The sequence below is a fragment of the Pseudomonas sp. GW456-L12 genome, assembly GCF_059424045.1.
The window spans coordinates 1-56,660 of record NZ_JBWKZA010000022.1 but is presented as its reverse complement, the minus strand read 5'-3'; the positions used below and the strand labels follow the sequence as shown (position 1 = coordinate 56,660).

52 protein-coding genes and 2 pseudogenes (1 of these 54 running past the window's edge) are annotated in these 56,660 nt (G+C 60.6%); 15 read left to right on the top strand and 39 right to left on the bottom strand.

Features of this window, described 5'->3' with window-relative positions; all coding sequences use genetic code 11:
- From peaD to peaA, 4 genes are all read right to left on the bottom strand, one after another.
- Positions 1–466, bottom strand: the beginning of a protein-coding gene (gene peaD, locus AC07Y9_RS23345; RefSeq protein WP_102680844.1) for a quinohemoprotein amine dehydrogenase subunit beta. Its footprint begins 659 nt before the window's first position; only the first 466 of its 1,125 coding nucleotides appear in the window; it begins with the start codon at positions 464–466; its stop codon lies beyond the left edge, outside the window.
- Between the two features lie 23 nt (positions 467–489).
- The gene (qhpC, locus tag AC07Y9_RS23340) at positions 490–813 is read right to left on the bottom strand and encodes a quinohemoprotein amine dehydrogenase subunit gamma (protein WP_007921889.1); all 324 of its coding nucleotides are present in this window, start codon (positions 811–813) and stop codon (positions 490–492) included.
- Between the two features lies 1 nt (position 814).
- Positions 815–2,248, bottom strand: coding sequence for a quinohemoprotein amine dehydrogenase maturation protein (peaB, locus tag AC07Y9_RS23335; RefSeq protein WP_102680845.1), 1,434 nt, complete (start codon positions 2,246–2,248; stop codon positions 815–817).
- Positions 2,249–2,328: 80 nt separating this feature from the next.
- Positions 2,329–3,909 carry a quinohemoprotein amine dehydrogenase subunit alpha gene (peaA, locus tag AC07Y9_RS23330; RefSeq protein WP_102680863.1) on the bottom strand — a complete coding sequence of 527 codons (1,581 nt, stop codon included), beginning with the start codon at positions 3,907–3,909 and terminating at the stop codon, positions 2,329–2,331.
- A gap of 414 nt (positions 3,910–4,323) precedes the next feature.
- Here peaA and AC07Y9_RS23325 point away from each other — a divergent pair, with 414 nt between their 5' ends.
- From AC07Y9_RS23325 to AC07Y9_RS23290, 8 genes and pseudogenes are all read left to right on the top strand, one after another.
- A complete protein-coding gene (locus AC07Y9_RS23325; RefSeq protein WP_102680846.1) occupies positions 4,324–5,487 on the top strand; it encodes a polymorphic toxin type 44 domain-containing protein in 1,164 nt (387 codons plus the stop codon).
- Positions 5,468–5,878, top strand: a complete 411-nt coding sequence (locus tag AC07Y9_RS23320) for a hypothetical protein (RefSeq protein WP_102680847.1) — start codon at positions 5,468–5,470, stop codon at positions 5,876–5,878. Before AC07Y9_RS23325 ends, AC07Y9_RS23320 begins: the two co-directional genes overlap by 20 nt.
- Positions 5,879–5,981: 103 nt before the next feature.
- Positions 5,982–6,425 carry a hypothetical protein gene (locus AC07Y9_RS23315; protein ID WP_146021801.1) on the top strand — a complete coding sequence of 148 codons (444 nt, stop codon included), beginning with the start codon at positions 5,982–5,984 and terminating at the stop codon, positions 6,423–6,425.
- A 77-nt stretch (positions 6,426–6,502) separates the two neighbouring features.
- The gene (locus AC07Y9_RS23310) at positions 6,503–6,808 is read left to right on the top strand and encodes a hypothetical protein (RefSeq protein ID WP_146021802.1); all 306 of its coding nucleotides are present in this window, start codon (positions 6,503–6,505) and stop codon (positions 6,806–6,808) included.
- Positions 6,809–6,955: 147 nt separating this feature from the next.
- Positions 6,956–7,621 carry an HAD family hydrolase gene (locus AC07Y9_RS23305; protein ID WP_102680849.1) on the top strand — a complete coding sequence of 222 codons (666 nt, stop codon included), beginning with the start codon at positions 6,956–6,958 and terminating at the stop codon, positions 7,619–7,621.
- Positions 7,622–7,749: 128 nt separating this feature from the next.
- Positions 7,750–8,154 carry a DUF1090 family protein gene (locus AC07Y9_RS23300; RefSeq protein ID WP_102680850.1) on the top strand — a complete coding sequence of 135 codons (405 nt, stop codon included), beginning with the start codon at positions 7,750–7,752 and terminating at the stop codon, positions 8,152–8,154.
- 235 nt (positions 8,155–8,389) lie between these two features.
- Positions 8,390–8,656 (top strand): annotated as a pseudogene (locus tag AC07Y9_RS23295) (PAS domain-containing protein); the annotation flags it as partial.
- Between the two features lie 354 nt (positions 8,657–9,010).
- A pseudogene (locus AC07Y9_RS23290) lies at positions 9,011–9,955 on the top strand (methyl-accepting chemotaxis protein); the annotation flags it as partial.
- A gap of 240 nt (positions 9,956–10,195) precedes the next feature.
- On the opposite strand, the gene AC07Y9_RS23285 reads toward AC07Y9_RS23290, so the two are convergent.
- Together AC07Y9_RS23285 and AC07Y9_RS23280 are read right to left on the bottom strand one after the other, a co-directional pair.
- On the bottom strand, positions 10,196–10,639 hold the full coding sequence (locus AC07Y9_RS23285; protein WP_009044849.1) for a hemerythrin domain-containing protein: 444 nt from the start codon (positions 10,637–10,639) through the stop codon (positions 10,196–10,198).
- A gap of 210 nt (positions 10,640–10,849) precedes the next feature.
- The gene (locus AC07Y9_RS23280) at positions 10,850–11,239 is read right to left on the bottom strand and encodes an MliC family protein (protein WP_102680852.1); all 390 of its coding nucleotides are present in this window, start codon (positions 11,237–11,239) and stop codon (positions 10,850–10,852) included.
- A gap of 230 nt (positions 11,240–11,469) precedes the next feature.
- Between AC07Y9_RS23280 and AC07Y9_RS23275 the strand changes: the two genes are divergently transcribed.
- Together AC07Y9_RS23275 and AC07Y9_RS23270 are read left to right on the top strand one after the other, a co-directional pair.
- Positions 11,470–12,960, top strand: coding sequence for an aldehyde dehydrogenase family protein (locus tag AC07Y9_RS23275; RefSeq protein ID WP_102680853.1), 1,491 nt, complete (start codon positions 11,470–11,472; stop codon positions 12,958–12,960).
- Positions 12,961–13,180: 220 nt separating this feature from the next.
- Positions 13,181–15,082, top strand: coding sequence for an amidohydrolase (locus tag AC07Y9_RS23270; RefSeq protein ID WP_102680854.1), 1,902 nt, complete (start codon positions 13,181–13,183; stop codon positions 15,080–15,082).
- Between the two features lie 222 nt (positions 15,083–15,304).
- Here the strand turns inward: AC07Y9_RS23270 and qhpG are convergent, their stop codons facing one another.
- From qhpG to AC07Y9_RS23220, 10 genes are all read right to left on the bottom strand, one after another.
- Positions 15,305–16,612 carry a flavin-dependent monooxygenase QhpG gene (gene qhpG, locus AC07Y9_RS23265; protein ID WP_102680855.1) on the bottom strand — a complete coding sequence of 436 codons (1,308 nt, stop codon included), beginning with the start codon at positions 16,610–16,612 and terminating at the stop codon, positions 15,305–15,307.
- Positions 16,609–17,286, bottom strand: a complete 678-nt coding sequence (gene qhpE / locus AC07Y9_RS23260; RefSeq protein ID WP_102680856.1) for a subtilisin-like serine protease QhpE — start codon at positions 17,284–17,286, stop codon at positions 16,609–16,611. Before qhpE ends, qhpG begins: the two co-directional genes overlap by 4 nt.
- Complete coding sequence (locus AC07Y9_RS23255) at positions 17,276–18,994, bottom strand: ABC transporter ATP-binding protein (RefSeq protein ID WP_102680857.1); 1,719 nt, start codon at positions 18,992–18,994, stop codon at positions 17,276–17,278. The genes qhpE and AC07Y9_RS23255 overlap by 11 nt, the downstream gene beginning before the upstream one ends.
- Entirely contained in the window at positions 18,994–20,910 is a 1,917-nt protein-coding gene (locus tag AC07Y9_RS23250; RefSeq protein ID WP_102680858.1) for a sigma-54-dependent Fis family transcriptional regulator, read from the bottom strand. Before AC07Y9_RS23250 ends, AC07Y9_RS23255 begins: the two co-directional genes overlap by 1 nt.
- Positions 20,911–21,359: 449 nt before the next feature.
- Entirely contained in the window at positions 21,360–21,746 is a 387-nt protein-coding gene (locus AC07Y9_RS23245) for a hypothetical protein (RefSeq protein ID WP_102680859.1), read from the bottom strand.
- A gap of 20 nt (positions 21,747–21,766) precedes the next feature.
- The gene (locus AC07Y9_RS23240) at positions 21,767–21,937 is read right to left on the bottom strand and encodes a carbon storage regulator (protein WP_102680860.1); all 171 of its coding nucleotides are present in this window, start codon (positions 21,935–21,937) and stop codon (positions 21,767–21,769) included.
- 122 nt (positions 21,938–22,059) lie between these two features.
- Positions 22,060–22,995, bottom strand: a complete 936-nt coding sequence (locus tag AC07Y9_RS23235; protein WP_371858254.1) for a tetratricopeptide repeat protein — start codon at positions 22,993–22,995, stop codon at positions 22,060–22,062.
- An 8-nt stretch (positions 22,996–23,003) separates the two neighbouring features.
- The gene (locus AC07Y9_RS23230) at positions 23,004–23,915 is read right to left on the bottom strand and encodes a tetratricopeptide repeat protein (RefSeq protein ID WP_102680861.1); all 912 of its coding nucleotides are present in this window, start codon (positions 23,913–23,915) and stop codon (positions 23,004–23,006) included.
- Entirely contained in the window at positions 23,896–26,094 is a 2,199-nt protein-coding gene (locus tag AC07Y9_RS23225; protein WP_102680862.1) for a phospholipase D-like domain-containing protein, read from the bottom strand. Before AC07Y9_RS23225 ends, AC07Y9_RS23230 begins: the two co-directional genes overlap by 20 nt.
- 17 nt (positions 26,095–26,111) lie before the next feature.
- Positions 26,112–28,484, bottom strand: coding sequence for a type VI secretion system Vgr family protein (locus AC07Y9_RS23220; RefSeq protein ID WP_207240222.1), 2,373 nt, complete (start codon positions 28,482–28,484; stop codon positions 26,112–26,114).
- Between the two features lie 465 nt (positions 28,485–28,949).
- Between AC07Y9_RS23220 and AC07Y9_RS23215 the strand changes: the two genes are divergently transcribed.
- Positions 28,950–29,213, top strand: coding sequence for a hypothetical protein (locus AC07Y9_RS23215; protein ID WP_102681408.1), 264 nt, complete (start codon positions 28,950–28,952; stop codon positions 29,211–29,213).
- 159 nt (positions 29,214–29,372) lie between these two features.
- Here AC07Y9_RS23215 and AC07Y9_RS23210 read toward each other — a convergent pair whose 3' ends face one another.
- From AC07Y9_RS23210 to AC07Y9_RS23165, 10 genes are all read right to left on the bottom strand, one after another.
- Entirely contained in the window at positions 29,373–30,068 is a 696-nt protein-coding gene (locus AC07Y9_RS23210) for an outer membrane protein (protein WP_102681409.1), read from the bottom strand.
- Positions 30,069–30,128: 60 nt separating this feature from the next.
- Positions 30,129–30,902, bottom strand: coding sequence for an OmpA family protein (locus tag AC07Y9_RS23205; RefSeq protein WP_102681410.1), 774 nt, complete (start codon positions 30,900–30,902; stop codon positions 30,129–30,131).
- 14 nt (positions 30,903–30,916) lie between these two features.
- A complete protein-coding gene (locus AC07Y9_RS23200; RefSeq protein ID WP_101338637.1) occupies positions 30,917–31,330 on the bottom strand; it encodes a DUF4398 domain-containing protein in 414 nt (137 codons plus the stop codon).
- Positions 31,331–31,605: 275 nt separating this feature from the next.
- Entirely contained in the window at positions 31,606–32,361 is a 756-nt protein-coding gene (locus AC07Y9_RS23195; protein WP_102681411.1) for a carbonic anhydrase, read from the bottom strand.
- 89 nt (positions 32,362–32,450) lie between these two features.
- Positions 32,451–32,894 (bottom strand): hypothetical protein, encoded by a 444-nt coding sequence (locus tag AC07Y9_RS23190; RefSeq protein WP_102681412.1) that lies wholly within the window; start codon positions 32,892–32,894, stop codon positions 32,451–32,453.
- Positions 32,891–34,096, bottom strand: a complete 1,206-nt coding sequence (locus AC07Y9_RS23185) for an EAL domain-containing response regulator (protein ID WP_102681413.1) — start codon at positions 34,094–34,096, stop codon at positions 32,891–32,893. The genes AC07Y9_RS23190 and AC07Y9_RS23185 overlap by 4 nt, the downstream gene beginning before the upstream one ends.
- A gap of 188 nt (positions 34,097–34,284) precedes the next feature.
- Positions 34,285–37,143, bottom strand: a complete 2,859-nt coding sequence (locus tag AC07Y9_RS23180; protein WP_102681414.1) for an autotransporter outer membrane beta-barrel domain-containing protein — start codon at positions 37,141–37,143, stop codon at positions 34,285–34,287.
- A 186-nt stretch (positions 37,144–37,329) separates the two neighbouring features.
- The gene (locus AC07Y9_RS23175) at positions 37,330–37,902 is read right to left on the bottom strand and encodes a DUF1120 domain-containing protein (protein ID WP_102681415.1); all 573 of its coding nucleotides are present in this window, start codon (positions 37,900–37,902) and stop codon (positions 37,330–37,332) included.
- A 32-nt stretch (positions 37,903–37,934) separates the two neighbouring features.
- Complete coding sequence (locus tag AC07Y9_RS23170; RefSeq protein WP_102681416.1) at positions 37,935–40,511, bottom strand: fimbrial biogenesis usher protein; 2,577 nt, start codon at positions 40,509–40,511, stop codon at positions 37,935–37,937.
- 31 nt (positions 40,512–40,542) lie between these two features.
- Entirely contained in the window at positions 40,543–41,172 is a 630-nt protein-coding gene (locus AC07Y9_RS23165) for a fimbria/pilus chaperone family protein (RefSeq protein WP_256581006.1), read from the bottom strand.
- Here AC07Y9_RS23165 and AC07Y9_RS23160 point away from each other — a divergent pair.
- Positions 41,171–41,380, top strand: a complete 210-nt coding sequence (locus tag AC07Y9_RS23160) for a hypothetical protein (protein WP_173679822.1) — start codon at positions 41,171–41,173, stop codon at positions 41,378–41,380. The genes AC07Y9_RS23165 and AC07Y9_RS23160 overlap by 2 nt on opposite strands.
- A 379-nt stretch (positions 41,381–41,759) precedes the next feature.
- Here the strand turns inward: AC07Y9_RS23160 and AC07Y9_RS23155 are convergent, their stop codons facing one another.
- The 13 genes from AC07Y9_RS23155 to AC07Y9_RS23095 form a co-directional block, all read right to left on the bottom strand.
- The gene (locus AC07Y9_RS23155) at positions 41,760–42,395 is read right to left on the bottom strand and encodes a DUF1120 domain-containing protein (protein WP_081794179.1); all 636 of its coding nucleotides are present in this window, start codon (positions 42,393–42,395) and stop codon (positions 41,760–41,762) included.
- A gap of 257 nt (positions 42,396–42,652) precedes the next feature.
- Positions 42,653–43,015: a fimbria/pilus periplasmic chaperone gene (locus tag AC07Y9_RS23150; protein ID WP_258538404.1), complete on the bottom strand. Its 363-nt coding sequence runs from the start codon at positions 43,013–43,015 to the stop codon at positions 42,653–42,655.
- A gap of 211 nt (positions 43,016–43,226) precedes the next feature.
- The gene (locus AC07Y9_RS23145) at positions 43,227–43,871 is read right to left on the bottom strand and encodes a DUF1120 domain-containing protein (protein ID WP_102681419.1); all 645 of its coding nucleotides are present in this window, start codon (positions 43,869–43,871) and stop codon (positions 43,227–43,229) included.
- 349 nt (positions 43,872–44,220) lie between these two features.
- Positions 44,221–47,850 (bottom strand): transporter substrate-binding domain-containing protein, encoded by a 3,630-nt coding sequence (locus tag AC07Y9_RS23140; RefSeq protein ID WP_102681420.1) that lies wholly within the window; start codon positions 47,848–47,850, stop codon positions 44,221–44,223.
- Positions 47,850–48,476, bottom strand: coding sequence for a response regulator transcription factor (locus AC07Y9_RS23135; protein ID WP_102681421.1), 627 nt, complete (start codon positions 48,474–48,476; stop codon positions 47,850–47,852). Before AC07Y9_RS23135 ends, AC07Y9_RS23140 begins: the two co-directional genes overlap by 1 nt.
- Positions 48,477–48,627: 151 nt before the next feature.
- Positions 48,628–49,830: an EAL domain-containing response regulator gene (locus tag AC07Y9_RS23130; protein WP_102681422.1), complete on the bottom strand. Its 1,203-nt coding sequence runs from the start codon at positions 49,828–49,830 to the stop codon at positions 48,628–48,630.
- A 270-nt stretch (positions 49,831–50,100) separates the two neighbouring features.
- Positions 50,101–50,523 (bottom strand): type III secretion system effector protein SseE, encoded by a 423-nt coding sequence (gene sseE / locus AC07Y9_RS23125; protein WP_087091804.1) that lies wholly within the window; start codon positions 50,521–50,523, stop codon positions 50,101–50,103.
- 1 nt (position 50,524) lies between these two features.
- The gene (gene sseD / locus AC07Y9_RS23120; RefSeq protein WP_087091805.1) at positions 50,525–51,112 is read right to left on the bottom strand and encodes a type III secretion system translocon protein SseD; all 588 of its coding nucleotides are present in this window, start codon (positions 51,110–51,112) and stop codon (positions 50,525–50,527) included.
- A 16-nt stretch (positions 51,113–51,128) separates the two neighbouring features.
- Positions 51,129–52,616: a type III secretion system translocon subunit SseC family protein gene (sctE, locus tag AC07Y9_RS23115; RefSeq protein ID WP_102681423.1), complete on the bottom strand. Its 1,488-nt coding sequence runs from the start codon at positions 52,614–52,616 to the stop codon at positions 51,129–51,131.
- The gene (locus tag AC07Y9_RS23110) at positions 52,613–53,098 is read right to left on the bottom strand and encodes a SycD/LcrH family type III secretion system chaperone (protein ID WP_087091807.1); all 486 of its coding nucleotides are present in this window, start codon (positions 53,096–53,098) and stop codon (positions 52,613–52,615) included. The genes sctE and AC07Y9_RS23110 overlap by 4 nt, the downstream gene beginning before the upstream one ends.
- A gap of 128 nt (positions 53,099–53,226) precedes the next feature.
- Positions 53,227–53,778, bottom strand: a complete 552-nt coding sequence (gene sseB / locus AC07Y9_RS23105; RefSeq protein ID WP_081001567.1) for a type III secretion system translocon protein SseB — start codon at positions 53,776–53,778, stop codon at positions 53,227–53,229.
- 19 nt (positions 53,779–53,797) lie between these two features.
- The gene (locus AC07Y9_RS23100) at positions 53,798–54,157 is read right to left on the bottom strand and encodes a hypothetical protein (RefSeq protein ID WP_087091808.1); all 360 of its coding nucleotides are present in this window, start codon (positions 54,155–54,157) and stop codon (positions 53,798–53,800) included.
- 119 nt (positions 54,158–54,276) lie between these two features.
- Positions 54,277–55,062: a secretion protein EspA gene (locus tag AC07Y9_RS23095; protein ID WP_158246004.1), complete on the bottom strand. Its 786-nt coding sequence runs from the start codon at positions 55,060–55,062 to the stop codon at positions 54,277–54,279.
- Positions 55,063–55,423: 361 nt separating this feature from the next.
- On the opposite strand from AC07Y9_RS23095, the gene AC07Y9_RS23090 reads away from it, so the two are divergent.
- The 3 genes from AC07Y9_RS23090 to AC07Y9_RS23080 form a co-directional block, all read left to right on the top strand.
- Positions 55,424–56,152, top strand: coding sequence for a helix-turn-helix transcriptional regulator (locus AC07Y9_RS23090; RefSeq protein WP_087091810.1), 729 nt, complete (start codon positions 55,424–55,426; stop codon positions 56,150–56,152).
- Between the two features lie 6 nt (positions 56,153–56,158).
- The gene (sctF, locus tag AC07Y9_RS23085) at positions 56,159–56,374 is read left to right on the top strand and encodes a type III secretion system needle filament subunit SctF (protein WP_053280186.1); all 216 of its coding nucleotides are present in this window, start codon (positions 56,159–56,161) and stop codon (positions 56,372–56,374) included.
- Positions 56,371–56,660: EscG/YscG/SsaH family type III secretion system needle protein co-chaperone (locus AC07Y9_RS23080; protein ID WP_102681424.1), on the top strand; the 290-nt coding region annotated here is incomplete at its 3' end. The genes sctF and AC07Y9_RS23080, both read left to right, overlap by 4 nt.

Genomic DNA, 56,660 nt, shown 5'->3' with positions numbered 1-56,660 from the left:
CATACACATCCAGCCGCGGCTGCTTGACCTCATAACGGTCGTTGAGCATCAGCGTCGGGTTGGCCACGGTGTACAGCTCCTTGCCGTCGTGGCTGACGGTGAAGGCGAACATCGAGCGCGCCTTCTCCCCCGGCTGCTGGGTGATGCTGGCGTGGAACACCTGCTTGCAGCTGTCCAGCTCGACGCCATAGACATCGGCGTAGTGGTTGTTCAGCACGTAGGCGACCTTGCGGTCCGGCGCCAGTTGCACGGTGCCGGGGCCGAAGGCGTCGGGCATCTTGCAGGTCTTGTACAGCGTGTCGCTGGCCAGGTCGATCACGTGCAGGTTGTTCGGATAGTTGGTGGTGACCATGTATTCATGGCCGGCGTTGAGGGCCTTGTCACTGTTGTCATCGGCCAGGACGCTGAGGGAACAGCCCCCCAGGACGGCGGAAGCGGCCAGGCCGCAGGCATTGATCAAGCGCATGCTGGAATCCTTCTACTGACCGATTACTTGTCTTTAGGGAACACGGTGCCGAGGTTGCGCCAGTTCTCGTTGGAGGCCTGGGCGTCCTTGTTCCAGTCGGGGTAGGTGCTCATCATGTCCGGCACCTGGGCCGGCCACCAGCAAGGGTCGGAGCAACCGTAGAGGTCGGCCTCCATCGGCTGGCACAAGGACGACACGCCACCGAAGGCATCGATTTCCCAGCCCGGGTCGGTGGTCGAGGCACAACCGGCCACCGAACTCATGGCGACCACCTCTTCGATACGGTTCTCGTCGGCGGCCTGTTCCAGCTTCTGGGCTTTGTTATTGATCGGCTTGAGATGTTTCATGTCAGTGGGCCTTGCGCGGAGTGATGTAACTGCTGATGAACGCAGGGTTGCGGGCCATGATCCGGCTGTAGACCTCGATGCCGAAATCCACCCAGTCACGCATCAGTTCGCAATAGTGATAGGTCGGGTGCGCCGGGTCGCCGTAGCGGGCGTAGCTCTCGTGGTAGCAGCCGCCGGAACACAGGTTGCGGATGCGGCAGCTGTCGCAGCCGGTGTTGCTGCGGTCCAGGCGCTGGGACAGGAAGTCGTTGAGCTCCATCTGCTTCACCCCGCCCTCGCGCACGTTGCCGAAGGTCGGCAGCGATGAGCCGGTAAAGCGGTGGCACAGGTTCAGCTCGCCCTTGTGGTCCACCGCCAGCATCTTCAGCCCGGCGCCACAGGGCAGCGCCTTCTTGTGGCCTTCGTGGATATCGGTGATCAGCTGGTGCAGGTTGGAGAAACCGATATTGCGATGCTCCAGGGCCGCCTCCAGGTAGCGCCGGCCCAGGCGCTTCATGCTGGCGAAGACTTCGATCAGTTCTTCGCCTGTGAGGTTGAAGCTGCTGATGTCGCCCGAGGTCACCGGGGCAAACCCGACTTCGGCGAAACCCAGTTCGTTGAACAGGTGATCCCAGATGGTTTCCACATCGGTGACCCCGGTGGTCAGGGTCACCCGCGCGCCGACCGGGCGGCTGTCGTAGCGCGCCAGCAGCATCTGCGCCTTGCGCCGCACCACGTCATAGGTGCCCTGCCCGCCCACGGTGATGCGGTTGCGGTCGTGCACGGTCTTCGGCCCGTCGATGCTCACCGACAAGCCAAAGCAGTGGGCATTCAGGTAGTCCACCGTTTCCTCGGTGAGCAGCGTGGCATTGGTGGTCATGACGAACTCGACGAACTTGCCCGCCTCGCGAAAACGCTTCTCGCAATAGTCGACCATGTACTCGATCAGCTTGCGGTTGCTCAGCGGCTCGCCACCAAAAAACACCACGGTGAAACGCTCCTCGTCGGGGGATTCCTTGAGCAGCATTTCCACCGAGGCGATGGCCGTCTCGACGTCCATCTTCTTGCCCGCCGAGGGCTTGTCCAGGTCTTCCTTGTAGCAGTAGGTGCAGCTCAGGTTGCAGCCGGTGTTGACGTTGAGCACCACGGTGTTGATCGCCGTGCGCTCGACCCGCTTGACGGTCCATTCCTCAGTCAATGGCGAGCCGTCGCTGACCAGTTCCAGGGCGATCAGCTCGCGCAGGGTCTCGTTGATTTCCTCGCCGTCGTACTGGCTGGCCAGCCGCTGGATCAGATCGCTGGAAGAACAGCCCGGCCCGCGCAGGGCATCGATGATGCTGCCGGTCAAGGCATCGCTGGCGAACAGCGAACTGCTGGGGATATGGAACAGCATGCGGTCGGCATCGACCTGCACTTCGTGCAGGTTGCGTTCGACCAGATTCAAGATAGCGCCCATTGCAAACCTCCTGTGCCGGCCCCCTTTTGGCGGGGGCCCGCGGTCATTCCGAAAGGGTGTCTCAAGTCACGGACCGCGCCTTAGGGGATGGGTGGATTGTTCCAGCGTTGCACGGTGACGATCAGGTGGCCTGCGCCGGTCAGGGATTTCCCTGCGTCGTCGACGGCGGCGATCACCTTGAGGTTGCCGGCGTTGTTGGTGGACATCTTGCGCTGCGGGTTCGGCCCGGCATCGCCCGGAATGAATACACCGCTGTCGGCCTGCATGGTGCCGGCGAACTTGACGTCCTCGTCTTCCTTGGCGCGCTCGTCGAAGGCTTCGACCTTCCACTGCGCCGGGAACACGCCGATGCGGTACGGCTTGCCATCGGCGCCCTTGCCCCAGGCTTCGGCATCGAAACGGCCCTGGACTTTCGGCGTCGAACCGCCACCCTCGCCAATCCGCGCCACCGAGAACTCCGGCACCACCTTGACTTCGGAGATGCTGCTGTAGACCGACAGCGTCGGGCCTTTCAGCGTGCCGACGGTGACGTTGCGCAGGCCCGGTTGGGCATTGGCGGCCGCCTTGAGCCTGACCTTGATCCGCTCCGCGCTCTGCTCGATGACCTCAACCACTTCCACGCCTTTGCCAAAGCCCGGCTTGCCGGTGAGGCCGCTGCCGATCAGGGTGACTTCAGCTTCGGCGCCGGCCTTCAGATAACCCGGCTGCACCGCCAGCAAACGGCTGCTGCCCTGCTTGGCGGCGACGAAGTCCAGGCCGCGCTCGTCGTGCTCGGCCTCGAACATCCGGCCCTGCAATGCATTGCCTTTGGCAGCGAACACCTGGCGCATGCTCACGCCGTCGATGCTGACATTACCGCGCCATTCGTAGCCGCTGTAGAGGATCGCGCTGCCCTCGCCGTTGAACGGGCTGCCGTCGGCGTACTGGCCCTTGATGCCGACCTTGAAGGTGTCGTTGCCATCGGCAGCGACGCTCATCACCCCGGCCAGTTCGCCCTTGCCCGGCAGATGGCCGCTGAAGCTCCAGTCGCCCACCAGGGTCTCGGCCTTGGGCGCGCTAGCCAGCCATTGGGCCCAGGCCGGGTTGTCCAGCGGATAACGCTTGGCCAGCAGCGGCACCATCTCCTTGCGCGCCAAGTCGAACCAGTCGCGGTCGCGGGACAGCGCCTGGTATTCCAGGGACGGCCATTGGCCGAGGTGGAAGTTCACCAGGCGTTCCCACTCCTGGGCCGGACGCCGTTGCAGGGCGACCCGCGCGCCGGAGTGGCAGCGGCCGCACATCTGGCTGGTTGGTTCGTCGAACTTCTCCACCGTGTTCAAGCGCCGCTCCAGGGCGTAGCGCACGCCGTCGGTTTCGCTCGGCGCCAGGCCCTGGGTGTCGGCCAGGTATTTGACCAGGGTGCGGCGATCGTCGTCGCTGATCTGCAGGCCATGCATGACCTGCATGCGGGCGATGCTCATCAACCAGCCTTCCGGGGTCTTGCGCTGGTGGCTGATGCGGCTCAGGCCGCCTCCCGTTTCCGGGGTATGGCAGCCCTGGCAGGTCTCCTTGAGGATGGCCTGGGCCTCGCGCGCCGCAAGGCTGGGAGGGGCATGCAGGGCGGCGCAGACCGCCAGCGCCAGCAGGCCGCTGGACGTGCCTGCTCGGAGTGTTCTCTTGATCAAGGTCGGACCTCCACGGAGCTTTTTATTAGCGAGCTTTATTATTGTTGTGCGTCGTTTTTATGGTTTCTGCCATGCCCGGTGGCGCCAGGCACGGAGGCAAGAGAAACGGCTGGGTTGAGCAATACACGGAGCGTGCCAGCTTACAAATGATGTTTTTTATCAAGGACTTGCTGAAACACCAGGACGCATCCCCCAGGCAACCGCCTACCAGCCGCGTTTAATTTCGCGACAACTGTTCCACTCTGAGACATACACGGCGATGAGGGAACCAATCAGCCATCGCAGCGATAGCGCCAGCACGTTTCAGAATCGTCCTAAAGCCTTGCCTTGGTGCGCCTGAATAAGCTCGCGAAGCTCTACAACGAGCCATAGCCCCACGGATCAGTCAACACACAAGGATGATGTCCCCCCATGCTTTCTTCCGCTCGCCTGGGCGACAAACATGTCTGCCCTCTTCCCGGTCACGGCACCACCCCGATTGCTTCCGCTTCCGGAGATATAAACATCAACTCCATGGGTGCGGCCCGAGTCGGCGACATGTGCGGCTGTGGTGCGGTCATTACCACAGGGTTTCCCTCAATCCTCCTAAATGGCCGCCCCATGGCCCACTTAGGAAGCCCTACCACTCACGGCGGGACAATCATCACGGGCAGCCCCAATACCTTCGGTGGCTTTGTCATGGGGCCTACTCCTGGGGCTGCCATCATCAACTTCGCAGCGCTCGGAGTGTTTCGCTCAGATGGCTCGGTAGACGATGAAAAGATGGCGACCTTGTTGGCTGATCCGAAGCTGACCGAGAAGGCCGCCGCTGCGAATGCTTTGGTTGATCCCAATGCGGCCTCTAAGGCATCTGAAGAGAAGCCTGAACCGAACGATGGGCCTGAAGGGTGTACTCACCCGAACATGATGGAGAAGCTGGCGAGCTACATCGCAGATGAGATGAATAGCAACATCCACCACTCTTCCGTCTTGAAGATGAAAGAGCTGCTCAGCTATGACGTTGCGGAAGAGACTCGCAAGCAAATGGGCCTGCCGTGGTATGCCCAAATCGGAAATACCAGCCCTCAAGCTATCGGCGCTTCAAACGTTGCGGCAGCTATGGCCCTTTGGACTGAACGAGTAGGCCAGGGTCGTGATTGGGACCACAAACCGAAGATTCATGCAAAATTTGGCAGGTATCGCCACAGGCAAGGCAAGTACGACTACTTCTACGATATTTGGTCGAACATTCACTACGGCTATGTGGGTATGGCTGGAGGACTCACTGAAGGCGTCCTTTTAGATGGTGCTGGGATCGAGCAGATTGTTTCAGATCAATTACGACGGTGGGGAGAACAGATATTCGTCGCCAAAGAAGACCAGAGGCTCAAAGGACCTCATGCCACAGAAGGCGTAGAAGGGATGCGCGCATGGGATGACGTCCCTGATCGAATTTCGATTAGTATCGGCATGAAACTCTACAACAAGTATCCAAATGGGGGCATCACGGCACATACAATCATGGCCGAAGTGCTTGCAGTCACACCGGAAGAATGGGGGGATGGCGCCAGTGTCCATGTATGCGAGAAATATTAAAACCCGATATGTTATTGGGGCACTCATTGTTTTCCCATTGTTGTTCTGGTACGTGGCGACCCCCGTCGTACGTGTCCATTACTCCAAAGAAGGTACAGACGAACTTCGGCTAATCTGGAACACGCAGCACAACATCCATAAAGAAGGAGTGCTTCCGGGGCAAGCCACATATGATACTGGGCATATTTTCCCCAATGAGAAGTTCTTCATGAACCTCGATTGGTGGAATGAAAATAGTCTGCGGAGATGCATAAACATCACGCCAAAATGGGGGAGCGCAATAGACATTTACCTTGATGGTAAAGGCCGCATCGACACAGCTAAAACCGGCCCTGACGTTATTGCTCGCTTAAAACGATGTGAGGGTGATGCTGATCCTTTCCGCCCTTAAAGTTCTCTACCAGCACCAATATGAGGTCATCCAACACAACCGCCAAGTAGAATGCAGACGACATCCCCAAGGCCTTTACAACTGGTGACGGAGCATCACGACAATGAAGTGGCCCAAGCGACGCCTCGAACTTCGCGATTTCGGCATGGCCCTGTACCTGCTCAGCCTTGCACTACCAGCGGTGTATCAAGAAGATGATAACTGGCTGTATGGGACACTCACCCAAGACACTTTACCTGGATGGCTTGCATTCATATCGGGGTTACTGTCAATGGTCTACGGTTACTCTGCGTGGTTAGCAAACCCCTTATTCATCGCTGCTTACCGGACTCGGAACGTCAAGCGAAGTTTCATCTATGCAGCACTCGCATTACTGGCGGGACTATCGGTGCAATTACAGCTCGTTACTTGGTACGACGAAAACGGCAGATTCACTGTTACTGGTTATACCTACGGTTACTACGTCTGGTTGCTTTCCTTCTCTTGGATGGCCGGATTGGCTATAACTAATTGGAGAAAAGGTGTCCGTGTCCACATATGTAAATAAGCTGAGTAAAGGACGCATCGACATTGCTAAAACTGGCCCTGACGTTATTGCTCGCTTGAAACAATGTGAGGTTTTTTTTGAAGGACTCGGATAAGGAGCCAGCCAAGGAGGCGCTGAGAGCCATAACGGGCATACGCGACTGGTATAAGAACCTGCGCTACCGCTACTCTGTACTGGATGAGAACAGCGATTTAAATTCTCATGAGTTCTATCTGGCCGCACAGCACGCTTGCCGTACATGGGCCGTGGTGGTTGACCAATCAATCTGCTACTACGGCAAATCCAGCTTTAGCGTAACCGCTGAGCCCTACGATCCGAAAACCTACGTGGATTACGCCAAGGCGCTCCAGGCCGCCACCAAGAGCTGTCCTGTTCCACAATAAAGGCATCAGTCTGTCGATTGTGATCTACCAGTCAAGGCTGCGCAGTGTCCGTTATGCAGGGCTTCAAACGATCTGCGTCTGCACCACGCAGCTGCTACGATGCCTGGCTTAACCGCTTCAGCCCCCGGCCCTGACAGGAATCGCGCCATGCTCAATGCCCTGCTTTTCGATCTCGACGGCACCCTGACCGACACCGACCAATTGCACCTGCTGGCGTTGCAGCAGTTGTTGCTGGAGGAAGAGGGCCGGGTGTTCACCCAGGAAGAGTTCGCGGCCCATGTCAGCGGCCAGGCCAATGCCAATATGTGCCGCTACCTGTTTCCGCAGCGCTCGGTGGCCGAGCACGAGGCTTTCGCCGACCGCAAGGAAGTGCGCTTTCGCCAGCTGTCGCCACGACTGACGCCGATGCCGGGCCTGCTGCGCCTGTTGGATTTCGCCCGGGAACGCGGCATCGGCGTCTGCGTGGTGACCAATGCGCCACGGGCCAATGCCGAGCACATGCTCGACGTGCTGGGGCTGGGCGATCGCTTCGACAGCGTGCTGGTGGCCGAGGAATTGCCGCGGGCCAAGCCCGACCCGCTGCCCTATCTCACCGGCCTGGAATGCCTGGGCGCCAGCGCCGAGGCTGGGATAGCCTTCGAGGACTCGATCCCCGGCCTGACCGCCGCGGTCGGGGCCGGGGTCTTCACCGTCGGCCTGGCCACCAGCCAGAGCCCCGAGGTGTTGCTGGCCGCTGGCGCGCATCTGGTGGTCGAGGATTTCAACGACCCGCGATTGTGGGCGGTGATCGAGCGGATGCTCGGCTCGCGCTGAAGCTGCGCCCAACGGTCTGATAGGAAAACTCAGAAATAACCCAAGGCTTTTTCAGTTGTGTCTGATGGTCCGGCGCGCGTTGGCTCTTGAAGATAGCGCCCCGCACGCCTGTCGTATCAAGGACCTTCATGAACGCCCTCACCTCCCTCTCCCTGCTGGCCCTGCTGGGCCTTGCAGCCAGCACAGGCCACGCCCAGGAAGACCCCGAGCCGGCCCCGCCGGAAGCCACCAGCAGTTGCCTGACCCGGGGCGAAGCCATCAAGAGCAGCCTGGAAAAACTCCTGCCCGATCCTGAGCAGCGCCAACTGGCCGGCCTGCAACGGGCGCTGGAACCGCTCAGCGACTATTGCGACGGCCTGCACTTCGAGCACAACCCGCCCCTGCGCCAGGCCGAATACCAGGTGATATTGCGCCAGATGGAACTCGACGCCGCGCAGCGTTATGGCGACCCAAGCATCATCGACAAACGCAAGGCCCGGCTGACCCACGCCCTGCAAGTCCTGCAATACGCCCTTGGCGCCCACGGCAACTGAAGCGGTTTCTTGCCCGACAAGCTTCATCACCGGCTCGCTTCGGCGAGCCCGGGCCTGCTTCAGCGCCAGACTTTCCCAACAGATTCAACGACCTGTGAAATCCGTTCGGGAGTATTCAGAATTCCTCGTGAATGGGAATGCAACCAATTGTTATACAAGGAATTTTCTAATATTTAGCTAAGATTGTTCTGACTCGTGCCGATGGATTTTGTAGGACACAGGGAGCAATCTGGAAATGAGAAACAATCAGCCCGTTACACAACGTGAAGTGGCTTTAGGGTCAAACCAGAAACTCATCTCCACCACCGATGCCCATGGCGTCATCAGCTACTGCAACGATGCCTTCGTCGACATCAGCGGTTTCGACCGCGACGACCTGATCGGCGCTCCACAGAACATCGTCCGTCACCCCGATGTCCCCCCCGCGGTATTTGCCCATATGTGGGCGGCGCTGAAACAGGGCCAGCCGTGGATGGGCATCGTCAAGAATCGTTCGAGAAATGGCGACCATTACTGGGTCAACGCCTACGTCACGCCGATTTTCGAGGGCAGCCGGATCGTCGGCTACGAATCGGTCCGGGTCAAACCCAGCGCCAAACAGATCCGGCGCGCGCAAGGCCTCTACCAGCGTCTCAACCGCAAGCAGCCGGCCATCCCCCGCCGGCACCGCTGGCAACCGGCCCTGCTGGGCTGGGCGCCGTTCCTGGCCACGGGCCTGGCCGGTGGCCTGAGCGGCCTCTGGCTGGCGCAGCCTTTGGCGCTGGCGGTGGCCGCCGGGCTCTCCGTGCCCCTGGCGCTGCTGGCGATGCAGCGCCAGAACCATGCCGCCCGGCGCCTGCTGCAACTGGCCGACTCGTCCACCTGCGACCCGTTGATCGCGCAGATGTACAGCGACGCCCACGGCCCCCAGGCATGCCTGGAAACCGCCTTCGTCAGCCAGGATGCGCGGCTGCAAACCTGCCTCACCCGCCTGCAGGACAGCGCCGAACAGCTCAATGCCCTGGCCAGCCGCTCCGATACCCTTGCCAGCGACAGCTCCCGTGGCCTGGACCGCCAGCGGGTGGAAACCGAGCAGGTGTCCGCCGCGGTCAACCAGATGGCCGCCACCACCCAGGAAGTAGCCAGCCATGTGCAGCGCACCGCCGACGCCACGCAGGCCGCCAACCAGTTGACCGGCCGTGGGCGCGAAGTGGCCCGCGATACCCGTGAAGCCATCGAACGCCTGTCCCAGGTGGTCGGCGAAACCGGGCAGAACGTGGCGCAACTGGCCAGGGACAGCGACGAGATCGGCACCGTGGTCGATGTGATCAAAAGCATCGCCGACCAGACCAACCTGCTGGCGCTCAACGCGGCCATCGAAGCGGCCCGCGCCGGTGACATGGGCCGCGGTTTCGCGGTGGTGGCCGACGAGGTGCGCCAGCTGGCCCAGCGCACCGCGCAATCCACCCAGCAGATCCATGAGCTGATCACCCAGTTGCAGAGCTCCTCGCAAAACGCCGTGCAGAGCATGGAAAGCGGCCAGCGCCAGGCCGAGGAAGGCGTGGCCCGGGTACTGGAGGCGGACCAGGCGCTGCTGGGCATCAGCCAGGCGGTGGCCAACATCACCGAGATGACCACCCAGATCGCCGCCGCCACCGAAGAGCAAAGCGCCGTGGCCGAGGAGATCAGCCGCAATATCAGCACCATCGCCCAACTGGCCGACCAGACCTCGGAGCAGGCCCATCACTCGGCCGAACTGAGCAAGGAACTGACCCGGACCGCCACCACCCAGTACTCGCTGGTGGAACGTTTCAACCGCTAGGTTCGATGTGTGTGTACGGGTTTATCGCGAGCAAGCTCGCTCCTACAAGTAATGCGCAAACCCTGTAGGAGCGAGCTTGCTCGCGAAAAACGTCAACGATAACGCGTATTGCCCGGTTTAACGCGGTGTGCTGGAGCTCTTCGTCGGAACGCCGCCCGGAGACAAGCTCGCACTTACAAAAGGCCTTAACTGATCGGCATTACGCCAATGCGCGGGCTTTTTTATTCTTCGAGGGCCGTCTCAGTCGGCCGCCAGCTGCTGCCGGTATTCCTTCACATAACCGTTGGCCAACTGGTCCTTCTGCTTGTCGTCGAGGATCTTGCCGGCCATCTGGAAGAACTTCTGTTCTTCTTCCTCCAGGTGGTGATGCACCTTGTCCACCAGCTTCTTCGCCGTGGCCAGCCAGGCCGGGCTGGACATCTCGGTGTCGTCCAATGCCTCCATCAGCTCGTCCATCGCGTGGTGCTCGGCAATCGCGTGCCGGCTCAGGTCGACGCCGTTGTCGTGCTCCATCAACGGCAGGTAGAAGAAGCGTTCCTCCGCCGTCTCGTGGGCCTGTACTTCGGCCTTGAGCTGGGCGTAGGCCGCGCTGCGTTCGGGGCTGTCCCCCGAGGTGCGCATCAGTTCGGCAGCGTAGCCGCGCTGGCGTTCATGGCTCTCACGCAGGGCTTCGAATATGTTCACGGGCACATCTCCACGGCAGGCTTGTCTTGACTAGACACTGGCCGTTCGACGGCAGTTCAACCGCAGATAATGGCCGTCCCCCTCTGTAGGAGCAGCCGGTCGACGCTCGATTGCTCGCGATGACGGACTGGCGTTCGACGCGAAAACCAGAGGGTCCGTGCCGACCTCTCGCCAGCAAGCTGGCTCCTACAGGCGGATGGGGGCCAGGCGTTACTGCTCCTCGGTCTTCTGCTCCTTGCAGTCCTTGAGCAGTTGCTGTTCCTTGGCGGTGTGGTCGGCTTCCAGGAAGCTCAACAGGCCGCTGTCGCCCTGGGTGTGCCAGCGGTAGCTGTTCTGCTCGTCGTCGGCGACATACAGCGCGCCGGAGGCTGCGCGGGCGATATGCATCGGTATCAGCTGGCCCTTGTAATACAGGGTGGCGAACGAGGCGCCGTTATCGATGTTCAGGTACGCCGCCTGCACCTCTACCCCACCCTCGCAGCGGTAGCTGGCCAGGCTGCTTTGGTACGCCGGCAGTTCCGGCTCGGCCGGGGTCGTCGCGGCCTGGGCGAACAACGGCGCCAGCAGCAAGGTGGTTCCCAGAATCGTTGCAATCTTCAATGTACAGCTCCTTGTTCAGTGCACTTTATGACAGGCCCCTTTACGACGAAGCAGGCCCCCATAAGTTCAGGCCGGGGTGTCTCAAGGCATTCGCAATTTGCGACAGCTTGTATCTGCCGCCCTTCCGTAACCGCAAAGAAACCTTATTAAAATCATTTAGTTAAACACCAGTCAAAACTGGCACAGCGGTTGCGAAAGCCCTCGCCTCACGCATAACAAGAGGTTCTGTCATGGCTATTGCAACCCTGCTCCCCGCCACCACCGCCTTTATCCAGCGCGCCCCGCGCATGCTGATCGGCGCCGAATGGGTCGAGGCCGCCGACGGCCAGACCATGCCGCTGCACAACCCGGCCACCGGCGAACAACTGTGCGTGGTGCCGCGGGCCACGGTGGACGATGTCGACCGCGCGGTGCTGGCCGCGCGCCAGGCCTTCGACGATTCACCCTGGAGCCGCACCCGGCCGCGGGAACGGCAGAACCTGCTGTGGAAGCTCGCCGACCTGATGCAGCGCGACGCCGAGCTGCTGGCGCAACTGGAATGCCTGAACAACGGCAAGAGCGCCGCGGTGGCCCAGGTCATGGACGTGCAACTGGCCATCGACTTTTTGCGCTACATGGCCGGCTGGGCGACCAAGATCGAAGGCAGCAGCGTCGAGGTCTCCGTGCCGCTGATGCCCGACCGGCAGTTCCACAGTTTCATCCGCCGCGAGGCGGTGGGCGTGGTCGGCGCCATCGTCGCCTGGAACTTCCCGCTGCTGCTGGCCAGCTGGAAGCTCGGCCCGGCCCTGGCCACCGGCTGCACCGTGGTGCTCAAGCCGGCCGACGAAACCCCGCTGACCGCGCTGAAGCTCGCCGAACTGGTGCAGGAAGCCGGCTACCCCGACGGCGTGTTCAACGTGGTCACCGGCACCGGCATCACCGCGGGCTCGGCCCTGACCCACAACCCACGGGTGGACAAGCTGACCTTCACCGGCTCCACCGCGGTGGGCAAGGAAATCGGCAAGATCGCCATGGATTCCATGACCCGGGTCACCCTGGAACTGGGCGGCAAGTCGCCGACCATTGTCATGGCCGATGCCGACCTGGGCAGCGCCGCGGCCGGCGCCGCCAGCGCGATCTTCTTCAACCAGGGCCAGGTCTGCTGCGCCGGCTCCAGGCTGTATGTACAGCGCAAGCACTTCGACAATGTGGTGGCCGATATCGCCGGCATTGCCAACGCCATGAAACTCGGCAGCGGCCTGGACGCCAGCGTCGACATGGGCCCGCTGATCTCCGCCCGGCAGCAGGAGCGGGTCTGGCGCTATATCGAGATGGGCCGGGACAGCGGCGCCACTATCGCCTGCGGCGGCGAGCGGTTCGGCCCCGGTTATTTCGTCAAGCCGACGGTGATCGTCGACGTCGACCAGCAGCACTCGCTGGTGCAGGAAGAGATCTTCGGCCCGGTGCTGGTGGCCATTCCTTTCGACGACGAGGCCGATGCCCTGCGCCTGGCCAACGACAGCCCCTACGGCCTGGGCGCGAGCATCTGGTCCAACGACCTGGCGGCGGTGCACCGGATGATCCCGCGGATCAAGTCCGGCTCGGTCTGGGTCAACTGCCACAGCGCCCTCGACCCGGCGCTGCCGTTCGGTGGCTACAAGATGTCCGGCGTGGGCCGGGAAATGGGTTACGCGGCGATCGAGCATTACACCGAGCTGAAATCGGTGCTGATCAAGCTCTGACGACCCGCGATAGCCCATAGCGCAAGCGCTCCTCAACGGCGGCGCCGGGGTCTGCCCGGCGTCTCCCGACGACTGGTTTAGCGTCGCCGACCCGCTGCCCGGCCTGCGCCCCGAACGGCTGCTACGCTCAGCCCGAGCCGGCTCGACAGCTGCCCTGCAAGCCTGGCTCACCCACCTTCAACCCACACCTCATCACCACCGAAAACCCGAGGGAAGCATCATGGGATCAAATGGATATGATCACGACGGGGTCCAATGCGGATGCCACAACCCCATCTGGAACGCTCTGAAGGACACACTCGACCCGGCCAGCCATACCGCCAGCCAGCCACAGGACACCCATGAGCTGGCAAAGGAACCGGCCGGCGAGTCCATCATCTTTACCAACGGCACCATCTACCCCTTGCGCGACGGCAACATGGACGAACGGGTCGAGGCCCTGGGCATCCACGCCGGCGACGTGGTCGCCTCCGGCACCCTGGCCGCCGTCGAAGCCCGCATGAACGCCCTGGGCATCACCTACAAAAAGCAGTCGTTGAACGGCAAGACCCTGTTGCCCGGCCTGATCGAACCCCACGCCCATATCGTGCAGAGCTGCGCCATGGAAGGCTGGCTGAACCTGGGGGCCATCGATACCGACAACCCCGATGAGCACAAGAACCAGCGGCTACGGCCCACCTATGACTGGCTCTGGTTGAAAAGCACCATCCAGGGCAACCTGCCCAAGGACAACTCGACCTGGATCCTCGGCCATCAGGTCGATCCGGCGCTGATGCCCTTCCAGGTCGTACCCCACGGCCTGAACAAACTCATCACCTTCCACTGTGGCCCCGGCGACGACATCGGCAACCTGGACACCATCGACAAGCAGCATCCGATGCTGCTGATCAGCGCGTCCATGCACACCGCCTACCTGAACACCGCGGCCAGCGATGCGGTGTTCAAGAAGACCGGCGTCAGGGCCGACAACGGTGTCCTGCAGGAAGCCCAGGTGCTGGCCGCCATCAAGAGCATTCCCCTCAGGCAACAGCTGGAAATACTCAATATCTTCAAGCACCTCGAAGACTACTTCGACAAGGCGTCGCGCCGCGGGATCACCCTGCTCTACGACGCGATGATGGACCCCCAGTCGAAGCTGGTACTGGGCGCCTACTTCCTGACCCGCCCCAGGAAGCTGCGGATCGGTTACGCCGCCGCCTGCGATGGCACGCCCGAGGCCATCGGCAAGCTGCCGCGCTACCAGCCGGTCAGCCGGGAACAGGCCAAGCGCTTCTACCAGGGCTCGGTCAAGCTGGTGTCGGACGGCTCCAACCAGGGGCTGACGGGCTATCAGGCCACGCGCTACTGCTGCGAGGCGACGCGGCCGGTGGGCAACTTCAACTTCTGCGACCAGGACCACACCCCGGTCACCACACCCGATGCCTACAAGACCGTGGTGCGCAATGCCGTCGAAACCGGCTGGCCGCTGATGATCCACGCCAACGGCGACCGGGCCATCGAGTTCACCCTGCAAGCCTACGAGGCGGCCTTGCAGGGCGGCAGCGCCCTGGAAAAACGCCACCGCATCGAGCACTGCTCGCTGCTGACCGCGGGCACCCTGCAGACCCTGCAGCGCCTGGGCCTGTCGCCAAGCTTCCTGATCGGTCATGTCGGCTACTGGGGCTACGCCTTCAAACAGGCGATCTTCGAAGGCAAGGCCGAACAGATGCTCGACCTGTGCCAGTCGGCCCTGGACCACAACCTGAGAATGACCCTGCACAGCGACTGTTCGGTAACGCCGTTGGGGCCGCTGCGCTCCATGGAACAGGCGGTGACCCGCAAGATGGAAGGCATTCGCGATGCCCAGGGGCGGTTCGTCCATGACCCAAGGCTGCAACCGATCCTCAATGAAGCCGAATGCCTGACGCGCAAGCAGGCCCTGAAAGCCATCACCTATGACGCGGCCTGGCAGTGCCACGCCGAAGGCTGGACCGGGTCCCTGCAGGACGGTTATTTCGCGGACCTGGTGATTCTCGAGCAGGATCCCCTCGACGAGAAAGTGCCGGCCACCAGCATCAGGGACATCAAGGTCTGTGAAACCTGGAAAGGCGGCCACCGGGTGTACGTCAATCCCGATAGCTGATTGTTAGCCAGTGCAAGCCGGGCGGCGGGGTTTGGATGGCCGCTGCGCGGATCGCGAGCAAGCTCGCTCCTACAAGGGCGTCTCATCTTCTGTAGGAGCGAGCTTGCTCGCGATCAATCGTCCAGGCGCCACACATCCGACGATCGATCGCGGGTGCCTTTGCGGCGGCTGCGCCGCCGATCGCAGCCTGCGGCAGCGGCTACAAAAGCCGCCCCCGTCGCATCAGGGCTGGTATCCCTGCCCCAGCAACCAGCCGCGCACGGCCTTGTCCTGCTCCGCACTCAGACCCGCCAGCAGCTGTTGCGCCGGTTCGTTGGGCAAGCGGCGCAACAGCGGCGCCAGCTCCACCCCTTGCACATGCCAGATGCCCAGCGGCTGGTCCGGAGTGATCACCACCTCGGCTTCGTCCACCAGGCTGTCGCGCAATACCGGGGCGCGCTCGATGCGCAGGGCGGAAAAGTCCGCGACGCGATGCGCCGGCTCGCGGTCCGGCCATTGCCGGCGCGCCTGCCAGAACGGCTGTTCGGCCCAGCGCTGCTCGTCGGCGTAGAAATCGCGGCCGATGCGGGCAAAACGCAGGAACAATTGCTCCACCCGCCGGGCATGGAAGCGCTGCGCCAGCGCCGCCCGTTCGGGCCGTTGCAGCAGCGTGTTGATCACCGCCGGCGCCTGCAACGCCGAGGACAGCGACTGGAAGATACCGTTGCCCGACAGCGGGTCCACGGCCATGGCCGCATCGCCCACGCGAATCCAGTTGGCGCCACACACCTGCGGGCAGAGGATCGCCGTGCTGCTGCGCGCGTGCAGCTGCACATCAAGCTCCGGCCCTGCTCCGAAAAACGCCCGCGCCAGGGCCGAAGCCTGTCGTCGCTGGCGGCAGTAATCCAGCAACTGCGCCTTGCCCGGCAGCGCGGCGCTGGCCACGTCCACCGTCAGTTGCCAGTAACACTGGCCGTCGGCCTGGCGCGCCATCCAGGCCCAGCCGTCTTCCAGGCTGTGCACGGCGCTGGCGGTGGTGCCCGGCGCGCCCTGCCAGCGGTTGAGCAGGCTGAGCGTTTCCGGGCCCCGCAGGCCTTTGCCCAGTTCTTTACTCAATGCAGGCGCTTGGCGCCCGCGGGCCTCCACCAGAAAGTCCGCGAAACGCTCGGCCTGCCCCTCGATCCGCAGCCGGTGCCCGCTCGCCGTCGACTGCACCTCCAGCACCCGGCCCTCGATCAGCTCGACCCCGGCCTCGCGCAAATCCTCACGCAGGCCGCGATCGAAACGCGGGCGATCCAGCAGGTATTCGACGTTCTGCCCATGGCTCTGGCCGTTCCACGCCACCTGACGCTGGGACGCCTGCAACGCCGCCTCCAGCCCACGCCCCAGGCCGGCGCCACGCAGGGCTTCGAGCACCCGCAGCGACCCCCCTTCGAGCGCCGGGAAACGCCGCCACTCACTGACCAGCGCCACCGCGTAGCCCAGGCGGCGCAAGCCCAGGGCCGCCGCGGCCCCCGCCGGGCCAGCGCCGAGCACCAGGATCGGCTTCATGTCCAGCCGCGCCGTTCGGGGCCGTGATAGCGGGCGTGAGTCCGCAGCCACTGGACCACCTGCGGGTTGTCGGCGTCGCGGTGTTCGCCGAGGTAACGGGCGATATGCCCGCTCAAGGCCGCACAGCCCAGGCTGGCGCCGGACTGGCCGGGGTGGCTGCCCTGCACACAGGCGGCGAAGTCGGCCTGCTGGCTGTCGAGCCACGACCATTCGCCGGGGGTGCAACGGGCATCGCCGGTGACCCGCAGCACCCCCGGGTAACGCGCCGGGTACACCCCCTCGCCCTGGGCCGGCGTCGAGGCGCACAACAGCACGCCACGGGCCAGGGCGGCCGCACAGGCTTCGCGCAACAGGCGGCGGTCCTGGCGCAGCCCCAGGCTGAGGTTGACCAGCCGCACCTGCTGGCTCACCAGCCAGTCCAGGGCGCTGGCGATCTGCAGGGCGCTGGTCACCCCGCGCTGGTCGAACACCTGGGCCACACAGAAACGCGCCTGGGGCGCCCGCGCGCTGATCGCCTCGATGATCGCGCTGCCGTGGCCGAGGGGGTCTTCGCGCAAGTCGCCCTCGCCGACCCCGTCTTCCACCAGGTAGAAGCGCCGCCCGGCCACCACCTGCGGGCGTTGCAGGGCCGTATGCCCGCTGTCGACCACGCCGATCCGCAGCTCAGGCTTCATGGGGCACCTTCACGGAGTGCAACACGCCGTCCACCAGCTCGAAGCGCAGGTCGGCGTCGGCCAGGGTCGACGGCCGATGGCTGATCAGGATCCGCGTGCGTCCGGCGAACAGCCGGTCGATGGCCTCGATCACTTCGCGCTCGGTGCTTTCGTCCACCGCCGAGGTGGCTTCGTCCAGTACCAGGATCAACGGGGCCTGGAGCAGCGCGCGGGCAATCGCGATCCGTTGTTTCTGCCCGCCGGACAGCTGCTGGCCGCGCTCGCCCAACGGGCTGTCCAGGCCTTCGGGCAACGATTCGATCAGGCTGTCCAGTTGCGCCAGCCGCGCCACCTCGGCCACCGCCGCGCGCGGTGCGTCGGGCACGCTGTAGGCCAGGTTGTCGGCCAGGCTGCCGCGGAACAGCACGATGTCCTGGCTGACCACGGCGATGCGCCGGCGCAGCTCGAACAGGTCGAGCTGGCGCAGGTCGATACCGTCCAGCAGCACCTGCCCGGACTGCGGGTCGTGGTGGCGTTGCAGCAGGTCGATCAGGGTCGACTTGCCGACCCCGGAACCGCCACCCAGGGCCACCTTCAGGCCATAGGGAATGCGTGCCTCGATGCCGCGCAGGGTGCTCGACCGCCCCGGGTGGCTGAAGTGCAGATCACGAAAATACAGCTCGCCGCCGCTGGGCATCGGCAGCGGTTGCGCCGGCGTGGTCACGCTCGGTTGCTCGCCGCGCAGCTCCATGACCCGGCCCAGGCTGACGCTCATGCGCTGGATCGCCACGTACAGCCCCAGCAGGCTCTGCACCGGCCCCACGGCCATGCCCAGGTAAGTGGAAAAGGCGATCAGTGCGCCCAACTGCCAGGTGCCCTGCACCACCCAATAACCGCCGATCAGGAACGCACAGGCCCGCGACAGCGAAGTCAGGGTGCCGGGCACCGCCTGGGTGAAGAACTCGCTGACCTGCAGGCGCAGCAACTGGCTCATGTAGCCCTGCCCCAACTGTTCCAGGCGCCGGGCTTCGCGCTGTTGCTGGCCGGCGCTCTGGATGAACTTCATCACCGGCAGTGTCTCGACCATGAACGACGACATGTCCGCCGAACGCTCGCGCAGTTGCCGCACATCGCGCTCGACCTTGCGCCGCATCCAGCGCAGCCAGAGCACGTCCAGCGGAATCAGCAGCAGCGCCAGCAGCGACAGCTGCCAGGACAGGGTCACCAGCAGCGCCAGGGCCACCACCAGGCCGATCACGCTGGACACCGCGGAGAACAGCGAATCGACGGCAAAACGCTGGATCTCCGCGACGTCGCCATCGAGCCGCGACATCAGGTCGCCGATCCGCCGCTGGCCGTAGAAGCCCGGCGACAGGCGCTGCAAATGCCGGTACAGGTCGTCGCGCAGGGCGAACAGGATCCGCCCCGACAGGCGCGTGTGCAGGTAGCGGTTGATGCCCGACAGCGCGGTGCCCAGCAGCCCGGCGAGAATCATCAGCCCGACGATCCACGCCAGCCTCGGGAAATTGCGCGCCAGCAGGCCGTCGTCGATCAGCAGCTTGGTCAGCCACGGCTGCACCAGCACCAGCAACGAGGCGCAGACCGACAGCGCCAGCAACCCGGCGATGGCCAGGCGCTGCGGACGGACAAACCCGTACAGCCAGCGCAAGGCGGCTTGCAGGGCCGCGGGGTCGGGGCTGTCCACCAGCCGGCTGAGCAGGCGCGCCATCAGCTGCGCAACTGCTTGAGCTTGCGGTACAGGGTCGCGCGGCTGATGCCCAGGGCATCGGCGGCGGCGGAAACATTGCCCTGGTGGTTGTCCAGTGCCTGGCGGATCAGTTCCAGCTGGTTCTCGCGGATGCTGCCTCTGGTCGGGCGTTCGCTGGCGTTGAGATCGTCGAGCATGCTGTCGGGCAGGTGCTCCAGGCCCAGGGCCGCGTCGCCCGCCTCACGCATGGCCAGGGCGGTGCGCAGGACCATCTCCAACTGGCGGATATTGCCCGGCCAGTGATAGCCGGCCAGCAACTGGTGCAGGTCCTCGGCCAGGGCCGCGCCGGGGCTGCCGAGCTTGGCCAGCAGCACGTCCAGCAGCGCGTCGAAGTCCTCGCGCTCGCGCAGCGCCGGGAGCATCACGCTGATGCCGTTGACCCGGTAGAACAGGTCTTCGCGAAACTGCTTGTCGGCCACCTGCTGCTTGAGGTCGCGGTGGGTGGCGCAGATCAGCGCCACATCGATGTCCTGCTCTTCGCCGGCGCCCAGCGGCGCTACCTTGCGGTCCTGCAGCACCCGCAACAGGCGCGCCTGCAAGGCCAGCGGCATATCGCCGATTTCATCGAGGAACAGGGTGCCGCCATGGGCCTGTTGCAGGCGGCCGATCATGCCGCCACGGCGCGAGCCGGTGAAGGCGCCCTCGCGATAACCGAACAGCTCCGACTCGATCAGGCCCTCGGGGATCGCCGCGCAGTTGACCGCGATAAAGGGTTTGTCGGCGCGACTGCCAGCCATGTGCAGGGCGCGGGCGATGACCTCCTTGCCGGTGCCGGTTTCCCCCAGCAGCAACACCGGCAAGGCATTGGCCAGGCCCTGGCGGGCCATGCGCAAGGCCCGGGCATAACGGCTGTTGCTGCCGGCCAGGGTGTCGAGTTGCGGGTCGGGCTGCGCCTGGCTGGGGGCGCTTTTCGACGTGCCGCGCGGCACGCTGCTGACATTGATCGAGCGTTGCGGGGCGCGCAGGGTCTTGTAGAAAAACTCGCCCTTGGCGGTCTGCAGGCTGCCGATGCCGCCCTGTTGCAAACGGCCGAGCAGTTGCACGCCATCCACGCCGAGAAACTCTTCGCAACGCCGCCCCACCAGTGCCGAACGCTCGGCGCGCAACAACTGGCAGGCCTGGGCGCTGACCGCCAGGATCTGCCCGCCGAGACTGACCGCGAGCAAGCCTTGCCACGGCGATTCGAGATACTGCCGACGACTGTGAAACGCCAGGACAATCTGCTCGGGAAAGCTGTTGTTGAACACCCGGCTCTCGATCTGGCTGACCGCCATGCTCAGCAGCGCGGTGCTGTCGTGGATACGACCCAGCGGGCCTTCGCGGGTCAGGTCGAGCACGCCGAGGATCTCGCCCTGGGGGCAGTGGATGGGCACCGAGGTGCAGGAAAAAGGGCTCAGGCGGTCCAGGTAATGTTCGCCGCAGTCGATCAGGGTCGTGCGCGCTTCCACCAGCGCCGTACCCAGGGCATTGGTGCCACGGGTGGCTTCGCTCCAGCAGGCGCCGAGGGTGATGTCCTGCACACCGCTGCCCTTGAGCCGGTCGGCCCGGCCTTCGACCGCAAGAATGGTGGCGTCGGCATTGGCCAGGATGATCAGGCCGTCCTTGCCCTGGCGCTCGGCCAGGTAGTCGATGGCGGGTATCGCCGCGTCGAGCAGCAGGCGATTGCTCGCCAGCAGCACCTCGAGGCTGGCGCCGGATTCCAGGGTCAACTCCGGCTGGCCATTGAAGTGCACGCCATGGCTGAGGCTGCGCCGCCATGATGCATCGATTTCCGCACGCAATACGCCATCGGGGACTGCGCCTTCCAGATGGAGTTTTCTGCGGGCCAGCCCGGCTTGGTGCTGCAGCTCGCCGGTTGTTGTTTTTATAAGAGTCATCAAGCGCTCCGAATCGGTCCGCCCGGCACCTCCCCGGTCCATTCCCTTGGGTTGCGAGGGGCACGCAAGCCATGGGCAATGTCTACACCCGGTTCAGAAGGCAGTAAAGGGAAGTTTGGCCCCTGGCCAGCCCTGCCATTGACAGAAGCAAAACCTGCGCCACGGGACAAACCGCGCCGGAGCATCTTGACGTTAACGTAAAGCGGATGGCAAGAGCCGTATGGCGCAAAGGAGACGCCTGCGTTATCGCCCATCGCGGGCAATCGAGCACCGCCCTGCCGCCCTACGGATGCTGCTGTTTCCGTAGGAGCGAGGCTTGCCCGCGAAGCAATCTCACAACCACAACAATCAGCACTGCCAGGCCGAGGCTACAGATGCATTCGCCGAGATAGGCGCACTTGTACGGGCCACTGCCACTTTGTTTTGCAGGCAGGCAGGCCGAAATACACTCAAACAACACCCAGCTTGACCACCGCCGCAAGGCCCGTCATGACCACTATCAGCGCTAGCGCACTCCACTGCAGCACGACCAACTTGCGCTTAAGCGCCTCAGGAAAACCCAGCAAGTCCTCGGCACTGACCCAGCCACGTTTAAGATGAAAATTGGGGAAGGTCACAAAACTGGCAATGCTCCCGACCAGAATCAGTTTCCCCCATGGGCCACCGTGCCTGAGCGTGGTCAGCATGCTGAGCACAGCACTGTTTTTCAGATGATCCAACATCAAATCCATCTTGGTGTAGGCCATGTGCAAGCAGATACCAAGCACAATAAATATCCCTGCAAAATCGACGAGTCCGACCACCAGAAATATTTTGTCTGCCGTATTCAGGCTCATTTGGCTGCCTCATTACTGCACTATTTTTTCCGACCCTGATATTTCTGGTAATGCTCATGGCGATGTATCGCGAACTTTTTAGGCGCCGTGAATCCCAAACGAACATGTTTACCCTGGACATCCATCACGCTGACCACTATCTCTTCACCGAGTTTGAACGTCTCGCCTGGCTTGCAACTAAGCAACAGCATTTTCATTCCTTACCTGGCCTGACTAAAACACATGAAAAAACAATATTATCCAGCAACTGCACACTTAAGTTCTTCCGCGACGCACTTCATTAGATCACCGCTACTGGAGTGAATGCAGTCATTCAAATTTCCGGCCTGCGATCTGGGTGTTCTGCGTCATAGCCTTGTTTTGGATGGGGTGGTAGTGGGTGGTTCTTCATCAAATCAGGGAAACGCAATGTAGATTCAACATTTGATTGCTTCCGAAGATTGGTATATAGCTCATGAAGCTTAGGGTCTGGCTGATATCCAAAGTTATATATTGGCAGCGGCGTAACGTCGAACACTCCAGCGAGATAACTAAAACCTATGAAACTGCCTAGTGATGCGGCGCGTTGATAATAGAACAGCGAACGTGGTTTGTTTTCTTTAGCTGTATCATAAAAACTTGCGGTTTTTTCTATTGCATCGGGATTGTCCTGAGCGCCCGCACATCGAAAATAACGTTCAGCCATATCATCGTCCTGCTTATCCCTGGGAAGAGCAAATGCGAAGTACTGCCCGATTTGGACCTGAGCCAATGGACTGCCCAATTGAGCTGCCTGGAACATATAAGAACTGACCATCCGATCCGACCTCAACACCCCTTGTCCATGTTCAACAACCACGGCCCAGTTGTAATAACCCAACGGTACTTTGAGTTTCACCATACGTTCATAAAGATCGAGCATCTTGCTGGTGTCTTGTTCTACCCCAGGCTGTCCTGGCCATCCTGTACGATAGAGCCCCGCCAGGTTATGCATCGCCTTCCAGTGATCTTTGGCAATGGCTTTTTCGTAGAGCCCAACGATAGTTCGCCAGTCTTTTACGCCGCGCACTTTCTCCAGAGCGCGAGCCTGTTGAAACCAACCATCTGCCTCGGCATCGAGTGGTGGGTTATGGTCTTTTTCGTAGGCACAGGTAAAGGCTGGATAGGCCATGGCCGGAGCGCCATTGAATACGCCGCACATGCAGACCGCACAAAAAGCCATTGTTTTAATCAACTGTCCTGATATGCACCGACGTTTTTCCTGGTACATGAGATGACTCATATCTCCGGTCTGCGATCTGGGTGTTCTGCGTCATAGCCTTGTTTGGGGTGGGCGGGAAGAGGATGGTCTTTCATCAGATTAGGGAAACGTAATTTAGGGTCAGCATCTAGTTGCTTCCACAAGTCAGCATACAGTTCATGAAGCTTTGCATCAGGACGGTAGCCAAAATTATATAATGAGTCCACTTGTAGATCGAATGCTCCTTGTAGAGCGCTTAAACCTGTGGAACTACCCAGCGATGCGGCACGTTGATAATAAAACAATGCTAGAGGCATATTTTCTTTAGAGATTTCATAGAACGCAGCCGTTTCGATAATTGCATCCGGCGAGTCTTGAGCGCCGGCGCATCGAAAATAGGGCTCAGCCATTCGTTCATCTTGCTTATCGCGAGGCAATTCGAACGCAAAGTAATTTCCGATACGCACCTGAGCCAATGGACTGCCCAATTGTGCCGCCTGAAACATATAGGAACTGGCCATCCGGTCCGACTTCAACATCCCACGCCCATTCTCGGCAACCACAGCCCAGTTGTAATAACCCAACGGTACTTTGAGTTTGACCATGCGCTCGTAGAGGTCGAGCATCTTGCTAGTGTTTTGCTCCACACCAGGCTGTCCTGGCCAGCCTGTGCGATAGAGCCCCGCCAGGTTATGCATCGCCTTCCAGTGATCTTTGGCAATGGCTTTTTCGTAGAGCCCGACGATGGTTTGCCAGTCTTTGACGCCGCGCACTTTCTCCAAAGCTCGCGCCTGTTGAAACCAACCATCTGCCTCGGCATCCAGTGGCGGGTTGTGGTCTTTTTCGTAGGCACAGGTAAAGGTTGGATAGGCCATAGCCGGAGCTCCACTCAATAACAATGAAAGAATAAGGGCACAAAAATAGAGGGCTTTAATCAATGGCTTTGGCATAAGGCGTCTCCACATCCCAAAAACGAGTTAAATGCTCTATCAATGGCTGATTCTGGCCCTTTCTTTTCCAGTTCTTATCCATCATGTAATTCCAACGTTTGAAGTTTGCTGCGGCATTACAGCGCCCCTTGTCATCATTAAGTGACATCCCGACATGCAACTTCCACAACGCCTCCCGCCAATGCTTGGCCAGCTTGGGATCCGGTGCGGCCAGTCCTAATTCAGAGTCGGTATGCAGGCTGCGGGCGTTGATATTCGCGGAGCTGAGCAAGCTGAAGACGTCGTCCACCACCAACAATTTGGAGTGCACGTAGATATCCCGGAAGTAGGCCTGTTGCCCCGCGGATAAAGTGCTTCCGGGTTCCGGCGTGCATGCAGTCAGGGTGGCGATGACGACTTTGAGACCCGGTATGTCCTTGAGGGTGTAGGGTTTGGGCTCTTCGCTGTCATTCGACTTTGGCTTGCCGAGTTCAGGAATATCCGTTGCCTTGAGGCCGCCCAGGCGTTGTTCGATCTCTGGGGTGACGCCCTTTTGTTCCAGCTCGGCGATCTCGCGCTTCAGGCCCTCGGCTCGGTTGAGCTGGGCGCGCTGCACATAGGGGTCGGTGTGTGGGTTGGCCTCCAGGTACGCCAACTGGCTGCGCTTTCGCAGCATCTCTTCCGCCAGCGTACGCTGGGCCTGGGGCATCAGTTGTTCCTGCCCGAGTTCCTGCAAGGTGGCGTAGGTGGTGCTGGAAAAACCCCTTTTGTTTGGGTTGTTGGTGACCACGAACACGTACAAGTCCTTGTCCCTGCCTTTGGCGATATAAGCGGCCGCCAGCTCGCGTAACTGTTTGGCAAACGCCGGGTAGCGGAAGTACTGGTTTTCAAAATAGACGTAGTTGCGCATGTTGCCCAAGGCTTTGTGGTAGAGCTCCAGAATCGAGGTTTCCGCCCCTTCTTGCGGTTGGGTGCGGCAAATTTGCGCCATGGTCGAGCCGGCGGCGTTGAAATTGTCCGGTTTGATGCCCTGGCGTTGCTCGCGCAGGCCATCGGTAAACCATTTTTTGATCCAAAAGGTTTCCCGATCCCAGGCAGTGCTGAAGTTGTGGTTCAGGTCATGCAGCACAGGCCCTTGCACTTTCATCGACAGGTCCTGCCATGGGCCGAAGCCCGGGCTGCGCCGTGCGGTTTTGTCGTCATACTGGTGCGCGCTGGTATCCCAGTAATTGCGGTGCATGTTGTGCCCCATGACGAAGCCGACCGCGTTCGCGGTGTCTTCATAGTCCACCAGCACCATCTTCTGGTGGTGGCTGGCAAAGAACGTCAGCGCCAGCATGTGCGCAAAGTTGACGTCGGGCGCTTCGCCTTTTATCAGGCGATAGAGCGTCGCCAAACGCCCCTTTTCCCTGGCCATTTGAGGTCCGCGCATGATCGCGTTGAGCGGAACCTCGGTGGAAAAATCGCGGGTGCGGAACTCGACGTTCTGCATCCGCCCATCGTGCAGGCGGTTAAACCATTCCCGAGTGTATTGCTCATCCTGGGGGGAATATTTGGGCCCACCCGAGCCTTTGAGCGTGTTGTAGCCGCCCTCCCCATTCAGCTGAGCCTCGATGTCAGCCAGCATGCTCTGCAACTCACGTTCACGCGCGGGATTGGGCGGCTGAGGAGGCCTGCCTCCACCGTCAACCTGCCGTTGAGCCGCATACAACTTGGCCAGTTCATCCTGATAATAAGTGCGCTGAAACTCCAAAGCCTGACGGTACTTGAGGTCCTTATCGGAGGCTGCGCTTGCTCGGGCCACGCCCGAGCCCATTGCGGTGCCTCCCGAACCCGCGAGGCCATCACCGATGATGGTGTTTTCGACAAAGTTGGCCAGCGGGTTTTTCCAGATCAACACACGCGTCTTGACTCCATGTCGACCTTGGATGTCCAGCAGTTCGCCGATGCGATCACTGTCGGGCTTGAAACGCATCGCCGGGTCAAATCCCCAGCTGATGATTTCGACGCTCTTTTGCGCGCCCCGAATGGCATCGTATACAGCGCCGAACGCCTGCTCACCGTTGATCAGCGGGGTGACCTGTATGCCGGCTCGCGGCGGATAGAGCGCTTTTCTGGCGAACCAGTCCATGGTCAAGGCAGTGGACGTGTGTTCTGTTGGCGTCAGCTGGATAACTTCCTTGCTGTAGTCCGTTGTCATTCGATGGCTTCCTGCACTCAATGGCTCTTCGGCTTGCTGGCCGGATTCAAGGTCAGGGCGCGGTAATCATCTGTTGAACCCAAGGGTTCGAGCTGATCGGCCTGGGCGTGATAGTCGCGATAACCTTGGCGGGCCAGTTGCTGATGCTGTGAATCGGCTTGGCTGCTGTCTTCTTTGGGCTCAATCTCGAAGCGATGACCATTCACCAGCTCCACCGCATAGGCTTGCGTGCCAGGGACGTGCTCGAACTTGATCACACCGTCGGCCCCGGTCAGGCCTTCCTGAATAGCCGCGCCATCGGCAAACAGGGTATACGGCTCATCCTCGTACCCTGGAAGTCCCGGTAACGGGCTCACTAGCGCGCTCAGTTTGGCAATGACCTCTGGGGCCGGTTGCGAAACACCGCGCTTGAGTAGCTCACCGGCTCTGTCTGCATCCACGGGCAGCGGAATGATGGGCAATAGCGCGGCATTTTCAGTGCCGATGCCGGGTGCCCCGCCTGAGTTGATCTTCACCACCGGCCCCACCACCGTGACACCGCCGGCATCGAGTTTGATAAAGCTGCCACCGGCCTTGATCGTCAGTTCGCTGCCGGCTTCGATCACCATCTTGGCCCCGGCCTTGAGGTGGATTTCCTGACCCGCCTGGATCAGTTGGGCAGTGTCGATTTTGATGTGTTGGCTCTGGCCGATAATCAGATGATCGTCGGCTTTGACTTCGACCTTGCGGTCGGCGTGGGTGATCCGATGTTCTTCGGCCTTGAGTTCGGTGTAGGTGTTCTTTTCCACGGTGTCGTGGCGTTCGTGGCCGATGCGGATTTTCTGGTCGTGCTCGATGTTTTCGTCCCAGTCGCGCTGGGCGTGGATAAAGATCTGCTCGGCGCCCTTTTTGTCTTCGATGCGCAGTTCGTTGTAGCCGGCGCCGCCCGGCGAGCTCATGGACTTGAACACGCTGCGGGTCTTGTTCGCCGGCAAGGCGTAAGGCACCGGATGTTCCTTGTGGTACAGGCAGTCAGTGATCAGCGGCTGGTCGGGGTCGCCTTCGAGGAAGGTCACCAACACCTCCATACCCACGCGAGGAATGGCAATACCGCCGTAGTGAGCACCAGCCCAGCCGGAAGAGACACGCAGCCAACAGCTGGTCTTGTCATCGCTCTGCCCCTCACGGTCCCAATGGAATTGCACCTTGACCCGTCCGTACGGGTCGCAGTGGATTTCTTCGCCCTGGGGGCCGGTGACTTTCGCCGTTTGGCTGCCCAGCACGCGGGGCTTCGGATGCTTTAGCGGGGGACGGTAGAAAACGTCCCACGGCGTGGCGAGAAAGCGGTTGCGGTAGCCCTGGTGGAAGTCGTCCTTGTTGTCACGAGAGGCATCGGTGGTGTCGCAGGTCACCGACTCTTCCAGCACCTGCGGCTGCTTGCCTTCATGAACGATGTGGGTCAACAGCCAGAGGTCGTTCCACTCGCTGCGCGGGTGCTCGGACAGTTCCAGGAAGTGGCCGCTGACCAGCCGCGTCTGATCGCCCCAGCCTTCGGCCTGCTGGTAGTCGGCGCGGTGGCGTTCGAGGGCGCGCTGGCTGAGGAACTTGCCGCGCGCGCGGTCGGTGAAACGGCCCGGGTAGTCGTAGTCCTCCAGGTCCGGCTCTTCGCTTTCAGCCTCGGGTTTATAGGCCGCCTCCAGTTGCAGGCGTGGCTTCTCGAAGTCGTAATCGCGTCGAGTAGTACGGCGGGTGCGGGTTTCCAGGCGCAGGTTGAAACCCTTGATCACCGGCTCGTCGGCGACCATGCCGCTGCCCTGGATATAGGCGGTGGGCTGGCCGAGCTTGGGGAACACCGTCTGGTCGTCGCCGAACACCAGCAGATGGCCCTGCGGGCTGTGCTGGAAGTGGTAATGCAGACCTTCCTCTTCGCACAGGCGCTGGATGAAGTGCAGGTCGGTCTCGTCGTACTGCACGCAGTAGTCGCGCTCCGGGCACGGCGTACCGAGCTGGAACCGGTAGGCGTTGCCCTGGATGCCGTGCTCTTCGAGGATCAGCGCGATGATCTTCGGCGCCGACAGCTGCTGATAGATGCGCTGGTTGGTGCGGTGTTCGAGGTAGGCCAGCTGCGGCACCAGCGACACCTGGTAGCGGGTCAGGCGCTTGCCGGCATCGCCCTGGGCCACGCGGTAGATCTGGCCGTGGATGCCACTGTTCTGCGGGTCGAAGGCCAGGAACGCCTGCTTGTGCAACAGGGTCTCCAGATCCAGGTCGGGGTTCTCGCTGACCAGCTCCAGATCGAAACGGAACGGCTGGCTGATGCCTTCGATCCCCTTGAAAGACAGCACCTGCAAGTCACCCTGGAAGTCGTCGACCGTCAGGCTGAAGTGGGTTTCATTGGAGGGGGCGAACATCCTTTGTTCCTTTGGACTGCAACATGGCGAGAATTCTTATGCGCGGACTATGTAAGTCGACGCGTTTTTGGCCGAGCCAAGCTAACAAGTCGCCAACGGCCTGGATGTAAGAGGCGTCCTAAAACCCTGGAAAAGAATTGGAAGAAGAGGTCAGTTTTTTCAGCGAATGACTGGTCCCCCATCTAGCGTCTGAACGAATGAAAGGAACTTTCTCATTCCAAAACCGCAGCGAAATCGTGAATCGGCCTGCCTCGCGGCCCTGTTACGTTCAGTCATTGAGTCGGGGCTTGCGCTCATGAAGGTGCGTCATTACTCTGCGCCGGTCGCTGCCAAATCAGCGACCGGATGTAGGAGCCCGAGTATCACACCGTGCACGAGCGCCCAGCTTTTTCTGGGTGTTTTTTGCTGCCACCCAGCTTGTAGGAGGCTCTGGAGGTAGCCCTCTTATCGCATGGAGCTACATCAATGAACGGATATATCCCGCTTCACAGCACTGCCACCGAGCATCCTGTCCTGCTGATCGATTCCAACGCCTCGCTGGTGGACTTGCTGGCCTGCGCCGACCGGCGCGTTCGCGCCATTCACAAACTGATGAACAGCCTGTCTTGCATGACCGCGCGTACAGCGGATGAAAGTGATTTGTTCCAGATCGCCGATATCGCCTCGCTGCTGCTGAGCGATGGCGTGGCCTTGCTGGATGTGGCGCAGGGCAAGGCGATGCAAAGCTAACGCCAGCGCTGCGCGATCACGCGCATTCCCCCTGAACCTTTCGGTTCGGGGGGAGCCCGGAGGCTGGGCGTTATGGTTGACGTTCATCGCCAGCACGCCGCTCCGGCAGATGGGGCACGCTCCCGCAGGAGCGCGCTTGCGATGGCGGTCTTTACCGGCCTAGAAAGCCCAGCGCATACCCAGCACGACTTCGCTGGAAACCAGGTTGGCCTTCATCTTCTCGTCCTGCAGGCCGCGGGCATTCGGGAAGTTGTTCCAGCCACTTTCGGTGTCGCCCATGTCGACGTAGCGATAGCCGAGGTCCAGGGCCAGGCGATCGGTCACGTCGTAGGCAACGCCCGCGCCGAGGGACCAGGCCAGGTTGGTCTGGGTCGCCGAGCCGTACTGGCGCGACTCGTTACCCTGCCAGCCCTTGGACTCGAGTTGGGCCAGGCCCAGCCCGGCGGAACCGTAGAGCGACAGCTTCTCGGTTACACGGAAGTCCCGATAGGCGTTGAGCATCACGCGCCTGGACTCGATATGGTGCTCGTTGAGGCTGGTGGGGAAGGTGGTCGAGCCGCTGGTGAATTTGTCCTTTTGCGGCAGGGACAATTCGCCCTCCACGCGCCAGCCATTGCCGAACCGGTAACCGACCCCGATCGAGCCGGTCATGTCCTTCTGGCTGTCGTCGCCGGAAACGAATGCCCCGATGCCGGGACGCGCACTGGCATCCATGTTGCGGGCCTTGCGCTCGGCGCTGATCACCCGGGCGACTCCGTAGTAGCCCTCCTCTTCGGCCGGAGCGGCCGAAGCCAACGAGGTGTAAGCCGCAGGAGCGAGCAGCAGCACAGCGGAGATTTTTGTAAGCGTCTTCATTGTCAGGTTTTATCTCTAACGTTTAAGGGAAAGCGATACCGCCTTGATCCAGCAGCGCAGTTACCCGCGGCTATCGACCGCCGCGGCACCGTTGGAAATGATCACCTCGACCCGACGGTTCAACTGGCGGGACTGTGCCGAGGCGTCGTCGGCCACCGGATATTCCTTGCCGTAGCCCTGGGTCTTGATGCGAGTCATGTCCACGCCCAGGCGTTCCAGGGCGAAGGCCACGCTTTCGGCGCGGCGTTCGGAGAGCGTCTGGTTGAAGGCATCGCTGCCCACGCTGTCGGTGAAGCCTTCGATGCGCACCTTGCGCTCGGGGTTGTTGAGCAGGAAGTCGGCCAGTTGCTGGACGTTGCGCTGGTTGCCGGGCTTGAGGCTGGCCTTGCCGGTATCGAACAGCACGTCGCCGAAGGTGACCACTTCACCGCGTGGCGTCTGCTTGGCTTTCATCGCCTGCAGGGCCTTGAGCTGTTGGGTACGCACATCCAGTTGCACCTGGGTGCGCTGCACGTCGATGGTGCTCAAGCCGGCCTCGGCCTTGCGCCCGAGGATGGTCTGCTCGGCCAGGGCAATCTTTTGCTTGGCCAGGTAGGCAAGCTGATCGATCTCGGGAGAGCGGCGATCCTGTACCGACGTCAGGTCCGCCTTGCCCAGGGCGATAAAGGCGTCCTGGGTTTCCAGGGCGGCCAGGGTGCTCGACTCAGGCTTGCTCTGCAGGTCCGAGTACAGCTTGCGTGCCTCGACCAGTTGCGGGTTTTCCGGGGTGGCGGCGCAGCCGGTCAGGACCAGCGCGAACACGCACATCGAAGGGAAAATCAATGAAGTTCGCATGGAAAATTCCTCAGTTAAAAGGTCGGCGAGTCTGGATTCAACCCGGCATCAGGCGCCTGCAGCATTTCCTGCTTGAGGACCTGGATACCGGTCTGGGCATCCTTCAGTTCTTTCTGCAGTTTCGCGGTGCGCGCCATGCGCTCGGCCAGTGCCGAATCCGCGGCGATCTGCTCGGCCAGGCCCTTGGCCTTGCCGAAGTCTTTTTCGCCGAGCGCGCGGTCCATCAACATGGTCTTGTCCTGCGCGGTCTTCATCTGTACCGGCGCGTACTGGGTCGCTCCGGCGGATACCGCACGGCTCAGGGCATTGCGTGCCAGGGACACCTGTTCATCAGGCGCGGGGACGCTGGCGCAGGCGCTGATCAAGACCGTGCCGGTGAGCAGGGAGGCCCAGAAAATGGCTCGCCGACTTGAATGCTTAGTACTCATAAAGTTCTCCAGATGTTCTCTGCCAACTAATGCTTGCAGCCCTCTTCACCCAAGTGAGAGGCAATGGAAATCCACAAGCGCATTGCCCATTGGCAATGCACAACTGCTACTCATGATTTATTGGGCCGGTGGAGCGATGTCGCTCATCGGCACGCTCAGCGAATCAGCGTCTGACCCATCGGCCAGCGCTGGAGAGCTGTACCTCATCTTGCGTGACCACCCAGGCCAACAACCGAGGCAACGGCCTGAGTTCCTGTATGAAATTTCCCAAGGACTCAGTCCTCGTCCACCTCGCGCTCATTGAGCGGCTGCGCCGGGCGGTGGTTGTCGGGAAACAACTGGCGGATTTTCCGGATCTGGGCTTTCGACAGCTCGATGGGTTGTTCGAACAGAACCCACTGCACCCCTTCCGTGCAGGGCGGCGTGGTCAGTGAGCCCTTGTAGAAGACATGATGGCTGGCAGCGGGCACCAGGGAACCGAGGTCCGGTGCGTCCTTGGCACTCAGGGTCACGGCCTGGCCTTCACGCTCGGGAAGGCGCTTCCACAACGCGGCAAGCTCGCGGTTGTTTTGCCCTTCCTTGACCATGAGCCCGATGACCAGCAAATGGCCGTCCGGGGCCTGGTTGACCAAGTGCATTTCCATTGGATACGACACATGCTCGATCTGGTGCTCGCTGGGGGTATGAAAGTGGAACTGGACCAGGCGGTACTCACGGCCCTTGAACGTGACGGTATCCCCATCACCGACGTTGGCCTGAATGCTGTGGCCATTGTTGACCACGTCGAGCGACGTCGCGCCGTAGCTGATTTTCAAGTCCGAGGCGCTGCCTCTAAGGGGGTGAACTTTTTTCAACTCGACATCGATGGGCGACTGCTGTGCGCCCTGGGCGCACAGCTCGCTGCCCAACATGCCCCAGTGCGTGGGGCCATGGGCGCCGTGGTAAGTCCAGTCAGCCCCGGCCGCGTGCTGGCTGGCCAGGGAAAAACACAATGGAACGAACAGCTGAAAAGGACGAATAAACACGTTCATGAAGCCTCGTTTGATAAACCGATAAATTCGACTGGCGCGAATCCATTTGCGCATCCCCCACTGGCCATGCACAACGGCTTGTTGCCGGTTCATCGGGCCTGCTGGGCGGGCCCGCGCAACCATGACAACGCGGTGAGGCTGGCCCACTGGGCCGGTGGATCGATGATGCTCATCAGCAGGCTCAGCGAGCCGGCGTCCGGGGGGTCGGCCAGGCAGGCACGCACCGGCTGGTCCGGGCTGTGCAGCATCAACTCCAGCGATGGCTCCGGGCTGTCGTAGAACAGCGCATGGCGGATGTGCGGACGGGCGCGACAGAACTGCCGCATGTCGATGCCATGTGGCACGCCCAGGGCCTTGTTGACGATCAGCAGGTCGAACGATTGGGTGGCGCTGCTGGTCAGCAACACCAGCTCATCGAAGGTGCGGATGGGCGCGATGCGGTAGTAGTCGAGGCGGTTGAGCAGCTTCTCGATGTGCAGCAACTGCTCGTGACGCTCATCGGCGATCAGGATCCGCAGTTTCTTGTCGGTCATGCGCGCAGGCTCCGCTGTTGCCCGCCTTCGAGCCAGCGCAGCAGATCGCCGCCACTCATGGGCCTGGCGTACCAATACCCCTGCCCCTGGCTACACCCCATATTCAACAGGTGCTGGCGTTGCTCGTCGGTCTCGATGCCCTCCACCACCACCGCCATGCCCAGGGCTTCGCCCAGCGCCAGGGTGCTGCTGACCACCGCATGGCAGCGCGGCTCCTGGGTCAGCGCCTGGACAAACCCGGCATCCAGCTTGATTTCGTTGAAGGGCAGCTGCAGCAGGCGCTGGAGTGAGGAAAAGCCGGTGCCAAAATCATCGATGGACAATCGGCAACCCATCATCCGCAAGCGATACAGGCACTCCAGGCTGGTTTCCGGCGCTTGCAGCAGGCCGCTCTCGGTCAGCTCCAAGGTCAGGCTCGAACCCCGCGCGCCGTACTCACTGAGCAAGCCGCGGATCTGTGAAGCGAGGGTGCCGCTGGACAATTGCCCGGCGTGCAGATTGAAGGCGAAATTCAGGTCATGCCCCAGCGTGCGCAATTGCTGTTGCAGCGCGAGCCCCTGGTGCAACTGCTGGTTCAGCAGCTCGTCGAGCAGGCCGTAACGCTCCAGGACCGGCAGGAAACAAGCCGGAGACAGTACCTTGCCCGAGGCATGCCGCCAGCGGGCCAGCACTTCGACGCCGGTGATCTCCCCCGTTTCCAGGATGAATTTCGGCTGGAAGAACCCGCAGAGTTCGTGAGTCGCCAGGGCCTCGCGTACCTGCGCCTCATCCGGAAAGATCTCCGGCGGTTCGGGCGGGGTTGCGATACGCGGCGCACTGCAATGCTTTTTTAGCAGGCGCTCCAGGGTTTCGTAGTGCAGCGGCTTGCCGATATCGCCGAGCAGTTCCAGGTTCAACAGGGAAATGATCTGCCGCACCGTGCGCCGCAAGTCGGCGGACAGCGAGCTGCTGATGATCACCGAGCCCACCTGCCCCGAATGGCCGACCGCCTGCAAGAACTCCAGGCCGTCCATGCCATCCATGCGCAGGTCGCACAGGGCGATGTCCACCGGGCCGACCTCGTTCAGTACCGCCATCGCCTGCACCCCGTCCGCGGCCTGGAACACCTGCGTGCAGCCCATCTGCTGCAACATGCTCACGGCAATGGCGCGCTGGAAGGAATGATCTTCAAGGACGATGACACGCAAAGTAGAAACAGGCATTGGGACCCACCCACGAAAAGAGCTGTAGCTCATGTTGCGTCAGTGCCCCGGGAAACAACCGAGGTAACGTCCTCCGTTGCTGTATGAAATTTCCCAAGCAATGCCAGGCGGATAAACCGCAGCGCCACGCGCTAAAAACCCCAGGCAAAAAAAGCCCAGCCGAGGCTGGGCAAAGGAGGGAACACCTTTTACCAGAGGTAGCGATAACCGAGCGTCACGCCCCATGGCTGCTCAATGTCATTGCCCTTGGCAAACTCGGCATCCAGGGAAAGCTTGCTGCGCTCGCTGACTTGCAGGATCCCGCCAACACCCAGCTCGGCCCGATTACCCGGCAACTCTGACTTGAGCTTGTGGCCGTTGACCCGCACATGGCTGTCGCCGGCATGTTCGGCGACATAGGAGGCCTTGACATAAGGCTGGGCCTGCATGCCATTACCCAGTTCCAGGCTGCGACCGAACAGCGAGCCAACGCGGCTTTGCAACGAATCCATGGCCGCCGAGTCGACCCGCAGGCCGTTGCTCGCGGTGTATTTCGCGCCAGTGGTACGGGTGGCGCTGAGCTCGACCTGCGGCTCGACGAACCAGCCATCCTTGAGCTTGATGTGCTTGCCCACTTCCACATCGACACCGTAGCCGTTGGCGCTGTAGGAGCCCTTGACCGCGTTGCCCAGGTTGGTCGGCAGCTTGAGGTCGTTGTCGAAACGGCTGTACTTGAGCACGCTGTCGACATACACGCCGTTGTCGTTCAGGTAGGTGGCGTAGGCCCCCAGCATCCGGCTGTCGATCTGCCCGCTCGCGCCCTCGCCGAAGTTCAGCTCGGACTTGGCGGTCCCCAGCATGCCGCCGACATACACCTTGCCGCTGGCCAGGCCGATCGCCTTGTCCGCGCCGATCTCGACCCCCGTGTTGTCCTGGCTGAAGGCCCGGCTGGAATGCTCGGCGAGGTTGTAGCGACTGCCGATGGCCCGGGTCCAGACGCCGCCTTCATCCTTGCCCAGGCGCAGCTCGCCCAGGCGCTTGACCAGGGTGTTCATCTGCGCGTTCCACAAGGTGGCGGCCGCGGTCTGCGAGGCGATGGCGGCATTGGCCCCCGCCGACAGATGCGCCGGGGCCGGGTCCAGAGGAATGACCGGGGGCTCGACCGGGTCAACCGGAGGATCAATCGGAGGATCGACCGGCGTCACACCGGCGGTGTTCACCAGATACCAGTCATCCGCCCGCTGCTCCAGGGTGTAGCGGAAAGCGCCGGCGTCCACATGCTCGCCGTACAGGCTGAAGCGCCCCGCGCCGCCGTTGCCATCCACCAGCATCAGCTTGCCGTTGGCCGCCGCCGGTTCGTGGCCGGAGTCTTCCACCACCAGGGTATGGGCGCCTTCGATCGAACCGCCGACCCTGATCAGGTCGCCCTGCTCACTGGCCAGGTCACTGTTCATCATGAAGGTGCCGTTGCCGGTGAGGTCGCCGTCGATGGCCAGCACGCTGTGCGCAGGACCGCTGAAGCGCACCTGCCCTTGATCGAGGTTCAACTGCCCGATCTGCGAACTGCCGGTCATGTCCCAGGCGCTTTGCTTGAGTGTCAGTACATTCAAGCCATGGGCCGTGCCAGTCAGGCTGGAGCCATCCTCCAGCAGCAGTTGCGAATTGTGCGCGTTGGCCTGGATGGCGCCGCTCAGGCTCGACTGGCGGGCCGTGACCAGCACATCTTCGCTGTCGAGCACGCGGCCATCGGCGAGGGTCCGCTGATCCACCGCCAACAGGGTGTCCGCGCTCAGGGTCGAGCCACTCAGGTCGATCCGCGCGCTGCCGCCCTGGACGCTGATGGCCCGGCCGTTGGCTACGTCGAGGCGGGTGTTCTGCACCTCGAAGGTGTTGCCGACGCCGGCGCTGGCCAATGACTGCAAGCCGATGCTGTCGGCGCCAGTGGCCGCGATGTCCAGGTTGTCCAGGCGCAAGGTCCCGCCGTTATTGGCCTGGGCCGCCCGCGCCCCGCTACCGCTGAGGGTGATCGAGGAATCGGCGGCCGCGATGGTCGAGCCGGAATAGGCCGCCAGGCCGATCGCCGTCTGGTCGCTGCTCAGGTCGACGTTCTCGAGCGTGATCTGCGAACGGTCGGAGGCAAAGGCCCCGACGCTGTTGGCCCCGACCTGCAGCGACAGATTGCGCGCCTCGATGGCCGAAACGTTGCCGGCATACAGGGCATACGCCTGGCTCCCCTGGGTGTGCACGCGACCACCGTCGAGGCTGGCCTTGCCGCCCAGTTGGGTGAAGACGCCAATGGCGTTGTCGCCCTGGGTCTCGATGCTCAGGTTGCGCGCCAGCAACTGGCTGTCGGCATGCGGCACCCAGACGCCATAGGCATTCGCACCGCTGGTAACAATCCTGCTGTCCTCCAGGGTCGCCGTGGCATTGCCGTTGACGTTGACCCCGATGGCGTTGTCGCCGCCGGTGCGGATGTCGCTGTCGGTGAGGGTGGCCAGCGCGCGCTGGCGGGTATCGGTACCCAGCAGGTACAGGCCATGGGCATTGTCGCCAGCGGTCTGGAAACGGCTGCCGCTGGCACTGAGCTGGCTGGCGCCCGACAGGTCGGCCGCCGAGGAGAACCGCCCCAGGGTCTGCAGGTTCACATCGGTCACCTGCACCTGGGCGCCCTGCCCCAGGTTCAAGACAAAGGAGTTGTCGCCCGCCGTGCTCACCCCGGTACGGTTCAACACCCCCGTCTGGTTCGCACCGGCGAAGCTGAAACCATGGCTGGCATCGCCCAGGGTCGACACCGTCGAATCGTTGGCCAGCACCGAGCTGTTGGCCCCCGACAACACCACCCCGTGGCTGAACTGGCCGTTGGCGCTAATGACGCTGTCGCGGATGCTGATCGGGAAATCATTCCCGCCATCGCGCACCCCGGGGAAGTTGTTCCCGGTCACATCGATGGTCACCCCATCCAGTACCAGGCCCGGCAAGATAACGGCATGAGCCTGCCCCAGCGTCATGACTTCAAGGGCCATCCCCCCGACAACACTGACCAGACAGCACTTCGACTTGGAAGACATAAAACAGTCCTTATTTTATTCGGCACGCAGCAACCCCCATCGCAATCCTCAAATTGCAAAGTTGGCTAAAGCGTTTGCCCTTGTTGAGAAACCACGATCAGCCTTTGGGGCTGCCCCTTACGCTTGAAACCACCGCGCCCGCTCCTGGCCTTCACTCGCCCTGGAACAGCGCGGCTCGTACCGTTCTCAGTAAGCCCTTACCTCGAACGACAAATTGGCCTCCAGGGTCTTGGCCTCGCGGGTACGCAGCTCCGCGACCGGCACCACCGGCTGGATTTCCACTTGCAGCGACAGCACCGAACCCGTCGCCGGCAAGCCACCGCTGACCGGGATGATCATGTCTCCCGGCACCACGGTGATCGATGGGCTGTAGGCGCCCGCCGCCGCGCCAGGCGCCTTGACCTGCGCCAGGTCGACACTGCGTCCGTCAAGCAAGGCATTGCTCAAGGCCACGCGGGTCTGCCCCTGCTTGGCGAACTTGAAGTCCGCGCCGAGCTGCTCGCCCCGCAGCACCAGCAGCAACTTCGAAGGTTGCGGGCAGCTGGCGTTGAGGCTGATGACCCGATTCCCCAGGGAATGCAGGTTGCCGGCATTCAGGGCGGCGTTGGTACTGGGCGGCATGACCTGTCCGAAGTCCATCTGTGACTGGCTCAGGTTGATCCGGCAGTCATCGGCCAAGGCTTGCTCGCTCGCCAGGGTCGCGCCGATCAACAGCGTTCCGAGCGCGAGCGCCCTCAGGCTTAACAGGGAAGTTTTCATACTCGTTCCTCGCCCCGGCATGGGGTCGGCAATCAGCTGGCCGTGCAAGTGGCCTTGGCTGTTTCGAAATACACATCCAGATCCGGCTCTTGCGGGAGGCTGAAATGGATCGCGCAGGAGGTGCTCTCCGTGGTGTGAATGTTCAGGGCTTCGCTCAGTTGCCCGTTGGTCAGGAACACCTTGCCGTCATCCACCACCGTGGTGACGAAGTTGCCCTTGGCATCGAATACCGCCAGGCCCTTGCTCATCGGCTGGCCGGCGGCGTCGGTCACCCGCAGCAAGGCGCGACGCGACTTGACCACCGGGAAGTCGAGTTTCTGTACCGAGCCGCGGCCGGCCGACACCGACTTGAAACCGTTCTGGATATCCACGTTGCGCGGCAGGCTCTTGGTCTCGATTTCCACCCGGGTGTTCTGGTAGGCATTGAGCTGCGGGATCACCGCATTGCCCCAGGGGTCGGTCCAGACCGGGCCGCTCGGGGTGGTCAGCTTGACGCCGCCGACATCGCCGACCTTGGCCACGCCGAAGGTGTCGCTCAGTGCATAGGGCGACAGGGTCACGCCGTTTTCATGCACGGCCACACCACCCCGCAACTGGCCGCTGTAGCTGGTGCTGTCGGCGCCATTGCGCGCATAACCGAGGTTGACCTGGGCATAACGCGGCATCAGGTTGAGGTTGCCGGAGAAGTCCTGTTCCTTGCGCTCGGTGTCACGCTCGGCGCTCAGGCGATAGGTGGCGAAATCATTGCTGTTGTCATCGTAGGTGGTGCCAAAACGGGTGCTGCCGTCGCGCTTGTTGGCGTAGGCCCGCACATTGCGCTTGCCGCCCAGGGGCACGCTGACCGTGAGGTACATGGCGTTGCCGTTGTCGCTGGAAGAGCGACCTCCACGGAAAAACTCATCCTGGTCACGATTGCCGCCCAGGGAGCGCTCGACGTTCAGGCTGACCGTCGCATGCTTGAAGGTTTTCACCCAGGAAGCATTCAGATGGCGGGTGGTACGGCCGTCAAAGGTGGTCCCGGTCGAGTAACTGGTAGCCAAGGCCCCCAGCACATCGTCGTTCCAGCCCAGGGAAACACCGTACTGCTGTTGGCTCAGGCCATCGGTATAGCCAGGGGTCTGTTCGCGGGTGGTGTCGAGCAGGTCGCGATAACCCTCGGTCTGGCGGGTGGCGTTGACCCCGGCGCTGAGCCTCTCGGTCAGGCTGGTGTTGAGCGAGATGCTCGCCTGGGTGCCGCTCTTGCCCTCCTCGCCAGCATTGGAGAAGGTGTTTTGCACGCTCATCACCGTGCTGGGGGTCAGGCTCGAATCCAGGGTCCAGGCCGCCGCGCGATAGTCGTTGTCGCTGAGCATCAGCCCGGTCGACACTTTATTACTGGGGTTCAACAGCCAGCCGCCGGTGCCGGTCACTACAATTGGCGACTGCATGTCCGGGGTATCGAAGGTCCGGACCTTACCGGCGGCCACCGAATAACCTGGTGCGGTCAGCGCAACCTGGGACAGGGAGGCTGCTGGAATGGTAAAGCTGCGCTGCGAGCCATCCGCTTCGATGACCCGTACATCCAGGTCCGTGCGCCCGTTCAACAATTGCACGTTGGGCAGGCTGAACGGCCCGGCAGGCACCAGGCTGGTGTGAATCAGCGCACCGGCCTGGCGCACTTCCACCCGCGCCGAACTCTGGGCAATACCCTCGACAGTGGCGCCGCCGAGCCCGCGACCTTGCAGCGCCGCCTCCGGGACCACCTGTACGCCGGTGATCGCCGCGCCCTGGAACACCGAGTTGCTAATATTGATCTGCCCCGCCTGCAGGGTCGACTTCAGCGGCACGAAGGTTTTCTGCGCATAGGTGTAGAGCGACTGGAAGTTGCTCACCTCGTTCTGCATCGAGTACGCCTGACGGCTGCGCACAATCCAGTCACCGGCGTTGAAACCCAACTCGGTATTGGCTGCGTAATAGCTGTTGCGCCCACCGGAAAACTGGTTGTTCTGCCCCAGTACTTCATAGTTGAATAGCCCGGCGCTGCCGCCGCCCTGATAGATGCCCAGGTCTTCACCGATCGGGCGCAGGGCGTCGCTGCTGACCAGCAGGGCTACCTCTTCGCGGTTCGGCCGCAGTTCTACTTCGGTCTGTGGGTAGGCCGCTGCAAAGTCGTAGCAGTTGCTGTCCGCCGGGGGTTGCCCCTGGCTCAGCCGGTACTCGTCCGCGGGCACCCGCAGGTTGGCCTGATCCATAAGCGCCCGGTCGAAACACAACGCGCCCTCGGCATCGAACCGCGCGTCGACGCTGCCGCGCGGGCTGCCGTTGACCTGCAGGCCCACCCGGCGACGGCCTTCGGTAAAGCGCGGTGCCTGGCTGAAAAACTCCGCCACCTTCGGATCGAGGCCAAGGCTTTTCAACATACCCTGGTCGAACGACGCCGAGGCCGCTGCGTCCGTGGGTGCCGTGCCGCCGGGCGAGGCAGGCGCTGCGGCCTTGGCCACCTGCGCGCCGCAGGCGATCAGGCCGGCGATCATCAGCAACAAGGGCTTGACCCGGAAGGCCGGCATCGGCGCAGGGAATTTCCGCGCACTCCCTCGGCGGGAGTGCGCCATCGTCGGTTGCAAAGTCATGGGCTGTACCACTTGGAAGGTCGGAACGGGATCACTGCTTCTTCAGTGGCGCATCGAAAGGCGGGGTGGTGAAGCCGTAGGTGGTGACCGGGTAGATCCGCACCTTGGCGTCAGCGCTCAGGGTGGTGCCGGCGGGCAGCTCGAAGTGGTGGGTCTGCCCCGGCAGGATGTAACTGGCAGGCAGTTCCAGCTTGAGGTCGGCCGGCATCACGCTGAATGCCTGGTTGAGGCGCACCACGTAACGGCTGTCGTTCTTCACCGCCAGGTCGCGACCGTTGAGGCTCCACTCCAGCAAGGTCCAGGGGTCCTGCTTCTTCGGCAGATCCCCGGGGCTGATCAGCACCGGCAGGTTCTGGCGCACGGTGACGCCGATCTTCGCCTTGGCAGCGGGATCGGATTGCGGGATGCCCTCGAAGGTCACGCGCTTGAGTCGTTGGGTGGTAATCGGTTGCTCCGACTGGACGATAAAACGCACCAGTTGCTTTTCCCCGGCCTCGACCCGGGCCACGGGCGGGCTGACCACCAGCAGGCTGTCCTGATCTTCCGGTAGGTTCTCCAGCGAGGTGTAGAGCAACATGGCTTTGTCATCGCTGTTGGTGACATTCATGGTGCCTTCGCCATCGGCGACATTGACCAATACCACGGTGGATTCGGGCACCATGCCTGCCGCATGGGAAATATTACTTAATGCAACTAACACAAATGCAGCCAAGGAACACAAGCCAATTTTATATGAATACTTCATAGATAAACCCTCGCAAAAAATTCAACCACCTAATAACTATCGCGCTGCCCCACACAAAAAAATCCACTACCAAGGCAAGCAACACCAACAACATCACCTTAAGTTTAAAGAGATGAAACCTTAAAAACAGATGAATCAGCCCACAATCATGTAGGAAATTTCTCACGCAACTTTAATTATATAAAAATCACTTCCAGAGCGAATTAGACAAAGGAAGATCAGGTGACACCTTAGAGCGGCTCAACCGACTTTATTAAATCGCATCGACCTAAGAGTGCCGATATTTATCCGGCGTGTGCGTCGAGAGGGAGCGAAAAAATTGCCCAGCAGATAATATTTTCTTCCTTATCGAAAGAGATGCGACTTAAAGAAAAGCCCCAAAACCACTAAAGATTGACAAGCCATCTTTCATTAACAATTGACAAGAAAAAAACAGACCAATCCATAGGACACTTATATTTTTAGAATTACGCCCACACCTGTAGGCGCAATACTATCCATCGTTACAAGTAACGAACTATCATGGTCGTCAGACCATCCAGGGTAACCGAGCGGGTCATATCCAGCGTGCTGGTAGGGGCAATAACTGAAAGAACATTGATAGTGCCTGCATAGTTACTATAGGCGCCTGGAACCAGCGTTCCCTTTGGAGCATAGCTGTGAGTGCGTACGCCGTCAGGCACTATAGGGCTAATAGCACTCGCAAGTACCCAGGCCGCAGTATCATTGGTTCTACTAATAAGATCTACCGAAGCCCCATCTGCGGTAGTCCCGGCAGGAACGGGTGTCATAAGGAAAAACCCGATATTAGCCCCCATGTGTTTTCCAAGCCCATTATATGGAGCCCTGACAGTACTATCCCGGCGACTGTCAGTCCACGACATACCAATTCTAATAGGAGCATTACACGTAATGGTATAGCTAATGGTTCTGACGGCAAGTGCAGTCTCGGCAGTTGCGCTCAACGAGGCACCAGGAATCAAGCCGTAGTTAATAGTGCCACCACCTGCAAAAGTTGGCGTACAGGCAGTGGGTGCGATAGTACCAATCACCCGCAGATCGGCGGTATCGACAGCAAATGCACTAGTCGCGCTTAGCAGTAGCAAAGAACCCAGCAGTGTTTTCTTAGGGAAGCTCATGGCTAATCATCCGTATTAAGAACCTCAAAGAAAGGCTACTAGAGCAAAACGCAACGTTGTATCTGCCTTGCATCTATGACCTGGGCTCAGGGTAACGAGATCACTCATGCAGACGAATATGAAGTAGCCCAAGGGGATGTAGGAAATTTCCCAAGCAGTTGACGAAAAACAAGAAGAAAGAAACTGGATAAAGGAGGAATAAAGACTCGGGCCGTTACGGCCCTGTCACTGCAACTATTCCTCCGCGTCAACGGCTCTCAAGTGACCCGTTGTAGACGTTCAACCCTGTTGCCACCGCGGGCATTTCCTTTCTGGCGCACGGTGACGCCGATCTTCGCCTTGGCAGCGGGGTCGGATTGCGGGATGCCCTCGAAGGTCACGCGCTTGAGTCGTTGGGTAGTAATAGGTTGCTCAGACTGGACGATAAAACGCACCAGTTGCTTTTCCCCGGCCTCGACCCGGGCCACGGGTGGGCTGACCACCAGCAGGCTGTCCTGATCTTCCGGCAGGTTCTCCAGCGAGGTGTAGAGCAACATGGCTTTGTCATCGCTGTTGGTGACATTCATGGTGCCTTCGCCATAGGCGACATTGACCAATACCACGGTAGACTCGGGCACCATGCCGGCAGCCTGGGACATCGGGCTGATAGGGACCAACATGACGAGAAAGAGCAGTTTGGTCTTATCGAAAATATGAAAAATAATCCTCCAGTAAATTGAAAGCGCACTGCCCCTTGGGGGTCAAGAGAGACAAGTAAGAAAACAAAGGACAAGCGAAGAAAAAACGAAAGATCATATTGCGCCCCAAGTGGAGCGCAATATAAATACCGTATTACAGGTAGTTAACGGTCATAGTGGAGAGACCATCAAGAGTGACTTCAGTGTTCATATTGAGGTTTTGAGTCGGTGTAATTACCGAAGTCACACGAATTGTTCCGGCATATGTCGAGTAAGCCCCCGGCACCAATGTACCAACCGGTGCGTAGGAGTACTGTCGAATTCCATCATTCGCGACTGTACCGAGATTGGAAAGAATCCAAGGACCAGTCGCAGTATTTTTCTGGATTACATCGACAGCATTACCATCTGCGGTAGTACCAGCAACGACGTTGGCGATCTGATAGCGACCGATGTTAGTGCCATCATGCTGGCCGAGGCCAAAATAGTTAATAGCCGGCGCCGCTCCTGTTGTAGCTGTACCTGCCCGAGCATCGCGCCAGGTTGTAGAAATCACAAGAGGAGCATTACAAGTAATGGTGTAAGCAACGTCCCGCGCAGCCAAAGTGGTCTCGGTAGTTTGGCCCAGAGAAGCGGGAGGAATGGCACCATAGTTAACAGTTGCACCACCCGTAAAAACCGGAGTACAAGCACTTGGTGCAATAGTACCAATAACACGCAGATCCGCATTATCTGCAAGCACACTGGTAGCGCCCAGCAACAACACAGAACCCAACATTACCTTCTTAGGAAAGTTCATCACATTTACCTATTAATAAAATACAAGGATAAAGACAGGCAGTGAGCTCAAGGCTGTTCATCTCGTTAGCTTGTTCTCTATTACCCGGGAACCAGAATAAGCAAGGGCCAAGCGTGGCAGTACTCGAATCAGCCCAAGTCTTTGTAGGAAATTTCCGGAGGCCTGAAGTGGCACGGAATAAGATCCCAGAGCATCGTATTGAAACCAACACATTGCACGTTCCTCTGCGCAACCTTGTATACAGTGCGATTTTAAACTAGGAAGTTTCGAGACTCCGGGCGATTGCGGCCCTGTCACTTAACTGTGCGAGAAGCCCCAGGCTAACGCCCGGTTCTGCGCCTTAGTGGGTCTAGATGGCCCCGGAGTAAGTGTCCAACACCATCGCCAGCGCGGACATTTCCTCTTTCAACGCAGCACCCGCCCGCTGCAGGGCCTGCCCGTCTGCCTTCGCTTCACAGGCCGCCTCCAGCTGCTCGCAGGCCAGGATCAGGCGTCGCGCCTTGACGATGCGCGCGCCGCCCTTGACCTTGTGCGCCAGGTCGGAGAGTTCCTGCCCGTCCTGGGTGGAGCAATCTTCGGCCAGCCGGGCCATGTCCTGCTGGTTGCTCAGCGCCAGGTCGTTCAGCAGCTCGCGCATCGCTGCCTGATCGCCGCGGACCAGTTTTTCCAGGGCGGCGAAGTCGATGTCGTCGGCCTGCTCCTCGGCGGCCTGATCCGCCGGCACCGCCACGACGACCGGCTCGAACCGGTCCAGGCGCTGCTTGAGCGACTCCAGGCTGATGGGCTTGAACAGGCAGTCGTCCATGCCCGCCTCCAGGCACCGGGTCTTTTCATCCGGTTGCGCGTTGGCGGTAAAGCCGATGATCAGGCACGGCGCCAGGCGCCGGTCCGCTTCCTCGGCACGGATCGCGCGCGACAGGGCATAGCCGTTCATGATCGGCATATTGCAGTCGGTGATCACCACATCGAAACGCTGCTTGCGCCAGGCGCGCAAGCCATGGGCACCGTCCTGGGCCTCGACCATCTCGTGGCCCAGGTAGCCCAGCTGCTTGGACAGCAGCAGGCGGTTGGCCGGGTAGTCGTCGACCACCAGAATCTTCAGTGGCTGCTGGAGCGAGGCTTCAGTCGCAGAGGCTGCTTCAGGGGGCAGCGGCTCGAGGACCGGCATCTGCAGCAGTACTTCGATCTGCGTGCCCTGCCCCAGCACGCTGTGCAAGTGCAGTTGCCCGCCCATCATTTCGCAGAGGGTGCGGCTGATGACCAGCCCCAGGCCCGAGCCGCTGCGGCCGGACTGGTTGTTGTTGCTAGCCTGGGTAAAGGGGCTGAACAGGCGCTGCTGGTCCTCGATGGAAATGCCCTGGCCACTGTCCTCCACCCGCAGCCGTATCGACAGCGGCTCGCCGGAGGTGTCTTCCAGCACTTCCAGGAACAGGCGCACCTCGCCTTCGGCGGTGAACTTGATGGCGTTGCTGACCAGGTTGGAAATGACCTGCTTTAAACGCAGCGGGTCGATCGACACATCGCAATCGGCGCGGGCATCCAGCGTCAGCTCCAGCTTCAGCTGTTTCTGCTCCGCCAGGCCCTCGAAGATCCGCGCCACCGACCTGACCAGTTCCCTGAGGTTGGCGCGGCCCGGGGTCAGGGACAGTTTGCCGGACTCGATGCGGGCGATGTCGAGGATGTCGCCTATCAGGTCCAGCAGGCCGTGGGCGGCCCCCGACGCGACCTCGATGGCAAAGCGGTCGAGCACGCCCTGGTCGGACTTTTTCAGGGCCAGTTCGAGCATGCCGATCACCGCGTTCAGCGGCGTGCGGATTTCATGGCTCATGGTCGCCAGGAAGGTGGTCTTGGCCCGGTTGGCTTCCTGGACCATGCCCAGCAGTTGCTCGCGCTCGCTGACATCGATCCAGCCGGCGATCATGCCGGTGATGGTCCCTTCGCTGTCCTTGTACGGCAGCATCCAGTGATAGATCGTCAGATGGCGACCATCGGGCAGGACCAGCGCGCGATCCTGGACTTTCGACACATCGTCGCGCAGCACCTGCAGATACTCGTCGTGGTAGGCAGCGGCTTCGGCGCTGTCGGCAAACACGCTTTCAGTGATGCGTTTACCCAGCACCTCGTCGTTGCTCAGGCCCAGGACCTCGAGGTAACTGGAGTTGCAGATCACCATGCGCGCTTCGAGGTCACGCACGTAGATCGGATGCGGCGTGCCGTCGATCAGCACCCGCATGAACTCCAGCTGGTTGTTCAGCGCCCGCTCGGCCACTTCGCGCCGATGGATCAAGCGGCGCAGGTAGGCGATCCAGACGAACGCCAGCAGCAGCAACACACCGGCGATAAAGAAGCCCTGGACGATCGCGTCGCGATTGCGCAGCCAGAAGGTGTCGTCGATCACCACCTCGCTGCGCCAGCGATTGGTGATCTCGGCCATTTCTTCCGGCGAGATGCTCAGCAGGGCCTTTTCCAGGATGGCGTACAGTTCCAGGTCGCCGCGCTTGGTGACGAAGGCGAACCGGGCGGGCTCGATGCCCACGGTGCTGGTGACCTGCAAGCGGTCCCGATACTGCCGGGAAATCATGTAGCGCGCGCTGAGCAGGGAGTTGGCGCCGGCATCGACCTCGCCCTTGGCGACCATCGCCATGACCTGGGCCGCATTGTCCGCATAGACGATCTGCACCTGCGCAAAACGGCTGGCAATGTAGTCGGTGAGGAACATGCCGCGAATGATCGCCAGGCGTTTGCCGGCCATGTCATCCAGGGTCGCCGGGCTCTGCGGACCGATGCGGGTGATCAATACATAAGGTGTCGACAGATAAGGCCGGGTGAAGCGCATATGCCCTTCCCGCTCGGCACTCGGGGTCAAGGCGGCCAGCAGATCGACCTTGCCGGCCTGCAGGTTGTCGATCTGCCGGGCCATCGAGGTGCCGCGCACCATGTCGAACTTCAAGCCGGTGCGCAGGCTGACCTTGGCCAGCACGTCGGCGCTGACGCCGCGCAGGGCGCCTTTCTTGTCGAAGAACGACAGCGGCAGGAAGTTCTCCATCGCCGCCACCGTGACCCTGGGGTGCTGTTCCAGCCAGCGCTGCTCCTTGGGCGTGAGGTGCAGGCGATTCTGCCCCGGGATATTCATCTCGGAGGCCCCCCAGCGCCGCAGGATGGCCATGCGCTCGCCGATGGGAATCGCCGCGATGGCGGCATTGGTGATGCCCAGCAGCCGGGTGTTGCGGGCGGACAAGGCAAAGGCAAAGCGGCTGCCCTCCAGCCGCGAGAAGTCGCTGAGCTGGACGTTGTTCAGGTAGTTCATGCCGATCAGGTAGTTGGCGCTGATGGCATCGCCGAGGTAGGCGTCGGCCTTGCCGAAGGCCACGGCGCCGATCGCGCTCAACGTCGAAGGGTAGAGTTGCAGCTCGGCATCGGGATAGGCGCGGCTGACACTCTGCGGCGGCAGGTAGTGGTACAGCATGGAGATCTTTTTCCCCGCCATGTCCCCGGTAAACGAAGCGCCTTCGTCGCTACGGGTGACGATCATCGGTTGATCGTCGGCATAGGCGGCCGACATCACCAGCTCGGGGTCGGTCTCTTCGAAGCCGTTGGCGGTGCCCAGCAGGTCGACTTCACCGTCTTTCAACGCACGGATCACATCGGCCCTGGACGGGAAGCGACGCACCTGCACCTGGACATGCAGCAGCTGCGCCAGCAGCCCCACGTAATCGGCGGTCAACCCTTCGTAATCGCGACCGGTGCCGGTCACGTCGAAGGGCGGGTAATCCGGCGCCGAAATCCCCAGGTACAAGGTGCCTTTTTTGCGCAACCAGCTCCAGTCCGCCTCGGCCAGCTCGACCTGGTGTTCACCCAGACTGGAGCGCCCGAGCAATTGCAGGGTTTCCGCCTCGGCCTCATCAGCGGCGTGGGCCACCACGAATACCGGCGACAGCAGCACCAGCAGGGCCAGGCACAAGCGCAGTGAAGACTTCATCAGATCAGGTTATTACGCTTGGCCAGTTCCGCCAGGTGCACCAGCGAGCTCACATTGAGCTTCTCGATCAGCCGGGCCTTGTAGGTGCTGATGGTCTTGTTGCTCAGGAGCAAATCGTCACCGATCTGCTTGTTGCTCAAGCCTTTGGCCAGTTGCTGCAGGATCGACAGTTCCCGGTCGGAAAGGCTCTCGATCAACGCCTGTTCCGAGGCTTCCACGTCCCCCCTGCGGACCGAGTTCAGGGTCAGGTCGGGGAAGAAGGTATAGCCGGACTTGATGGCGTTGATGGCCTTCACCAGTTCGTCCAGGTCATCGGCCTTCGACACGTAGCCGGCGGCCCCCGCCCGCATGCAGCGTATCGAAAAGAACACCGGGGACAAGGACGTCAGGACCAGGACCTTCACCGGCAGCTTCAACGCCGAGATGCGGTTGAGGGCATCCAGGCCGTCGACCCCCGGCATGGAGATATCCAGCAGCACCAGGTTGGGCTGATGTTCGCGGGTCAGCTGGACGGCCGAGGCGCCATTGTCGGTCTCCGCCACGACCTCGTACTGCTCCTGCTTGAGGATCATCCTCACGGTCGAACGAATGAACGGGTGATCGTCCACAATCACGGCTTTGAGCATAGGAGCCTCTGGAAATGGGGGAACGGGAATCGAGTCGGGAAGGGATCACGGCACTCCACGGATAACGCCTGATATCCCGCTACGGCTTTTAGCATATATGAGCTTTTACAAAGCGGCGCTTCGTGTGTTTTCCTCACCCGCGCAGCGCTGGCTAACCCTCTTCCTGCCCGGCGATGGTGGGTGCCCGCAGCCACGTTAACAGCTCATGGGAAGACATGGGCTGGGCGTAGTAAAAACCCTGACCTACTTCACATCCCATATTGATCAGTGCGTAGCACTCTTGCTGATTGCTCACCCCTTCGATCACCAGGGACATACTCAGTGAGCGGGCCAAGGCCACCGTGCTGGCAATCACCGCTTTACTGCGCGGCTCGTGGATGCTGCGGACAAATTCACCGTCCAGCTTGATCTCGCTGAAAGGTAATTGGCAGAGCAGTTTCAGCGAGGAAAAACCCACGGCGAAATCATCGATCGACAGCCCGCAGCCCATGACCCGCAAACGCAGCAGGCTCTCCTGAATCCTCGGCTGGATCTCCAGCAGACCGTTCTCCGCCAATTCGAAGGTCAGGGCCGCAGCCGATACCCGATGGCGCTTGAGCGCCTGGCGAATATGGTCGGTCAGCCCCGCCTCCAACAGTTGCGATGCATGCAGGTTGAACGACATCTCCAGCGGGCGCCCGCCCCGCTGCAACATGCCCAGCAGGCTCAGGCCCTGTTCCAGCAATTGCTTGAACATCTCGTCGATCAGGTCGTAGGCCAGCACGGCCGCGAGAAAATCCCTGGGCAGCAGCAAGCCCTTCGACGGGTGCTGCCAGCGCGCCAGGACTTCAGCCCCGGCCACCTGACCATTGGCCAGGAAAAACTTGGGCTGGAAGAACGCGCGGAACTCGCCCAGGGCCAGCCCGCGGCGAATGTCTTCTTCGTTGGGCAAGCTCGTCACTGGCACAGGCGCCGCTGCCGCCGCCTGGCATTGGTGCTGGTAACGCTGCAGGATCTTTTGCAGGGCCTTGGCCTGTATCGGCGTACTCAGGGTTCCCAGCAGTTCCACCCCGGAAAACGAGGCCATCTGTTCGATGGCCCGGCGCAACTGTGGTTGAAACTCGCAGTAGAGAATCACTGCCCGGACCATCGACAGCTGGCCCACGCAGTTGAGGAAATCCAGGCAGTCCATGCCCATGTGGGCCAGGTCGCACAGAGCCACATCCACCTGGCCCTGGCGTTGCATCAAGGCTAGCGCCTGTTCTCCGCTGCTGGCCTGCAAAATATCGAAAACACCCAGTTGCTGCAGCGCAGCGACCACGGCACTGCGCTGAGCCGAGTGTTTTTCTAAAACCAGAATACGCAGGGAGGTCATCGTTCGTCTGCCATTGCCATGGAGCCAGGGACAGGCATTCTGCTGATGGATAGCTCAGGGATAAGCAGGGAGGTTCTCAGAGACGTGTAGGAATTTTCCCAACCAATGCACTTACAGCTGTCAGAGTACTGTCAGCAAGCATCAACGGTTGCCGAGTCGGCCAGCCGCCTCACCTGCAGTGGGTCGTTGATTTCCAGGGGGTGAACATCGGGACAAGCAAATGTGAAGGGCACACTCAAGTGCCCTTCCTCTTGTTCAATGCTAATACGGCTATGCCATCTTCGAAGCGAGTGGATAAACCAACCAGGACTCTCCATCGATCTCTTGCCAGGATGCACCTTTGGCCATCAATACATTCGCCAGCCGCTCACGAACCTGATTGATTTCCGAGTTGGCAATACTATTGATGAATCGTCCTCGCACCGAATAAAGCTCTTTGACATAGCGCTCGATCCGGTGGATCAAAAAGATGAACTGGGAAACCGCTCCGCTCGTTCCCTTGGCCCCTTCGATGGCGGTGAAGCTGCACACCGTCAAGGTATTGTCTTCAAACCGGTAGACCAGTTCGAAATCTCCCAAGTGAACCTGCCACCCCACGACAAAATCGCTTTTTTCAAAATAGGCGACTTCTGGCTGCAACCCTTGCAGCTTGAGAAATAGCGTGACCGGATCAATGGATTGGAGAGCAGGCATCTCACTTCGTCCTCATCTGCACGGCATTGGCCATCCGCTCATAGAGGCCGACCAGTTCACGGGTTGCATCGCGTAATTGTCGGGACGCCTCGGCGGCACGATCGGCGGTGGCCGCCACGTTTTTCGCGAAGTTTTCCGCGGCGTTGGCTTGGAACTCTCCGAGTAATTGAGCTTGTTGCGCGTCACGACTGACGCCTGCCGCCGCAACGCCGCCAAGTCCCTCGGTAGCTTTGCCCAGTCCAGTGGTTGCCGACGACGCCAGCTGGCTTCCGGTCAAGGAACCACCAAAACTCACGACGCCAGACACAATTTGCCCGATCGCACCTGTCATCGCCGCCTTGAAAGTCGATTCAATCGCGTCCTGTTTGGTTTCCAGCGCCTTGAGTTGTTTGTCGAAGGCATTCTTCTGCATGTCATCGTGAAATCCGCGCAAGGTATCGCGCATCTCGATGTTCATTTTCTTCATCAACATAATGATTTCGTTGATGCGGGTGAATGCGTTGTCCCCTATGTCGACGGTCCGGGTATCCGCTGCATCCTGCACGGGCAAAGAAGCGGCCAACGCTTGAGTATTCACTGTAGTGGTCATCTTTCTTCTCCTGGTATCAAACCATTGCCGAGGCAATCTGCACTTGCACCGCACCGGCTTGTGCGATGGCCTTGCTGCCGTCCTGGACAACTTGGGATTGTCCTTCGATCAGTTCGCCAATCCGCTTCATGGCGGCGTCTTTTTCGTCTTTATAGAAAGTGAAAAGCGACTGCAGCCATTGCTGATCGAGCATCAGTTGGCTGATCTCTTTCTGCAGCCTGGCGCGGTCCACCGCCAGTGCTCCAGAGGTGATCTGGCTGGCGCCGGCCACCGCGCTGCGCGTGACGTTGACTGCGGTATAGGTCGAAGCCTTGAGCGCAACTTGCAGCACTTCGCGATTGATCTCTTTGGTCACGGCCTTGGTCACTTCCTTGGCAGTCATTTCCACGCCTTTGTCGATCGCGCCGTGTCCGACTTTTTTCACCGCGTTGGTCACCAACTGTTCGATGGCCTCCTGGGAAAACTTCTCCAACATCCGGTTTACACCAAGCTGCTGCACGATCTTCTGCGCCGCTTCCTTGCCCGCCGTCTTCGTCGCTTCCATCGCAGCCTTGCCCAGGCTCTGGGCAATTTGAGCGGAAACCTGCGATGCCACTTCCTTGCCGACCATCTTCGCGGTCTGGTCGATTGCGCCTTTGCTCCCAGCCTTGATACCGGCCACCAGGGCCTGTTCGGCACCCTCCTTGAGAACCGTGCCGGCGACTTTCGGAATCACCTTGGTCATCAACATATTGCGCGCGGCGCTGGTGATATCGATCACGGCCCCGGCAATTTCAAAACCCAGTTGGATCTTGCCGGCGACATCGGCGATCGCCTTGTACTTCTCGGCATTGTCGGGATCGATCAGGGCCATGGTGTTGGCTGCCGCCTTGACCACACCAGCGAGCCCCGCCATCAAGTCCATCGCTCCGCCGGCAGCCGTCATGACGTTACCGGTCAGTGCCCCACCGATGATCTTCGCCACCCCGGTGACAATTTCAACGGCAGCGATGACCCAATCGAAGATCACGCCGAAGATGCCTGCCTTCTTGGCTTTCTCCTGCTGTTCGATGGCTTTGTCCATCTGCTCGCGGAAGTCGGCAACCTCTTGCTGACGCACCCTCTCCTGCTTGTCCGTCATGATCGCCAGGGCCTTGGACTTGGCCATGGCGGTACTGCCGAGGATTTCGCTGGACAGGAGTGTCGAGGCCAACATGATCGAGTCCATCGGAATCTTTTCGAGATCCTTGAGGCTGATCGGCGTAGCGCTTTCGTTCTTCAGCGGAACATTCGCAAAGATCCGATCCAGGGCCTTCATTGCCTCAAGCTGCGACACCTGGACTTTCGGTGGCGGCGGCGTATTGACCCGCGAATGCTGCTGGCTGATATCACCGAATACACTCGATGGATCGCGCGAACCACGGGCCCCTGTTCGCGCCTCCGGGGATATGCTCGGGGTGTCCGGGACCAGTATCTGTTCGGTTTGCGGCGCCGCCAGCGGGCGCAGATTCAAGGTGATGCTCATGCCGATACCTCCACCGCACAATGAGCCAGCAACTGCGCGGCACTGTGCTGAATGACCTCATGTTCAGGTTGTTGGTTGCACCATTTGATCGCGGCATTGAAGGCTTTGCGGGCACACTCGATCTGCCCCAGAAGGCTATGGCTAATACCTGCGAAATAGGCGGAACGTGGATCATCCACATTGATCATCCCGGCCCGGCCGAAACTGCTGACCGCCTCTTCATGCAGGCCCAGGCGCTGATTGCACAGCCCCAGCGCCAACCAGCACTCAAAGTTCCAGTGGTCGATGCGCACCAGCAAGGAGTAAACATTGCGCGCGGCGTGCATATCGCCGGTGTGGAACAGCTGCGTCGCGTAGGCATATAGCTTGTCGATATCGCCTTGCGTGATATCAGCCAACATGCGAATCGAGCCACCACGCGCAAAGAAGTGCCGAAGCACTTCGTGGTCGTCCTGACCGGCACTGCAAATAGGTTGTGTCATGAGGACTCCTTGCAATAACAACCAATTTATCTGCCCCCCTCTCCCTGTCGCTGTTACAGGGGGCGGCAAGGCAATTACCCTCCATGGCTGGCCACGACGGAAAACCGGGTGGCCAGCGCGTTATCCAATCAGCGGATAGCCGAGGCGGTACCCTTGGTCATTTCAGCGAGCATGCTTTGCATGCTTTGCGTCAGTTGGTTGGAGGTGCTGTAGTTCTGCATCACTTGCTGCAGCTTCAACTGGCTTTGCTGGTTGAAGTCGGTGGCCCGTCCCGCCACGGTTTCCAACGAAGACTTGACCATCATCAGGTCGCCCTTATCGAGCTTGCCGCCCTTCCCCTCCATGAACTCGTCGATAGTCTTGCCATCGACCAGGATGTTGTTGGCCTTCATGTAGTCAATGACACTTGGCGGCAGCTCACCCTTGCTTTCCGGCTTGTCCAGCTTGGCCATGACCCCTTCCACCAGGTTGGCCTTCTCTTGTGCATCACGAGCGATTTCGGACTTCTTGTTCATCTGTGCGAACAGATCATTACCCGATTGAGTCAACTGCAACATGATGTTTTGCATGGTCTGAAGGCCATTGCTGAACATCGATTGCGAATTCACGATCGACTGCGGGGTTGGCTGCACGGAGCCCAGGGAGTTGACCGGAGTAAATTTATTTACAATAGGATCCATCGTGTTTTCTCCAAAGGATTCAAGCAAAGTTTCGACTGAGTTTTTTCAGCAGGTTGTTTTTTACCGCGGGTACTTCTTTTTCTGACGAGTCTTGTTGAAGAGTGGACAACGCATGCAGTTGCTCTCCAACCTTTTTCAGGCTTGCTTCGGATTTCGCCATTTTCTCGACAAGTCGACGCTGGGAATCATTTCCCTCGCGATTCATATAGTCATTCAACTTGTTCAGCTTCTTCCTGGCGTCTGGATCGACATCCGCACGCCGTTGAAGCTCGGAAACTTCCAACTGCAGCTTTTCCAACTCCTGGGTTTGCCGGCTAAATACCGACTTATTTCTCCCCAGTTCCACCAGCATGGTTTTGAGTTTTTCCACATGGTCCATTCGCCACTCCCTCAGGACAAAACCAGATTAGCCCGCCACCGACACCAATACTTATAAAAGTCGATGACGTTTTACTTTTTTGCCGATTATTTGTTGCCAGGATTATTGCGTACTTGAGGTCAACGAATAGCCGATGCGGTGCCCTTGGTCATTTCAGCCAACATGCTTTGCATGCTTTGTGTCAATTGGTTGGAGGTGCTGAAGTTCTGCATGACTTGTTGCAACTTCAGCTGGCTTTGCTGGTTGAAGTCCGTTGCCCGTCCAGCCACCGATTCGAGGGAGGACTTGACCATCATCAAGTCGCCCTTATCGAAAGCCATGGAGTCTTCAAGCGCCTGGCGAATGCTGTTCATATGCTCCAGGCTGACCTTTTTACCGCTCTGGAAATTGACTTCCGGCAGCCCCCAGACATAGTCGGACGCCTTCTTGCCTTCAACGGTTATGCCGTTCTTGTCCATGTAGGTGATCACTTCCTGCCAGGAGCGGGTTTCCATGCCCTCGGGGCCGGATGCGGCAATCTTGGCCATCAGTGTCTCAAGGCTTGCCTGCGCCCCTGAGCGCTCTCCCATGAACTCATCAATGGTCTTGCCGTCCACCAGAATATTATTGGCGCGCATATAAGCCACCGTACTCTCCGGCAGCGCCAACTTATCCCCTGGCTTTACCAGCCTGGACATAACGGCCTCAACCTGATTAGCCATCTCTTGCGCATCGCGAGCAATTTCGGACTTCTTGTTCATCTGTGCAAACAGGTCGTTACCCGACTGAGTTAGTTGCAACATGATGTTCTGCATGCTCATCAAGCCGTTACTGAACATGGATTGAGGATTGGCAACGGACTGTGGTGTTGGACGCATGCCCTCCAGGGGGCTGTTTGGAGTGGTTGCTGTTACGACCATATTCATATGCGTATTCCCAATGGTATTAATCTCGACCATGGCCAATACATTGGCGACCCATCTACTGAATAATGGTTCGCCGATACATCACCAGGCTTCGTTTATCACCACGAATAGAAAGCCATGAATCCTGAACTTCCTTTCACAGTGACAGCCTGATAATACAACCCACCCATTTCCACTCTTCTGAATTCCCTTCAAACATTCCTTTTTTTACCGAAGCGTCAACGCCTTACATATTTAGTCAATCCCTGATGAATTTGACGTACTCCGGGTCTTATCTTTCAGGTAATCACCTGATGCATATTTTCCAGTACTCGCGTGACCATGGTGCTCACTCAGACAGTGATCCAGGACGGGAGGACCGATGCGGGCAGTACGACTTCTATTCGGAAAGTACGGCGGCAAGGTACATGTCGACGGCACAGTACAACTCATACCGCCAAACTCCGTCGTCGTGGCGAGCAGCGAAGCAGCGCCTTGCAGTACCAACAGCGACCTCCAGTACTTCGACTTCTACCCCGCCGACTTCAAGCACCTGTACGCCGATGTAGTGGACTTGCTCGGTGTCACCCACGGCACCCTGTTCTGGCGGGCGCCCATCCGCATGGTGAAGGCGCAGGATGACGTGATCGGCGTGCTTGAACTGCTGGCCAAGGGAACCCCCGATACATTGCTGCGCTTTGCCTATATCTATTGCCTGGGCGTGGACCGGCGCTATTTCTCTGCCCTGTTGCAACACATCATGACCGGAGACGAGCCGTTCTATGAGTTCATCGAAACCCACGCCCTGAATCAGTGGTCGGTTGCTCGCTATGCACTGGAATTCAACATGCCGCTACGCAAGTTCAATCTGTTGTTCCAGGAAAAATACGGCCTTTCCGCAAAACGCTGGCTCCTGGAGCATCGACTGACCCGCGCCCGTGAATTGCTCCTGTCCACCCCGATGCGGGTACTGGACATCGCCCTTGAATGCGGTTTCTCCAATCACGGGCATTTCACCGAAAGCTTCCGCAAGCGTTATCTGTGCAATCCCACCCAGTATCGCCTGCGAGCCCAAGCCACCCTCACTCCAGCCATCAGCCATGCGGGATAACGGATCATGGACATCGAAACCGTCAATAACCAGCTCTCGCAAATGGTCGAAAAGGCCGGCAATGAGGTCCAGTCAAAGCTGACCGCCGCCGACATGAACGACCCGGCGCGGATGCTCCAGGCGCAGTTTGCGATTCAGCAATATTCAACCTTCGTCACTTATCAAAGTGCGGTGATGAAAGCGGTCAAGGACATGCTTTCAGGGATCATTCAAAAAATATGAAGGTCCTTGAGCGCGATGTGTGTCGCATTGTCTGCGAGACCGGCCTGGCGGCGGTCAATCACGGTTTTGTCGAACAGGTCGAAACCATTCGCAGCGCCCTGCCCCACCTGGTGAGCGACCCCGCGGACCTGCGGATTCTGCAAGCGACCTTACTGATCGGCCTGTCACGCAGACATGAAGCGCTGGCGTTGTTGGCCGGCGACGCCTCGGACGAAGCCAACACGCTTCGGCGCTTGATCGAAAGCGCCTCCCAGGACGCGCTAACCATCCCTGCGCAGCCCACCCC

Bases quoted from the DNA above. Each gene is read 5' to 3' on its own strand.
- qhpC (WP_007921889.1), bottom strand. From the start codon at position 813: ATGAAACATCTCAAGCCGATCAATAACAAAGCCCAGAAGCTGGAACAG.
- peaB (WP_102680845.1), bottom strand. From the start codon at position 2,248: ATGGGCGCTATCTTGAATCTGGTCGAACGCAACCTGCACGAAGTGCAG.
- AC07Y9_RS23325 (WP_102680846.1), top strand. From the start codon at position 4,324: ATGCTTTCTTCCGCTCGCCTGGGCGACAAACATGTCTGCCCTCTTCCC.
- AC07Y9_RS23320 (WP_102680847.1), top strand. From the start codon at position 5,468: ATGTATGCGAGAAATATTAAAACCCGATATGTTATTGGGGCACTCATT.
- AC07Y9_RS23315 (WP_146021801.1), top strand. From the start codon at position 5,982: ATGAAGTGGCCCAAGCGACGCCTCGAACTTCGCGATTTCGGCATGGCC.
- AC07Y9_RS23305 (WP_102680849.1), top strand. From the start codon at position 6,956: ATGCTCAATGCCCTGCTTTTCGATCTCGACGGCACCCTGACCGACACC.
- AC07Y9_RS23300 (WP_102680850.1), top strand. From the start codon at position 7,750: ATGAACGCCCTCACCTCCCTCTCCCTGCTGGCCCTGCTGGGCCTTGCA.
- AC07Y9_RS23275 (WP_102680853.1), top strand. From the start codon at position 11,470: ATGGCTATTGCAACCCTGCTCCCCGCCACCACCGCCTTTATCCAGCGC.
- AC07Y9_RS23270 (WP_102680854.1), top strand. From the start codon at position 13,181: ATGGGATCAAATGGATATGATCACGACGGGGTCCAATGCGGATGCCAC.
- qhpG (WP_102680855.1), bottom strand. From the start codon at position 16,612: ATGAAGCCGATCCTGGTGCTCGGCGCTGGCCCGGCGGGGGCCGCGGCG.
- qhpE (WP_102680856.1), bottom strand. From the start codon at position 17,286: ATGAAGCCTGAGCTGCGGATCGGCGTGGTCGACAGCGGGCATACGGCC.
- AC07Y9_RS23255 (WP_102680857.1), bottom strand. From the start codon at position 18,994: ATGGCGCGCCTGCTCAGCCGGCTGGTGGACAGCCCCGACCCCGCGGCC.
- AC07Y9_RS23250 (WP_102680858.1), bottom strand. From the start codon at position 20,910: ATGACTCTTATAAAAACAACAACCGGCGAGCTGCAGCACCAAGCCGGG.
- AC07Y9_RS23245 (WP_102680859.1), bottom strand. From the start codon at position 21,746: ATGAGCCTGAATACGGCAGACAAAATATTTCTGGTGGTCGGACTCGTC.
- AC07Y9_RS23240 (WP_102680860.1), bottom strand. From the start codon at position 21,937: ATGCTGTTGCTTAGTTGCAAGCCAGGCGAGACGTTCAAACTCGGTGAA.
- AC07Y9_RS23235 (WP_371858254.1), bottom strand. From the start codon at position 22,995: ATGTACCAGGAAAAACGTCGGTGCATATCAGGACAGTTGATTAAAACA.
- AC07Y9_RS23230 (WP_102680861.1), bottom strand. From the start codon at position 23,915: ATGCCAAAGCCATTGATTAAAGCCCTCTATTTTTGTGCCCTTATTCTT.
- AC07Y9_RS23225 (WP_102680862.1), bottom strand. From the start codon at position 26,094: ATGACAACGGACTACAGCAAGGAAGTTATCCAGCTGACGCCAACAGAA.
- AC07Y9_RS23220 (WP_207240222.1), bottom strand. From the start codon at position 28,484: ATGTTCGCCCCCTCCAATGAAACCCACTTCAGCCTGACGGTCGACGAC.
- AC07Y9_RS23215 (WP_102681408.1), top strand. From the start codon at position 28,950: ATGAACGGATATATCCCGCTTCACAGCACTGCCACCGAGCATCCTGTC.
- AC07Y9_RS23210 (WP_102681409.1), bottom strand. From the start codon at position 30,068: ATGAAGACGCTTACAAAAATCTCCGCTGTGCTGCTGCTCGCTCCTGCG.
- AC07Y9_RS23205 (WP_102681410.1), bottom strand. From the start codon at position 30,902: ATGCGAACTTCATTGATTTTCCCTTCGATGTGCGTGTTCGCGCTGGTC.
- AC07Y9_RS23200 (WP_101338637.1), bottom strand. From the start codon at position 31,330: ATGAGTACTAAGCATTCAAGTCGGCGAGCCATTTTCTGGGCCTCCCTG.
- AC07Y9_RS23195 (WP_102681411.1), bottom strand. From the start codon at position 32,361: ATGAACGTGTTTATTCGTCCTTTTCAGCTGTTCGTTCCATTGTGTTTT.
- AC07Y9_RS23190 (WP_102681412.1), bottom strand. From the start codon at position 32,894: ATGACCGACAAGAAACTGCGGATCCTGATCGCCGATGAGCGTCACGAG.
- AC07Y9_RS23185 (WP_102681413.1), bottom strand. From the start codon at position 34,096: ATGCCTGTTTCTACTTTGCGTGTCATCGTCCTTGAAGATCATTCCTTC.
- AC07Y9_RS23180 (WP_102681414.1), bottom strand. From the start codon at position 37,143: ATGTCTTCCAAGTCGAAGTGCTGTCTGGTCAGTGTTGTCGGGGGGATG.
- AC07Y9_RS23175 (WP_102681415.1), bottom strand. From the start codon at position 37,902: ATGAAAACTTCCCTGTTAAGCCTGAGGGCGCTCGCGCTCGGAACGCTG.
- AC07Y9_RS23170 (WP_102681416.1), bottom strand. From the start codon at position 40,511: ATGACTTTGCAACCGACGATGGCGCACTCCCGCCGAGGGAGTGCGCGG.
- AC07Y9_RS23160 (WP_173679822.1), top strand. From the start codon at position 41,171: ATGCCTGCCGCATGGGAAATATTACTTAATGCAACTAACACAAATGCA.
- AC07Y9_RS23165 (WP_256581006.1), bottom strand. From the start codon at position 41,172: ATGGTGCCCGAATCCACCGTGGTATTGGTCAATGTCGCCGATGGCGAA.
- AC07Y9_RS23155 (WP_081794179.1), bottom strand. From the start codon at position 42,395: ATGAGCTTCCCTAAGAAAACACTGCTGGGTTCTTTGCTACTGCTAAGC.
- AC07Y9_RS23150 (WP_258538404.1), bottom strand. From the start codon at position 43,015: ATGGTGCCCGAGTCTACCGTGGTATTGGTCAATGTCGCCTATGGCGAA.
- AC07Y9_RS23145 (WP_102681419.1), bottom strand. From the start codon at position 43,871: ATGAACTTTCCTAAGAAGGTAATGTTGGGTTCTGTGTTGTTGCTGGGC.
- AC07Y9_RS23140 (WP_102681420.1), bottom strand. From the start codon at position 47,850: ATGAAGTCTTCACTGCGCTTGTGCCTGGCCCTGCTGGTGCTGCTGTCG.
- AC07Y9_RS23135 (WP_102681421.1), bottom strand. From the start codon at position 48,476: ATGCTCAAAGCCGTGATTGTGGACGATCACCCGTTCATTCGTTCGACC.
- AC07Y9_RS23130 (WP_102681422.1), bottom strand. From the start codon at position 49,830: ATGACCTCCCTGCGTATTCTGGTTTTAGAAAAACACTCGGCTCAGCGC.
- sseE (WP_087091804.1), bottom strand. From the start codon at position 50,523: ATGCCTGCTCTCCAATCCATTGATCCGGTCACGCTATTTCTCAAGCTG.
- sseD (WP_087091805.1), bottom strand. From the start codon at position 51,112: ATGACCACTACAGTGAATACTCAAGCGTTGGCCGCTTCTTTGCCCGTG.
- sctE (WP_102681423.1), bottom strand. From the start codon at position 52,616: ATGAGCATCACCTTGAATCTGCGCCCGCTGGCGGCGCCGCAAACCGAA.
- AC07Y9_RS23110 (WP_087091807.1), bottom strand. From the start codon at position 53,098: ATGACACAACCTATTTGCAGTGCCGGTCAGGACGACCACGAAGTGCTT.
- sseB (WP_081001567.1), bottom strand. From the start codon at position 53,778: ATGGATCCTATTGTAAATAAATTTACTCCGGTCAACTCCCTGGGCTCC.
- AC07Y9_RS23100 (WP_087091808.1), bottom strand. From the start codon at position 54,157: ATGGACCATGTGGAAAAACTCAAAACCATGCTGGTGGAACTGGGGAGA.
- AC07Y9_RS23095 (WP_158246004.1), bottom strand. From the start codon at position 55,062: ATGAATATGGTCGTAACAGCAACCACTCCAAACAGCCCCCTGGAGGGC.
- AC07Y9_RS23090 (WP_087091810.1), top strand. From the start codon at position 55,424: ATGCGGGCAGTACGACTTCTATTCGGAAAGTACGGCGGCAAGGTACAT.
- sctF (WP_053280186.1), top strand. From the start codon at position 56,159: ATGGACATCGAAACCGTCAATAACCAGCTCTCGCAAATGGTCGAAAAG.